The 57671-nt window shown below is 61.5% G+C and carries 51 protein-coding genes and 2 tRNA genes (1 of these 53 running past the window's edge); 35 read left to right on the top strand and 18 right to left on the bottom strand.

Annotated features, from left to right (window positions below; all coding sequences use genetic code 11):
• The 3 genes in view from carB to APH28_RS11210 are tightly spaced (each overlapping or abutting the next) and all read left to right on the top strand, a layout consistent with a single transcriptional unit that may run on beyond the window.
• Positions 1–2478, top strand: the 3' portion of a protein-coding gene (carB, locus tag APH28_RS11220; RefSeq protein ID WP_060509370.1) for a carbamoyl-phosphate synthase large subunit. 744 nt of this gene lie to the left of the window's left edge; the window shows 2478 of its 3222 coding nt (coding positions 745–3222); its start codon lies off the left edge, out of view; the stop codon is at positions 2476–2478.
• Complete coding sequence (greA, locus tag APH28_RS11215; protein ID WP_082432287.1) at positions 2475–2957, top strand: transcription elongation factor GreA; 483 nt, start codon at positions 2475–2477, stop codon at positions 2955–2957. The genes carB and greA overlap by 4 nt, the downstream gene beginning before the upstream one ends.
• A complete protein-coding gene (locus APH28_RS11210; protein ID WP_079226471.1) occupies positions 2935–3384 on the top strand; it encodes an MFS transporter in 450 nt (149 codons plus the stop codon). Before greA ends, APH28_RS11210 begins: the two co-directional genes overlap by 23 nt.
• Positions 3385–3396: 12 nt before the next feature.
• Here the strand turns inward: APH28_RS11210 and yhbY are convergent, their stop codons facing one another.
• Complete coding sequence (yhbY, locus tag APH28_RS11205; RefSeq protein WP_060509368.1) at positions 3397–3705, bottom strand: ribosome assembly RNA-binding protein YhbY; 309 nt, start codon at positions 3703–3705, stop codon at positions 3397–3399.
• A gap of 102 nt (positions 3706–3807) precedes the next feature.
• On the opposite strand from yhbY, the gene rlmE reads away from it, so the two are divergent.
• The 16 genes from rlmE (at position 3808) to APH28_RS11125 (ending at position 19788) form a co-directional block, all read left to right on the top strand.
• Entirely contained in the window at positions 3808–4434 is a 627-nt protein-coding gene (gene rlmE / locus APH28_RS11200; protein ID WP_060509365.1) for a 23S rRNA (uridine(2552)-2'-O)-methyltransferase RlmE, read from the top strand.
• Between the two features lie 203 nt (positions 4435–4637).
• Positions 4638–6542, top strand: a complete 1905-nt coding sequence (gene ftsH / locus APH28_RS11195) for an ATP-dependent zinc metalloprotease FtsH (RefSeq protein WP_060509363.1) — start codon at positions 4638–4640, stop codon at positions 6540–6542.
• Between the two features lie 8 nt (positions 6543–6550).
• Positions 6551–7402 carry a dihydropteroate synthase gene (folP, locus tag APH28_RS11190; protein ID WP_060509361.1) on the top strand — a complete coding sequence of 284 codons (852 nt, stop codon included), beginning with the start codon at positions 6551–6553 and terminating at the stop codon, positions 7400–7402.
• Between the two features lie 16 nt (positions 7403–7418).
• Positions 7419–8759 carry a phosphoglucosamine mutase gene (gene glmM / locus APH28_RS11185; RefSeq protein WP_060509360.1) on the top strand — a complete coding sequence of 447 codons (1341 nt, stop codon included), beginning with the start codon at positions 7419–7421 and terminating at the stop codon, positions 8757–8759.
• A gap of 66 nt (positions 8760–8825) precedes the next feature.
• Complete coding sequence (gene tpiA / locus APH28_RS11180; RefSeq protein ID WP_060509358.1) at positions 8826–9581, top strand: triose-phosphate isomerase; 756 nt, start codon at positions 8826–8828, stop codon at positions 9579–9581.
• Between the two features lie 4 nt (positions 9582–9585).
• Positions 9586–9981 (top strand): preprotein translocase subunit SecG, encoded by a 396-nt coding sequence (gene secG, locus APH28_RS11175; RefSeq protein ID WP_060509356.1) that lies wholly within the window; start codon positions 9586–9588, stop codon positions 9979–9981.
• Between the two features lie 20 nt (positions 9982–10001).
• A tRNA-Leu gene (locus APH28_RS11170) sits at positions 10002–10087 on the top strand.
• Positions 10088–10187: 100 nt separating this feature from the next.
• Positions 10188–10264 (top strand) — tRNA-Met (locus APH28_RS11165).
• 132 nt (positions 10265–10396) lie between these two features.
• On the top strand, positions 10397–10855 hold the full coding sequence (rimP, locus tag APH28_RS11160; RefSeq protein WP_060509592.1) for a ribosome maturation factor RimP: 459 nt from the start codon (positions 10397–10399) through the stop codon (positions 10853–10855).
• A gap of 59 nt (positions 10856–10914) precedes the next feature.
• Positions 10915–12396 (top strand): transcription termination factor NusA, encoded by a 1482-nt coding sequence (nusA, locus tag APH28_RS11155; RefSeq protein ID WP_060509354.1) that lies wholly within the window; start codon positions 10915–10917, stop codon positions 12394–12396.
• Between the two features lie 27 nt (positions 12397–12423).
• Positions 12424–14964, top strand: coding sequence for a translation initiation factor IF-2 (infB, locus tag APH28_RS11150; protein ID WP_060509352.1), 2541 nt, complete (start codon positions 12424–12426; stop codon positions 14962–14964).
• A 116-nt stretch (positions 14965–15080) separates the two neighbouring features.
• Complete coding sequence (gene rbfA / locus APH28_RS11145; RefSeq protein ID WP_060509350.1) at positions 15081–15479, top strand: 30S ribosome-binding factor RbfA; 399 nt, start codon at positions 15081–15083, stop codon at positions 15477–15479.
• A 3-nt stretch (positions 15480–15482) separates the two neighbouring features.
• Positions 15483–16400, top strand: a complete 918-nt coding sequence (gene truB / locus APH28_RS11140) for a tRNA pseudouridine(55) synthase TruB (protein WP_060509348.1) — start codon at positions 15483–15485, stop codon at positions 16398–16400.
• A gap of 149 nt (positions 16401–16549) precedes the next feature.
• Positions 16550–16819, top strand: coding sequence for a 30S ribosomal protein S15 (gene rpsO, locus APH28_RS11135; RefSeq protein WP_060509346.1), 270 nt, complete (start codon positions 16550–16552; stop codon positions 16817–16819).
• A 250-nt stretch (positions 16820–17069) separates the two neighbouring features.
• Entirely contained in the window at positions 17070–19175 is a 2106-nt protein-coding gene (pnp, locus tag APH28_RS11130) for a polyribonucleotide nucleotidyltransferase (RefSeq protein ID WP_060509343.1), read from the top strand.
• A gap of 262 nt (positions 19176–19437) precedes the next feature.
• A complete protein-coding gene (locus APH28_RS11125) occupies positions 19438–19788 on the top strand; it encodes a BON domain-containing protein (protein WP_060509341.1) in 351 nt (116 codons plus the stop codon).
• A 77-nt stretch (positions 19789–19865) separates the two neighbouring features.
• On the opposite strand, the gene APH28_RS11120 is transcribed toward APH28_RS11125, so the two are convergent.
• On the bottom strand, positions 19866–20168 hold the full coding sequence (locus APH28_RS11120) for a putative quinol monooxygenase (protein ID WP_060509339.1): 303 nt from the start codon (positions 20166–20168) through the stop codon (positions 19866–19868).
• Positions 20169–20228: 60 nt separating this feature from the next.
• Between APH28_RS11120 and APH28_RS11115 the strand changes: the two genes are divergently transcribed.
• Entirely contained in the window at positions 20229–20642 is a 414-nt protein-coding gene (locus tag APH28_RS11115; protein WP_060509337.1) for a VOC family protein, read from the top strand.
• A 56-nt stretch (positions 20643–20698) separates the two neighbouring features.
• Here APH28_RS11115 and APH28_RS11110 read toward each other — a convergent pair whose 3' ends face one another.
• The 13 genes from APH28_RS11110 to dksA all read right to left on the bottom strand — a co-directional run bounded on the left by APH28_RS11110 (position 20699) and on the right by dksA (position 39220).
• On the bottom strand, positions 20699–23635 hold the full coding sequence (locus tag APH28_RS11110; protein WP_060509335.1) for a DUF748 domain-containing protein: 2937 nt from the start codon (positions 23633–23635) through the stop codon (positions 20699–20701).
• A gap of 78 nt (positions 23636–23713) precedes the next feature.
• Positions 23714–24586: an oxygenase MpaB family protein gene (locus APH28_RS11105; protein ID WP_060509333.1), complete on the bottom strand. Its 873-nt coding sequence runs from the start codon at positions 24584–24586 to the stop codon at positions 23714–23716.
• 42 nt (positions 24587–24628) lie between these two features.
• Positions 24629–26563 carry an acetate--CoA ligase gene (acs, locus tag APH28_RS11100; RefSeq protein ID WP_060509331.1) on the bottom strand — a complete coding sequence of 645 codons (1935 nt, stop codon included), beginning with the start codon at positions 26561–26563 and terminating at the stop codon, positions 24629–24631.
• Between the two features lie 110 nt (positions 26564–26673).
• Positions 26674–28338, bottom strand: a complete 1665-nt coding sequence (gene pgi, locus APH28_RS11095) for a glucose-6-phosphate isomerase (RefSeq protein WP_060509329.1) — start codon at positions 28336–28338, stop codon at positions 26674–26676.
• A 141-nt stretch (positions 28339–28479) separates the two neighbouring features.
• Positions 28480–29343: a pantoate--beta-alanine ligase gene (panC, locus tag APH28_RS11090; protein ID WP_060509327.1), complete on the bottom strand. Its 864-nt coding sequence runs from the start codon at positions 29341–29343 to the stop codon at positions 28480–28482.
• Entirely contained in the window at positions 29340–30140 is an 801-nt protein-coding gene (gene panB, locus APH28_RS11085) for a 3-methyl-2-oxobutanoate hydroxymethyltransferase (protein WP_060509325.1), read from the bottom strand. The genes panC and panB overlap by 4 nt, the downstream gene beginning before the upstream one ends.
• A 262-nt stretch (positions 30141–30402) precedes the next feature.
• Positions 30403–30882 (bottom strand): 2-amino-4-hydroxy-6-hydroxymethyldihydropteridine diphosphokinase, encoded by a 480-nt coding sequence (gene folK, locus APH28_RS11080; RefSeq protein ID WP_060509323.1) that lies wholly within the window; start codon positions 30880–30882, stop codon positions 30403–30405.
• On the bottom strand, positions 30879–32270 hold the full coding sequence (locus tag APH28_RS11075) for a polynucleotide adenylyltransferase PcnB (RefSeq protein WP_060509321.1): 1392 nt from the start codon (positions 32268–32270) through the stop codon (positions 30879–30881). The genes folK and APH28_RS11075 overlap by 4 nt, the downstream gene beginning before the upstream one ends.
• Before the next feature lie 737 nt (positions 32271–33007).
• Complete coding sequence (locus tag APH28_RS11070) at positions 33008–34453, bottom strand: sigma-54 dependent transcriptional regulator (RefSeq protein WP_060509319.1); 1446 nt, start codon at positions 34451–34453, stop codon at positions 33008–33010.
• A 4-nt stretch (positions 34454–34457) separates the two neighbouring features.
• Positions 34458–37433, bottom strand: coding sequence for a sensor histidine kinase (locus APH28_RS11065; RefSeq protein ID WP_177334258.1), 2976 nt, complete (start codon positions 37431–37433; stop codon positions 34458–34460).
• On the bottom strand, positions 37417–37593 hold the full coding sequence (locus APH28_RS28590; RefSeq protein ID WP_003250005.1) for a hypothetical protein: 177 nt from the start codon (positions 37591–37593) through the stop codon (positions 37417–37419). The genes APH28_RS11065 and APH28_RS28590 overlap by 17 nt, the downstream gene beginning before the upstream one ends.
• Positions 37594–37822: 229 nt before the next feature.
• Positions 37823–38710 (bottom strand): tRNA glutamyl-Q(34) synthetase GluQRS, encoded by an 888-nt coding sequence (gene gluQRS / locus APH28_RS11055; protein ID WP_060509590.1) that lies wholly within the window; start codon positions 38708–38710, stop codon positions 37823–37825.
• A 63-nt stretch (positions 38711–38773) separates the two neighbouring features.
• Positions 38774–39220: an RNA polymerase-binding protein DksA gene (gene dksA / locus APH28_RS11050; protein ID WP_060509315.1), complete on the bottom strand. Its 447-nt coding sequence runs from the start codon at positions 39218–39220 to the stop codon at positions 38774–38776.
• A 211-nt stretch (positions 39221–39431) separates the two neighbouring features.
• Here dksA and APH28_RS11045 point away from each other — a divergent pair, with 211 nt between their 5' ends.
• Both APH28_RS11045 and sfsA read left to right on the top strand, forming a co-directional pair.
• The gene (locus APH28_RS11045; RefSeq protein WP_060509308.1) at positions 39432–40604 is read left to right on the top strand and encodes a pyridoxal phosphate-dependent aminotransferase; all 1173 of its coding nucleotides are present in this window, start codon (positions 39432–39434) and stop codon (positions 40602–40604) included.
• Positions 40605–40607: 3 nt separating this feature from the next.
• On the top strand, positions 40608–41318 hold the full coding sequence (sfsA, locus tag APH28_RS11040; protein ID WP_060509305.1) for a DNA/RNA nuclease SfsA: 711 nt from the start codon (positions 40608–40610) through the stop codon (positions 41316–41318).
• Here sfsA and APH28_RS11035 read toward each other — a convergent pair.
• Positions 41308–41625: a Rieske (2Fe-2S) protein gene (locus APH28_RS11035; protein ID WP_060509302.1), complete on the bottom strand. Its 318-nt coding sequence runs from the start codon at positions 41623–41625 to the stop codon at positions 41308–41310. The two genes, sfsA and APH28_RS11035, sit on opposite strands and share 11 nt — an antisense overlap.
• A gap of 148 nt (positions 41626–41773) precedes the next feature.
• On the opposite strand from APH28_RS11035, the gene APH28_RS11030 reads away from it, so the two are divergent.
• The 4 genes from APH28_RS11030 to APH28_RS11015 are packed head-to-tail and all read left to right on the top strand — an operon-like array spanning position 41774 to position 45350.
• Positions 41774–42649, top strand: coding sequence for a hemin ABC transporter substrate-binding protein (locus APH28_RS11030; RefSeq protein WP_060509300.1), 876 nt, complete (start codon positions 41774–41776; stop codon positions 42647–42649).
• A gap of 50 nt (positions 42650–42699) precedes the next feature.
• Positions 42700–43683, top strand: a complete 984-nt coding sequence (locus APH28_RS11025; RefSeq protein ID WP_177334260.1) for an iron ABC transporter permease — start codon at positions 42700–42702, stop codon at positions 43681–43683.
• Entirely contained in the window at positions 43683–44450 is a 768-nt protein-coding gene (locus APH28_RS11020) for a heme ABC transporter ATP-binding protein (RefSeq protein ID WP_060509296.1), read from the top strand. Before APH28_RS11025 ends, APH28_RS11020 begins: the two co-directional genes overlap by 1 nt.
• Before the next feature lie 12 nt (positions 44451–44462).
• Positions 44463–45350: a ChaN family lipoprotein gene (locus APH28_RS11015; RefSeq protein ID WP_060509294.1), complete on the top strand. Its 888-nt coding sequence runs from the start codon at positions 44463–44465 to the stop codon at positions 45348–45350.
• 200 nt (positions 45351–45550) lie between these two features.
• Here the strand turns inward: APH28_RS11015 and APH28_RS11010 are convergent, their stop codons facing one another.
• Positions 45551–45826 (bottom strand): TfoX/Sxy family protein, encoded by a 276-nt coding sequence (locus APH28_RS11010; RefSeq protein WP_060509292.1) that lies wholly within the window; start codon positions 45824–45826, stop codon positions 45551–45553.
• A gap of 172 nt (positions 45827–45998) precedes the next feature.
• Positions 45999–47561: a bifunctional aminoglycoside phosphotransferase/ATP-binding protein gene (locus tag APH28_RS11005; protein WP_060509290.1), complete on the bottom strand. Its 1563-nt coding sequence runs from the start codon at positions 47559–47561 to the stop codon at positions 45999–46001.
• Positions 47562–47678: 117 nt separating this feature from the next.
• Here APH28_RS11005 and mrcB point away from each other — a divergent pair, with 117 nt between their 5' ends.
• The 9 genes from mrcB to msrQ all read left to right on the top strand — a co-directional run bounded on the left by mrcB (position 47679) and on the right by msrQ (position 57518).
• On the top strand, positions 47679–50000 hold the full coding sequence (gene mrcB, locus APH28_RS11000; protein ID WP_060509287.1) for a penicillin-binding protein 1B: 2322 nt from the start codon (positions 47679–47681) through the stop codon (positions 49998–50000).
• Positions 50001–50029: 29 nt separating this feature from the next.
• Positions 50030–50806, top strand: a complete 777-nt coding sequence (locus APH28_RS10995) for a tetratricopeptide repeat protein (RefSeq protein ID WP_060509285.1) — start codon at positions 50030–50032, stop codon at positions 50804–50806.
• On the top strand, positions 50806–51138 hold the full coding sequence (locus tag APH28_RS10990) for a YqcC family protein (protein ID WP_060509283.1): 333 nt from the start codon (positions 50806–50808) through the stop codon (positions 51136–51138). Before APH28_RS10995 ends, APH28_RS10990 begins: the two co-directional genes overlap by 1 nt.
• A gap of 409 nt (positions 51139–51547) precedes the next feature.
• Positions 51548–53272: an acetolactate synthase 3 large subunit gene (locus APH28_RS10985; RefSeq protein ID WP_060509587.1), complete on the top strand. Its 1725-nt coding sequence runs from the start codon at positions 51548–51550 to the stop codon at positions 53270–53272.
• A gap of 1 nt (position 53273) precedes the next feature.
• The gene (ilvN, locus tag APH28_RS10980) at positions 53274–53765 is read left to right on the top strand and encodes an acetolactate synthase small subunit (RefSeq protein ID WP_003250040.1); all 492 of its coding nucleotides are present in this window, start codon (positions 53274–53276) and stop codon (positions 53763–53765) included.
• A 55-nt stretch (positions 53766–53820) separates the two neighbouring features.
• Positions 53821–54837, top strand: coding sequence for a ketol-acid reductoisomerase (gene ilvC, locus APH28_RS10975; RefSeq protein ID WP_056795202.1), 1017 nt, complete (start codon positions 53821–53823; stop codon positions 54835–54837).
• 150 nt (positions 54838–54987) lie between these two features.
• The gene (gene pssA, locus APH28_RS10970) at positions 54988–55830 is read left to right on the top strand and encodes a CDP-diacylglycerol--serine O-phosphatidyltransferase (RefSeq protein WP_060509280.1); all 843 of its coding nucleotides are present in this window, start codon (positions 54988–54990) and stop codon (positions 55828–55830) included.
• A 78-nt stretch (positions 55831–55908) separates the two neighbouring features.
• Positions 55909–56922, top strand: a complete 1014-nt coding sequence (gene msrP, locus APH28_RS10965) for a protein-methionine-sulfoxide reductase catalytic subunit MsrP (protein ID WP_060509278.1) — start codon at positions 55909–55911, stop codon at positions 56920–56922.
• Entirely contained in the window at positions 56922–57518 is a 597-nt protein-coding gene (gene msrQ, locus APH28_RS10960) for a protein-methionine-sulfoxide reductase heme-binding subunit MsrQ (protein ID WP_060509276.1), read from the top strand. The genes msrP and msrQ overlap by 1 nt, the downstream gene beginning before the upstream one ends.
• Positions 57519–57671: the final 153 nt, after the last annotated feature.

The raw sequence follows: 57671 nt of genomic DNA, 5'->3' as shown, positions 1-57671 counted from the left end.
ACCGTGGCTCCGGCACAGACCCTGACCGACAAGGAATACCAGATCATGCGCAACGCCTCGCTGGCGGTGCTGCGTGAAATCGGTGTCGAAACCGGCGGTTCCAACGTGCAGTTCGGTATCTGCCCGAACACTGGCCGCATGGTCGTGATCGAAATGAACCCGCGTGTTTCGCGTTCGTCCGCCCTGGCTTCCAAGGCCACCGGCTTCCCGATCGCCAAGATCGCCGCCAAGCTGGCCATTGGTTACACCCTCGACGAACTGCAGAACGACATCACTGGCGGCCGTACCCCGGCCTCCTTCGAGCCGTCGATCGACTACGTCGTCACCAAGCTGCCACGCTTCGCCTTCGAGAAATTCCCGAAAGCCGACGCCCGCCTGACCACCCAGATGAAATCCGTGGGTGAAGTCATGGCCATCGGCCGTACCTTCCAGGAATCCCTGCAGAAAGCCCTGCGCGGTCTGGAAGTCGGTGCCTGTGGCCTCGACCCGAAAGTCGACCTGGCCAGCCCGGAAGCTGCCGGCATCCTCAAGCGCGAACTGACCGTCCCAGGTGCCGAGCGTATCTGGTACGTTGCCGACGCCATGCGTTCGGGCATGACCTGTGAAGAAATCTTCGCGCTGACCGGCATCGACATGTGGTTCCTGGTGCAGATGGAAGATCTGATCAAGGAAGAAGAGAAGGTCAAGACCTTGGCTCTGTCCTCGATCGACAAGGACTACATGCTGCGCCTCAAGCGCAAGGGCTTCTCGGACCAGCGCCTGGCCAAGCTGCTCGGCATCACCGACAAGAACCTGCGGCGCCATCGCCACAAGCTGGAAGTGTTCCCGGTGTACAAGCGCGTCGACACCTGCGCCGCCGAGTTTGCCACCGACACCGCCTACCTGTACTCGACCTATGAGGAAGAGTGCGAGGCCAACCCGTCGACCCGCGACAAGATCATGATCCTGGGTGGCGGCCCGAACCGTATCGGCCAAGGTATCGAGTTCGACTACTGCTGCGTACACGCTGCGCTGGCGCTGCGCGAAGACGGTTACGAGACCATCATGGTCAACTGCAACCCGGAAACCGTCTCCACCGACTACGATACTTCCGACCGCTTGTACTTCGAGCCGCTGACCCTGGAAGACGTGCTGGAAGTCTGCCGCGTCGAGAAGCCGAAGGGCGTCATCGTTCACTACGGCGGCCAGACCCCGCTGAAACTGGCCCGCGCCCTGGAAGAAGCCGGCGTACCGATCATCGGTACCAGCCCGGACGCCATCGACCGTGCCGAAGACCGTGAGCGCTTCCAGCAGATGGTTCAGCGCCTGAACCTGCTGCAGCCGCCAAACGCCACTGTGCGCAGCGAAGAAGAAGCCATCCGCGCTGCCGGCGGCATCGGTTACCCGCTGGTCGTGCGCCCGTCCTACGTACTGGGTGGCCGTGCCATGGAGATCGTCTACGAACTGGACGAGCTCAAGCGCTACCTGCGTGAAGCCGTACAGGTGTCCAACGACAGCCCGGTCCTGCTCGACCACTTCCTCAACTGCGCCATCGAGATGGATGTGGATGCGGTCTGCGACGGCACCGACGTGGTGATCGGCGCGATCATGCAGCACATCGAACAGGCCGGCGTTCACTCCGGTGACTCGGCGTGCTCGCTGCCACCTTACTCGCTGAGCAAGGAGGTGCAGGACGAAGTCCGCGTACAGGTCACTAAAATGGCTCTGGAGCTGGGCGTTGTCGGCCTGATGAACGTGCAGCTGGCCCTGCAGGGGGACAAGATCTATGTGATCGAAGTCAACCCGCGTGCTTCGCGTACCGTACCGTTCGTTTCCAAGTGCATCGGCACCTCCCTGGCAATGATCGCTGCCCGCGTCATGGCCGGCAAAACCCTGAAAGAACTGGGCTTCACTCAGGAAATCATCCCGAACTTCTACAGCGTCAAGGAAGCTGTCTTCCCGTTCGCCAAGTTCCCAGGGGTTGACCCGATCCTCGGCCCTGAGATGAAATCGACCGGTGAAGTCATGGGCGTCGGTGATAGCTTCGGTGAAGCCTTCGCCAAGGCCCAGATGGGTGCCAGCGAAGTGCTGCCGACCGGCGGTACCGCGTTCATCAGCGTGCGTGACGACGACAAGCCACAAGTGGCTGGCGTTGCCCGTGACCTGATCGCCCTGGGCTTCGAAGTGGTTGCAACTGCAGGCACCGCCAAGGTCATCGAAGCGGCTGGCCTGAAAGTGCGCCGTGTGAACAAGGTGACCGAAGGTCGTCCACACGTGGTCGACATGATCAAGAACGACGAAGTGTCGCTGATCATCAATACCACCGAAGGCCGCCAGTCGATCGCCGATTCCTACTCGATTCGTCGCAATGCGCTGCAGCACAAGATCTACTGCACCACTACCATTGCGGCCGGTGAAGCCATCTGCGAAGCGCTGAAATTCGGGCCTGAGAAGACCGTTCGCCGCTTGCAGGATCTGCACGCAGGACTCAAAGCATGAGCATTACCAAATACCCGATGACCGTCCAGGGCGCTCGCGCCCTGGAAGAAGAGCATCTGTTCCTGAGCAAGACCGAGCGCCCACGCCTGAGCCAAGCCATTGGCGAAGCGCGTGAGCTGGGCGACCTCAAGGAAAACGCCGAATACCATGCCGCCCGTGAAGAGCAGGGCATGGTCGAGGCGCGTATCCGCGATATCGAGGGCCGTCTGCAGAACTCGGTGGTGATCGATGTCACTACCATTCCCCACACCGGCAAGGTGATTTTCGGCACCACCGTGGTGCTGGCCAACACCGAGACGGATGACGAAGTGACCTACCAGATCGTCGGCGAAGATGAAGCTGACGTGAAAATCGGCAAGCTTTCGAGCAGTGCACCGATCGCTCGTGCCATCATTGGCAAGGAAGAAGGTGACACCGTGGTGGTGAAGACGCCAAGCGGTACGGTCGAGTACGAGATTGTCGAAGTCAAACACATCTGACCGGCGCCTGCGGGCGCCATCCCTCGAAGGGATCCTCTGGCAGCTGGCCCAGGTTTTCTGGGTCGGTGGCCTGTGGGTGTTCCATGTGGGGCTGGTGCCGGCGCTGAAAGTCAGTGGCCTGGCACCCTTGCTGGTGCAGGACGTCGCCGGACAGATCGACCGCTGGTTGATCGGCGTGGCGTTGCTTGGCTTGTTGACCCAGCTGGCGGTGCTGGCGAGGGTGGACGGCCTGGCGGCTTGGTGGCGGCAGTTTCGCGGGCAGATGCTGTTGTTGGGCTTTGCGGCCTGCGTGGGGTATTACACCTTGCGCTATGGCATCTCGGTCGGCGAGCGCTGGCAGATGTTCTGTTTTCTCGTGTTGGGCTTTTCCGGCATCGTGCTGGTGGCCCAACCGGTCCCGGTCAGGGCGCGCCAGGCGCGCCACTGAGCGGAGCCACCGTCACTTGTAACGGTGGATGTTGGACAGCTGCTTGTTCGGCTGCGGATTCTTGCGATAGATCAGCGCCTTCTTGCCGATGGTCTGTACCAGTTCGGCGCGGCCGGCCTTGCACAGTTCGGCAATCACAGCGGCGCGCTCTTCGCGATCTTCCGAGCGAATTTCGACCTTGATCAGTTCGTGATCGACCAGCGCACGCTCCAATTCGGCGACAACGCCTTCGTTCAAACCGTTGCCAGCAACGATCAGGACCGGCTTCAGGTCATGACCAATGGACTTGTATTGCTTCTTCTGCTCGTTATTGAGCGGCATAATCTGACCCTTTCCGTCTGATTCTGTAAAATTGACCGGCATTTTACCCGAGGGCCACCGGCTCCGCCCAGTCAATCACGACGCATATCATCGAGGTGCCCCGTGGTACAACGTTCCAAAAGCAGCGCAAACTGGCTGCGAGAGCATTTCAACGACCCTTTTGTGAAACAGGCGCAGAAGGATGGCTATCGCTCGCGTGCGAGCTACAAACTCCTTGAGATCCAGGAAAAGGACCGTCTGATCCGTCCTGGCATGAGTGTAATCGACCTCGGCGCGGCCCCGGGTGGCTGGTCGCAGGTGACCAGTCGTCTGATTGGTGGACAGGGTCGCCTGATCGCGTCCGACATCCTGGAAATGGACTCGATCCCGGATGTGACCTTCATTCAGGGTGACTTCACGGATGACGCAGTGCTCCAGCAGATTCTGCAGGCGGTCGGCGATTCGCATGTAGACCTTGTGATTTCCGACATGGCCCCCAATATGAGTGGTACGCCAGAAGTGGACATGCCGCGCGCCATGTTTCTCTGCGAGCTGGCCCTGGACCTGGCAACCCGCGTACTGAAGCCTGGCGGTGATTTCCTGATCAAGATTTTCCAGGGCGAAGGCTTCGATATGTACCTGAAGGATGTGCGCACCAAGTTCGACAAGGTACAAATGCGCAAGCCGTCCTCTTCGCGGGACCGTTCTCGCGAGCAGTACTTGTTGGGCAAAGGTTTCAAAGGCGTTTGAAAGGCGTGAAGCGCGGTGGCTGATAGTTATTTCCAATCGGCCGCGGCGTCAGGATCGTCCGAACTTCGTGTAGTCTAGCTTTCACAAAGGGTTACAGACGGTGCCTGCGGATGCGTAGGTAATGTAGTAAGTTAGGGCGATGAATATCATGCGAGGCACGGCTGCGTCGTGCGCCGGCCTCAGAGGGTAGCGAATTGAACGACATGGCAAAGAATCTGATCCTGTGGTTGATCATCGCAGCTGTCCTGGTGACGGTGATGAACAACTTCTCCAGCCCTAACGAGCCGCAGACCCTCAACTATTCCGACTTCATCCAGCAGGTCAAGGATGGCAAGGTCGAGCGTGTGACCGTCGACGGCTACATCATTACCGGCAAGCGTGCCGATGGTGACAACTTCAAGACCGTTCGCCCGGCCATCACCGACAATGGCCTGATCGGCGACCTGGTCGACAATCACGTGGTCGTCGAAGGCAAGCAGCCTGAGCAGCAGAGCATCTGGACTCAGCTGCTGGTGGCAAGCTTCCCGATCCTGGTGATCATCGCCGTGTTCATGTTCTTCATGCGCCAGATGCAAGGTGGTGCAGGCGGCAAGGGCGGGCCGATGAGCTTCGGCAAGAGCAAGGCGCGCCTGCTGTCCGAAGACCAGGTCAAGACTACCCTGGCTGACGTCGCCGGTTGCGACGAGGCCAAGGAAGAGGTTGGCGAACTGGTTGAATTCCTGCGTGATCCAGGCAAGTTCCAGCGCCTGGGCGGCCGTATCCCTCGCGGTGTGCTGATGGTCGGCCCACCCGGTACCGGTAAGACCTTGCTGGCCAAGGCCATTGCCGGTGAGGCGAAAGTGCCGTTCTTCACCATTTCCGGTTCCGACTTCGTCGAGATGTTCGTCGGTGTGGGTGCTAGCCGTGTTCGTGACATGTTCGAGCAGGCCAAGAAGCACGCGCCGTGCATCATCTTCATCGATGAAATCGATGCCGTCGGTCGTCACCGTGGCGCCGGCATGGGCGGTGGTCACGACGAGCGTGAGCAGACCCTCAACCAGTTGCTTGTGGAAATGGACGGCTTCGAAATGAACGATGGCATCATCGTCATTGCCGCCACCAACCGCCCGGACGTGCTCGACCCTGCACTGCTGCGCCCTGGTCGCTTCGACCGTCAGGTCGTGGTCGGCCTGCCGGATATCCGTGGTCGCGAGCAGATCCTCAAGGTGCACATGCGCAAGGTGCCAGTTGGCGAAAACGTCAACCCGGCGGTCATTGCCCGTGGTACCCCAGGCTTCTCCGGTGCCGACCTGGCAAACCTGGTCAACGAGGCTTCGCTGTTTGCCGCTCGCTCCAACAAGCGCCTGGTCGAAATGAAAGAGTTCGAGCTGGCCAAGGACAAGATCATGATGGGCGCCGAGCGCAAGACCATGGTCATGTCCGAGAAAGAAAAGAGGAACACCGCCTATCACGAGGCTGGCCACGCAATTGTCGGTCGCCTGGTGCCTGAGCACGATCCGGTCTACAAGGTTTCGATCATCCCGCGTGGTCGGGCCCTGGGTGTGACCATGTTCCTGCCGGAAGAAGACCGCTACAGCCTGTCCAAGCGTGCACTGATCAGCCAGATCTGTTCGCTGTACGGCGGCCGTATCGCCGAGGAAATGACCCTGGGCTTCGATGGCGTCACCACCGGTGCTTCCAACGACATCATGCGAGCCAGCCAGATCGCCCGCAACATGGTCACCAAGTGGGGTCTGTCGGAAAAACTCGGTCCGCTGATGTATGCCGAAGAGGAGGGCGAGGTGTTCCTCGGCCGTAGCGCCGGCAGCCAGCATGCCAGCGTGTCGGGCGAGACTGCCAAGCTGATCGACTCCGAAGTGCGCAGCATCATTGACCAATGCTATGCCACGGCCAAGCAGCTGCTGATCGACAACCGCGACAAGCTCGAAGCAATGACCGAAGCCCTGATGAAGTACGAGACCATCGATGCCGATCAGATTGACGACATCATGGCGGGCCGTACTCCGCGCGAACCCCGTGATTGGGACGATGACAAGGATTCGGGCACCCCGACTGCCCAGAATGATCGCCCGGAATCGCCGATCGGCGGCCCGGCAGCTCAACACTAAGGGCATCTATGAGCTCAGTGCAGTACCCGACCCGGTTGCCTTGCGGCAACCGGGTTCTTGACCTTTCCCGTACCCATGTCATGGGTATTCTCAACATCACTCCCGATTCCTTCTCCGATGGCGGGCGCTTCAGTCAGCGCGATGAAGCGTTGCGCCATGCCGAGGCGATGATCGAGGCAGGCGCCACGCTGATCGACATCGGTGGCGAGTCGACCCGTCCCGGCGCGCGCGCGGTTTCGGTTACCGAAGAGATCGAGCGCGTGGCGCCGATGGTCGAGGCCATCAACAGTCGCTTCGACGTGGTCATTTCGGTTGATACCTCGACGCCTGCGGTCATACGCGAGTCGGCCCGCCTTGGGGCAGGCCTGATCAATGACGTGCGCGCCCTGGAGCGCGATGGAGCGCTGGATGCAGCGGCGGACACCGGGTTGCCGGTTTGCCTGATGCACATGCGTGGCGAGCCCGGGAATATGCAGGACAACCCGCATTACGAAGATGTGACCGCCGACGTAACGCGCTACCTTGAACAGCGGATGGCCGCTTGCGCAGCGGTGGGCATCCCTGCCGAACGAATTATTCTTGATCCGGGTTTCGGTTTCGCCAAGACACTGGCGCACAACCTGAGCCTGTTCAAGCACATGGAAGCGCTCTATCGCCTTGGGCGCCCGCTGCTGGTGGGCGTTTCGCGCAAGAGCATGATCGGCCTGACGCTGGATCGTCCGGTCGGTGAGCGACTGTACGGCAGCCTGGCGCTGGCGGCTCTGGCCATGACCAAGGGGGCCAGTATTCTGCGCGTCCATGATGTGGCCGAGACCGTCGATGTGGTGCGCATGATCGCCGCAGTACAGAACGCCGAATAAGAACCTTGGAGTCCCTATGAGCAGAAAATACTTTGGTACCGACGGCATTCGTGGCCGCGTCGGCGAATACCCGATCACTCCAGACTTCATGTTGAAGCTGGGCTGGGCTGCTGGCATGGCCTTCCGCAAGCAAGGCAATTGCCGAGTGCTGGTGGGCAAGGACACGCGTATTTCCGGTTACATGTTCGAGTCCGCGCTCGAAGCCGGTTTATCTGCAGCCGGTGCTGACGTGATGCTGCTCGGGCCGATGCCAACGCCGGCCATCGCCTACCTGACCCGCACGTTCCATGCTGAAGCGGGCATCGTCATCAGTGCTTCGCACAACCCGCACGACGACAACGGCATCAAGTTCTTCTCCGGGCAGGGCACCAAGCTGCCTGACGAGGTCGAGCTGATGATCGAAGAGTTGCTCGATCAGCCGATGACCGTGGTCGAGTCGGGCAAGCTGGGCAAGGTGTCCCGGATCAACGACGCGGCCGGCCGCTATATCGAGTTCTGCAAGAGCAGCGTACCGAGCAGCACCAGCTTCGAAGGTCTCAAGCTGGTGGTCGATTGCGCCCATGGTGCCACCTACAAGGTTGCTCCGAGCGTGTTCCGCGAACTCGGCGCCGACGTGACCGTGCTGCATGCGCAGCCGGATGGCCTGAACATCAATGAGGGCTGTGGCTCGACCCACATCGAATCGCTGCAGGCGGCTGTGCTGGTGGGCCATGCCGACCTGGGTATCGCCTTCGATGGCGATGGTGACCGGGTCTTGATGGTCGACCACACTGGCGCCATCGTCGACGGCGACGAATTGCTGTTCATCATTGCGCGTGACCTGCACGAGCGTGGCAAATTGCAGGGCGGCGTGGTCGGTACACTGATGAGTAACCTGGGCCTGGAGCTTGCGCTCAAGGACCTGGACATTCCGTTCGTGCGGGCCAAGGTCGGCGATCGCTACGTGATGGCCGAGCTGCTGGAGCGTGACTGGTCGCTCGGTGGTGAAAACTCCGGGCACGTGGTGTGCTGCAACCACACCACAACCGGGGATGCGATCATTGCCGCGCTGCAGGTGCTGATGGCGCTCAAGCGCCGTGGGGATACCCTGGCACAGGCGCGCCAAGCCCTGCGCAAATGCCCTCAGGTGTTGATCAACGTGCGTTTTGGCGCCAGCAAGGTCGACCCTCTCGAGCATCCGGCAGTCAAGGAGGCCAGCGCAAAGGTAACCGAGGCCATGGCTGGGCGCGGGCGTGTGCTGCTGCGCAAGTCCGGCACCGAGCCTTTGGTGCGGGTAATGGTCGAGGGTGACGACGAAAACCAGGTGCGCAGCCATGCTGAAGCCCTGGCCAAGCTGGTCACAGAAGTTTGTGCCTGAAAGAGGCTTGCCAGCGCAGATCGGGTTGGGTAAGATCTGCGCCCACTTTGACCGACGAGGTAAAGCATGCGTCGCCCCATGGTAGCTGGTAACTGGAAGATGCACGGTACCCGCGCCAGCGTCGCTGAGCTGATCCTGGGCCTGGGCAATATGTCCGTGCCAGACGGTGTTGAAGTCGCGGTGTTCCCGCCTGCGCTGTTCATCAATCAGGTGGTTGATGGATTGCAAGGCAAGGGGATTACTGTCGGAGCACAGAATTCTGCGGTAAAGCCCGAACAGGGCGCGCTGACCGGTGAAGTTGCACCGAGTCAGTTGGTTGAAGCAGGTTGCAAGTTGGTCTTGATTGGCCACTCCGAGCGTCGCCAGATCATCGGCGAAAGTGAAGAAGTGCTGAAAGATAAGTTTGCAGCCGCTCAACTTAGTGGTTTAATGCCGGTGCTCTGCGTAGGGGAAACTCTCGAAGAGCGTGAGGCAGGCAAAACCCTCGAAGTTGTCGGGGGTCAACTAAGCAGTATCATCGACGCGTTCGGTGTTAAAGCTTTTGCCAATGCAGTAATCGCCTATGAGCCGGTTTGGGCCATTGGCACAGGTTTGACGGCTTCGCCTCAACAGGCTCAGGATGTGCATGCAGCCATCCGGGCTCAGTTGGCGGCCGAAGACGCCGAAGTTGCCGCAAACGTGCAGCTTCTCTACGGCGGCAGCGTGAAGGCGGCCAATGCGGCCGAACTGTTCGGCATGCCGGATATCGATGGGGGGCTCATTGGTGGAGCGTCCCTGAACGCAGACGAATTCGGTGCAATTTGTCGCGCCGCAGGAAACTGAACAAATGCTGGAAACAGTTATCGTTGTTTTTCATCTGTTGGCAGCGCTGTCGCTTGTAGTGCTGGTTCTGCTTCAACAGGGTAAAGGTGCGGAAGCAGGTGCATCTTTCGGCGCGGGTGCCTCTAATACCGTGTTCGGGAGCCAGGGCTCTGCAACGTTTCTAAGTAAATTGACTGCAATACTCGCTGCCACTTTCTTTTTGACAGCACTTGGGTTAGGATACTTCGCGAAGCAACAAGCTCACCAGCTTAGCCAAGCAGGTCTTCCAGATCCAGCAGTGCTTGAAGTGAAAGAGCAGCCAAAGCCGGCAGTTAATGATGATGTACCGGTGCTCCAAGAGCAGAAGAGCGACACCGCCGCTAAAGGTGATGTTCCTCCTCCAGCCGAAGAGCAGAAGTAACGGGTTTCAAATGTAGTATTGCCGAGGTGGTGGAATTGGTAGACACGCAACCTTGAGGTGGTTGTGCCCATAGGGTGTAGGGGTTCGAGTCCCCTTCTCGGTACCAATTGAAGCTTGAGAGCCCGCTTTAGCGGGCTTTCTTGCAGGTGAAGGTTTGGGTTTGACCCATAAGCAGGTTAAGTCTTATACTTTCGCCCCAGCTTTGTCGCGGGGTGGAGCAGCTTGGTAGCTCGTCGGGCTCATAACCCGAAGGTCGTTGGTTCAAATCCAGCCCCCGCAACCAGCTTCAGCGGAGCCCCTTTTCAGGGGCTTTTTGCTAGCCGAACAAAATTTACGGCGTCGTTGTCCTACGGCGCTTTCAGGGATGGGCGCTTCGCCCATTTTTTATTTGCACAGCATGCACGAGGGGGTTCAGGTGTCGAGCAAGCTAGAACAGTTGCAGGCCTTGTTGGCCCCGGTGGTCGAGGGTCTGGGCTATCAGTGCTGGGGGATCGAGTTCGTATCCCAGGGTAAGCATTCGGTACTGCGCATCTACATCGACAAGGAAGACGGCATCCTGGTGGACGACTGCGAAGCGGTCAGCCGTCAGGCCAGCGCGATCCTCGATGTAGAAGATCCGATCAGCAGCGAATATACCCTTGAGGTCTCCTCTCCAGGCATGGATCGCCCACTGTTCACTCTGGAACAGTTTGCCTCGCATGCCGGCGAACAAGTGAAGATCAAGCTGCGTTCACCCTTCGAGGGGCGTCGTAACTTCCAGGGCCTTCTCCGCGGTGTGGAGGAGCAGGACGTGGTCGTCCAGGTGGACAATCAAGAGTTCCTGCTGCCGATCGACTCGATCGACAAGGCCAATATTATTCCCAGTTTTGACTGAGACGTGCCGGGCCCGGCGGACTATCCGGGCCCAATGGCTTGCGCAAGGCGAGGCGTACGATGAGCAAAGAAGTACTGCTGGTTGTTGAATCGGTATCCAACGAAAAAGGTGTACCGCCCGGCGTCATTTTCGAAGCGCTGGAAGTGGCCCTGGCTACTGCAACCAAAAAACGTTTTGAGGACGAAGTCGACCTGCGTGTGGAAATCAACCGCCACACCGGTAGCTACGAGACTTTCCGTCGCTGGACCGTGGTCGACGAGAACGACCTGGACGATCCGGCGATCGAAACCTGGCTGGACAAGATCAAGGACACTCACCCGGAAGCGAAAATCGGTGACGTGATCGAAGAAAAGATCGAGTCCATCGAATTCGGCCGTATCGCCGCGCAGACCGCCAAGCAGGTCATCGTGCAGAAGGTCCGCGAGGCCGAGCGCGCCCAGGTGGTCGACGCTTACCGCGAACGGGTCAACGAGATCATCTCCGGTACCGTCAAGAAGGTCACCCGCGATAACGTAATCGTCGACCTGGGCAACAATGCCGAGGCCTTGCTGGCACGTGAAGACATCATTCCACGCGAGACCTTCCGGGTCGGTGTGCGCTTGCGCGCACTGCTCAAGGAGATTCGCACCGAAAACCGTGGCCCTCAGCTGATTCTTTCGCGCACTGCGCCGCAGATGCTGATCGAGCTTTTCCGCATTGAAGTGCCGGAAATTGCTGAAGGCCTTATCGAAGTCATGGCTGCATCCCGTGATCCGGGGTCGCGTGCCAAGATCGCCGTCCGCTCCAAGGACAAGCGCATCGACCCGCAAGGTGCCTGTATCGGCATGCGCGGTTCGCGTGTCCAGGCCGTATCCGGAGAGTTGGGTGGTGAGCGTGTGGATATCGTCCTGTGGGACGATAACCCGGCGCAGTTCGTCATCAACGCCATGTCGCCGGCTGAAGTCGCGGCGATCATCGTTGACGAGGATGCCCATGCGATGGACATCGCCGTTGCCGAGGACAACCTGGCCCAGGCCATTGGCCGTGGCGGTCAGAACGTTCGTTTGGCCAGTCAGTTGACCGGTTGGACCCTGAACGTGATGACCGAGAAGGACATCCAGGCCAAGCAACAGGCTGAAACCGGTGACATCCTGCGCAATTTCATCGATGAACTGGAAGTCGACGAGGAGCTGGCCCAAGTGCTGGTCGACGAAGGCTTCACCAGCCTCGAAGAAATTGCCTACGTACCGTTGGAAGAAATGCTCAACATCGATGGCTTTGACGAAGATATCGTCAATGAGCTCCGCGCTCGAGCCAAGGACCGTTTGTTGACCAAGGCCATCGCTACCGAAGAAAAACTGGCAGACGCCCACCCGGCCGAAGACCTGCTCTCCCTTGAGGGCATGGACAAGGACCTGGCGGCTGAACTGGCGGTGCGCGGCGTGGTTAACCGCGAAGACCTGGCCGAGCAGTCGATCGACGATCTGCTCGACATCGACGGCATCGACGAAGAGCGTGCCGGCAAGTTGATCATGGCCGCCCGAGCCCACTGGTTCGAGTAATTAGGCGCGGCCTGAGGAGAGAAGTGCATGACGCAAGTCACGGTGAAAGAACTGGCCCAAGAGGTCGAGGCACCGGTTGAGCGCCTGCTGCAGCAGATGCGTGAGGCAGGTCTGCCGCACACCGACGCCGGTCAGGTAGTGACCGACAATGAGAAGCAGACCCTGCTGACTCATTTGAAGAGCAGCCACAAGAGCAAGGCGGAAGAGCCGCGCAAGATTACCTTGCAGCGCAAGACCACCAGCACCCTGCGTGTCGCCGGTAGCAAGAGCATCAGCGTAGAAGTACGCAAGAAGAAAGTTTTCGTGCAGCGCAGCCCTGAAGAAATCCAGGCTGAGCAGAAGCGTGAGCTGGATGAGCGCCGCGCGGCTGAAAATGCCGCTCGCGACAAGGTCGAGGCCGAAGTTCGCCAGCGCAACGAAGAGCAGGCTCGCCGTCAGGCGGCCGATAGCGCTGCTGCAGCCCCGGCGCCTGCCGCCAAGGCCGAGCCAGCACCTGCCGCGGCACCAGCCCCGGTAGTCGCTGACGTGCCGGCGTCCGAAGACGCCGCAGCCCGTGCTGCCGAGCGCAAGAAAGACGAAGCCCGTCGCAACGAAGGCCGCACCCGTGACGAAGACCGTCGTGGTGGCGAGCGTCGTGGCGAAGCGCCGCGCGTGTCGATCAAGGTCAAGGTGAAGGAGAAGGAGAAAGCTCCGACGCCTCGCGCCGCGCCGCGCACCACCGACGAAGAGAGCGATGGCGCTCGTCGTGGCCGTGGTGGCAAGAGCAAGCTGAAGAAGCGTAACCAGCACGGCTTCCAGAACCCGACCGGTCCTGTCATTCGTGACGTGACCATCGGCGAGACCATCACCGTCTCCGAGCTGGCCAACCAGATGTCCGTCAAGGGCGCTGAAGTGGTCAAGTTCATGTTCAAGATGGGCACCCCGGTGACCATCAACCAGGTGCTCGACCAGGAAACCGCTCAACTGATCGCAGAAGAGCTGGGCCACAAGGTCACCTTGGTCAGCGACACCGCCCTGGAAGACTCCCTGGCCGAATCGCTGAAGTTCGAAGGCAAGGCCGAGTCGCGCGCGCCGGTGGTTACCGTCATGGGTCACGTTGACCATGGCAAGACCTCGCTGCTCGACTACATCCGTCGTGCCAAGGTTGCTGCTGGCGAAGCCGGTGGTATTACCCAGCACATCGGTGCCTACCACGTGGAAACCGACCGCGGCATGGTCACCTTCCTCGATACCCCGGGCCACGCTGCGTTCACTCAGATGCGTGCTCGCGGTGCCAAGGCGACCGACATCGTCATCTTGGTGGTGGCGGCGGACGACGGCGTGATGCCGCAGACCCGCGAAGCCGTTCAGCATGCCAAGGCAGCTGGCGTTCCGCTGGTGGTTGCAGTGAACAAGATCGACAAGCCGGGTGCCGACCTCGATCGCATCCGCAACGAACTGGCCGTCGAAGGCGTGACCTCCGAGGACTGGGGTGGTGACACTCCGTTCGTCAAGGTTTCGGCGAAGATGGGTACCGGTGTCGACGAACTGCTCGAAGCTGTCCTGCTGCAGGCCGAGATCCTCGAGCTGACTGCTACCCCGACCGCTCCAGGTCGTGGCGTTGTGGTCGAATCGCGCCTGGACAAGGGCCGCGGCCCAGTGGCCACCATCCTGGTTCAGGACGGTACCCTGCGTCAGGGCGACATGGTCCTGTGCGGTTCCAACTATGGCCGCGTACGTGCCATGCTCGACGAGAACGGCAAGCCTGTGAAGGAAGCCGGCCCGTCGATCCCGGTCGAGATTCTCGGCCTGGACGGTACCCCGGAAGCCGGTGACGAGCTGTCCGTGGTTGCCGACGAGAAGAAGGCCCGTGAAGTTGCCCTGTTCCGTCAAGGCAAGTACCGCGAGGTCAAGCTGGCCCGTGCTCACGCCGGCAAGCTGGAAAACATCTTCGAGACCATGGGTCAGGAAGAGAAGAAGACCCTCAACATCGTCCTCAAGACCGACGTGCGTGGTTCCCTGGAAGCACTGCAGGGCTCGCTGGGCGGTCTGGGCAACGACGAAGTTCAGGTACGCGTCATCGGTGGCGGCGTCGGTGGTATCACCGAAAGCGACGCTAACCTGGCGCTGGCTTCGAATGCAGTACTGTTCGGCTTCAACGTGCGTGCCGATGCCGGCGCGCGCAAGATCGTCGAGCAGGAAGGTCTGGATATGCGTTACTACAACGTGATCTACGACATCATCGAAGACGTCAAGAAAGCCCTGACCGGCATGCTCGGCAGCGATGTTCGCGAGAACATCCTGGGTGTTGCCGAAGTGCGTGACGTGTTCCGTTCGCCGAAGTTCGGCGCCATCGCTGGCTGTATGGTCATCGAAGGTACCGTGTACCGCAACCGTCCGATCCGCGTACTGCGCGACGACGTTGTGATCTTCGAAGGCGAGCTGGAATCGCTGCGTCGCTTCAAGGACGACGCTTCCGAAGTGCGTTCGGGCATGGAGTGCGGTATTGGCGTCAAGAGCTACAACGACGTCAAGGTCGGCGACAAGATCGAAGTCTTCGAGAAAGTCCAGGTTGCTCGTACCCTTTAAGGGTGAGCAGGGCGCCAGCCCCCGCCGCAGGGCGGTGGGCAGCGCCCCAGAAGGTAACGCCCGGTCAGGCTTCAGCCTCACCGGGCGTTTGCCGCTTTAAGTTACAGGTAGCAAGAATGGCCAAAGAATACAGCCGTACCCAACGTATCGGCGATCAGATGCAGCGCGAGCTGGCCGATCTGATCCGCCGCGAAGTCAAAGACCCACGCGTCGGCCTGGTGACCATCACCGCCGTGGATGTCAGCCGCGACCTGGGCCATGCCAAGGTCTTCATCACCGTCATGGGCGAAGAAACGCCAGACGCCGTGCAGCAGTCGCTCAAGGCCCTGAACAGCGCCGCCAGCTTCCTGCGCCTGCACCTGGGCCGCTCGATGCAGCTGCGCAGCGTGCCGCAGTTGCACTTCCACTTCGATGAAAGTGTCAGCCGCGGTGTCCACCTGTCGGCGCTGATCGAGCGTGCAGTGGCCGAAGACCGCCTGCACAAGGATGCCGACGAGTCGGACGCCAAGGAGTAAGCGGTGGCCCAGGTCAAACGTATCCGCCGCGACGTCAGCGGCATCATCCTGCTCGACAAGCCGCTGGGCTTCACCTCCAACGCCGCGCTGCAGAAGGTCCGCTGGCTGCTGAATGCCGAGAAGGCCGGCCACACCGGCAGCCTCGACCCGCTGGCGACCGGCGTGCTGCCGCTGTGCTTTGGTGAGGCGACCAAGTTTTCACAGTACCTGCTCGATTCCGACAAGGGCTACGAAACGGTCATGCAGATGGGGCAGACTACTACCACTGCGGACGCTGAAGGCGAAGTGCTGCAGACCCGCGAGGTGACCGTTGGTCGCGTCGATATCGAAGCCGTAATCCCGCGTTTTCGCGGTGAAATCCTTCAAGTACCGCCGATGTACTCGGCGCTCAAGCGCGACGGCCAGCCGCTGTACAAACTGGCGCGTGCAGGAGAGGTAGTGGAGCGCGAGGCGCGTTCTGTTACTATTGGCCGCTTGGAGTTGCTCGAGTGCGAAGGCACCCGTGCACGGTTGTCAGTAGGCTGCAGCAAAGGCACCTATATCCGCACCTTGGTGGAGGATATCGGCGAGGCTCTGGGCTGCGGCGCTTATGTCGCCGAGTTGCGCCGGACTCAGGCCGGGCCTTTCGCCCTGGCCCAGACGGTGACCCTCGAGGAACTCGAACAGGCCCATGCCGAAGGTGGCAACGAAGCACTCGATCGCTTCCTGATGCCTTCCGACAGCGGGCTGCAGGATTGGCCACTGGTGTGCCTGTCCGAGCACAGCGCTTTCTACTGGCTGCATGGCCAGGCAGTGCGTGCGCCGGATGCACCGCAGTTCGGCATGGTCCGCGTACAGGATCACAACGGTCGCTTCATCGGTATCGGTGAAGTGAGCGAAGACGGGCGCATTGCGCCGCGTCGACTGATTCGGTCGGAATGACCGAAACCACTGGCTGAGGCTTCGGCTGAAACCGGTGGCATCGAGGATGGCTGTCAGTAGGCACGGTCACACCTCTTTTTATTAATACAGGGATATGTCCCTGGCCTATTGGACCCCGCTTGCGGGATCCGTTTATCAGGAGATGGCTCATGGCCCTCGACGTTGCAGAAAAAGCTCAAATCGTTGCCGACTACCAGCAAGCCGCCGGCGACACCGGTAGCCCGGAAGTGCAGGTTGCCCTGCTGACCGCCAACATCAACAAGCTGCAAGGCCACTTCAAGGCCAACGGCAAAGACCACCACTCCCGTCGTGGCCTGATCCGTATGGTTAACCAGCGTCGTAAGCTGCTGGACTACCTGAAGGGCAAAGACACCACTCGTTACAGCGCGCTGATCGCTCGCCTGGGCCTGCGTCGCTAATAGCGGCCTGGTCAGTGGTGTGCATGGCGTGTCGCACGCTTCGGCTATGCTGCTTCGCAGCATGGTCGTCGGGCACGCTACGCGTATCTCCGAGGTTGGCAGCCTGGCAATGCTGAGCGGATTCTTCCGCTTGGCGCCAGGCTCCCAGCCTCGTGTTGTATCTGGACGGTCAATGGGGCCGATTCCCCGTTCTGCCCAAGAATTCGCAAGAAACCAGTTCCCCCAGAGCCACTGAAAAAGGTAGGAAACCGTGAACCCGGTAATCAAGAAATTCCAGTTCGGTCAATCGACCGTTACTCTCGAAACGGGCCGTATCGCCCGTCAGGCAACCGGCGCCGTGCTGGTTACCGTCGACAACGATGTCACCGTGCTGGTGACCGTGGTAGGTGCCAAGCAGGCCGATCCAGGCAAGGGTTTCTTCCCGCTGTCGGTCCACTACCAGGAAAAGACCTACGCCGCCGGCAAGATCCCGGGTGGCTTCTTCAAGCGTGAAGGCCGTCCTTCCGAGAAAGAGACGCTGACCTCGCGCCTGATCGACCGTCCGATCCGTCCGCTGTTCCCAGAAGGTTTCATGAACGAAGTGCAGGTCGTCTGCACCGTGGTTTCCACCAGCAAGAAGACCGATCCGGACATCGCTGCGATGATCGGTACCTCGGCTGCCCTGGCAATCTCCGGCATTCCGTTCGAAGGCCCGATCGGCGCTGCCCGCGTTGCCTTCCACGAAAGCACCGGTTACCTGCTGAACCCGACCTACGAGCAACTGGCTGCCTCGAGCCTGGACATGGTCGTTGCCGGTACTTCCGATGCCGTGCTGATGGTTGAATCGGAAGCCCAAGAGCTGACCGAAGACCAGATGCTGGGCGCCGTACTCTTCGCCCACGACGAATTCCAGGTTGTCATCCAGGCTGTCAAAGAGCTGGCTGCTGAAGCTGCCAAGCCGACGTGGGACTGGAAGCCGGCCGTTGCCAACACCGAGCTGTTCAACGCTATCCGCGCTGAGTTCGGCGAAGCCGTTTCGCAGGGCTACACCATCACCGTCAAGGCCGACCGTTATGCACGCCTGGGCGAGCTGCGCGATCAGGCGATCGCCAAGTTCTCCGGTGAAGAAGGTCAGCCTTCGGCTGGCGAAGTCAAAGAAATCTTCGGCGAAATCGAATACCGCACCGTTCGCGAAAACATCGTCAACGGCAAGCCACGTATCGACGGCCGCGACACCAAGACCGTGCGCCCGCTGAACATCGAAGTCGGCGTACTGCCGAAGACTCACGGTTCGGCCCTGTTCACCCGTGGTGAAACCCAGGCCCTGGTCGTTGCGACCCTGGGTACTGCGCGTGACGCCCAGCTGCTGGACACCCTCGAAGGCGAGAAGAAAGACCCGTTCATGCTGCACTACAACTTCCCACCGTTCTCGGTAGGCGAGTGTGGCCGCATGGGTGGTGCTGGCCGCCGCGAAATCGGCCACGGCCGTCTGGCCCGTCGTTCGGTTCAGGCCATGCTGCCAGCCGCTGACGTGTTCCCGTACACCATCCGTGTAGTTTCGGAAATCACCGAATCCAACGGTTCCAGCTCCATGGCTTCGGTCTGCGGTGCCTCCCTGGCACTGATGGACGCCGGTGTTCCGATGAAGGCACCCGTTGCGGGTATCGCCATGGGCCTGGTCAAGGAAGGCGAGAAATTCGCGGTCCTGACCGACATCCTGGGTGACGAAGACCACCTCGGCGACATGGACTTCAAGGTAGCGGGTACCGCCAAAGGCGTTACCGCGCTGCAGATGGACATCAAGATCAACGGCATCACCGAAGAAATCATGGAAATCGCCCTGGGCCAGGCCCTGGAAGCGCGCCTGAACATCCTCGGCCAGATGAACCAGATCATTGGCCAGTCGCGTACCGAACTGTCGGCCAACGCCCCGACCATGATCGCGATGAAGATCGACACCGACAAGATCCGTGACGTCATCGGCAAAGGCGGCGCTACCATTCGCGCCATCTGCGAAGAGACCAAGGCTTCGATCGACATCGAAGACGACGGCTCGATCAAGATCTTCGGCGAAACCAAGGAAGCGGCAGACGCTGCCAAGCAGCGCATCCTGGGCATCACCGCCGAGGCCGAGATCGGCAAGATCTACGTCGGCAAGGTTGAGCGCATCGTCGACTTCGGCGCCTTCGTCAACATCCTGCCTGGCAAGGACGGCCTGGTGCACATCTCGATGCTGAGCGACGCTCGCGTAGAGAAAGTCACCGACGTATTGAAAGAAGGCCAGGAAGTTGAAGTACTGGTACTGGACGTGGACAACCGCGGCCGTATCAAGCTGTCGATCAAAGACGTTGCCGCGGCCAAGGCCTCGGGCGTCTAAGCGACTGACACGCAACAGGAAAAAGGGCCCTACGGGGCCTTTTTTCATGCGCTTCGGGAACCTTTTGCGGACTTGCATCTTGCATGCAGGTTTATCGGTCTGATTGCAAAATGCACGAAGGCCATTTGCTCGCCTTGTTTATAAGTCATTGATTTATAACGGAACAAGCGAAACGGGAAAGCTGGCACAGCACATGCAACTACACTCTTACCTGACGCCAGGACTAACGGCGCAGACCCTTCGACAAACAGGAGTGACCCAAATGAAGAAGTTCGCCATTGCTGCCGCTACTGCTACCGCTCTGACCCTGACCATGGCTAACGCGGCGTTTGCCCAACAGTCGACCCAGGCCCCGATGACGCTGGCGGCCGGTGAGGTGACCAAAGCCAAGGAAGCCACCTCGGATACCTGGATCACCACCAAGGTCAAATCGGACCTGCTGACCGAGAAGGGCATCCCAGGCTCCGACATCAAAGTCGAGACTAACAAAGGGGTTGTATCCCTGTCGTCGACCACTGCAATCACCGAATCGCAGAAAGCAACCGCAGTTGCTATCGCCAAGAAGATCAAAGGCGTGAAGGCTGTTTCTGCCGATGGCCTGAAAGCCGAATAAGGAATGTCCCGTCGGCCAAAGGGATTTGGCCTGCTTTACCCGAAGCCCCGGCCTGTGCCGGGGCTTTTCATTGGCACTCAATAAACCGGATTGCGGGCGACTACATCGCTCTCGAAGCAGGCCTGCTCAATGATCAGTGGCTCGACCAAGGGGCGGCTGTCGCGAAAGTGAGCGGTTTGAGTGTGCGCCTCGTATGCATCATCGTCGCGGTAGATCTCGTAGAGGTAGATCACATCAGGGTCGATCCTGTCTTGGGACACATCGAACACCAGGCAGCCTGGCTCGGTCGCGACGGAGGCCGCGGCATTGACCTTCATGGCTGCCAAAAAGTCCTCGGCGCATCCGGGTTTTACACGGGTCTTGATGAACAGGCTATACACACGGCGCTCCTTTTGTTTTAAATTCAATTCCGAATTGTATACAAAAATGGAGCCTCGCCAATGTCCGAATTATCTGCGCGTCCCGGTCGCCTGAATGGTCTGCGCCATATTGCCCTGCTAGTGCCCAATCTGGAGGAGTGTGAGCGCTTCTATGTCGATGTGATGGGCATGGAGGTGCTGAACCGGGCCAACGAGGACCTGGTTTATCTGACCTGTGGTAACGACAACCTGTCGCTGGGGCGTGGGGCAGGGGCGGCCAATGGTCTGCAAACTCTTGACCATTACGGGTTCATCGTCGACAGCGTGGAGGAACTTGAGGCTTGGTATCAGTACTTCAAGGCGCGTGGCGTGACCCTGCTCGACAAGCCTTTCAACCATGGTGATGGTGCGCGCAGCTTCCACCTGCTGGACCCGGCGGGTAACAAGGTGCAGCCGCTGTATCATCCGTCGGTGTCGGGGCAGCGATTGGTTTAAACCTGCACCGGCCCTTCGCGGCTAGAGCCGCGAAGGGCCGGAGCTGTTGATACCGCTCACTCGGCATCCAGGTGCATCGGGGTAATCACCCGCCCGTCGCTCTCAGCCTGCCCCAGGTTGGTATCGATGAAGTACACCCGGTCATCCTCGAGCTTGCCTTTGTCGACCAGGTAGTCCTTGATACTGCTGGCCCGCTCCTGGCCAAGGGTGCGCAGCAATGCCGTGCTTTCAGCCCAGGATTTGATCACCGCCTCGCGCAGCTTGGTGGTGCGTTCGTCCCGGCTCAGTTGCTCCCACTCGGCGGGTGGCTGCTGCTTCAGGCGGGTGCGGTAGATGCCTTCGAGCATCGCCGGCTTGTCGCTGTCATCGACCTGCAGCATCGAGGCATTGGCCGGTACCTTTTCGCCGCGGCGCTGCAGGATCTTGTACCAGGTCGCCTGGTATTCGCGTTCCAGGCGCTGCTGGGCGATCAACGGACCGTCGCTGCTCTGGGCGCTGGTGCCTTCGATTTCCAGGCGCAGTTCCGGACGTTCCTTGAGGGCTGAAGCCAGCTTGTCCAGGGCCGATTGCGCATCACCACTGAGCTCACTGGAGCCGGGGGCGAAGGCCACCGTACCGAGGTCTTCCGAGCCACCACCGGCAATCAGCCCTCCGATGAACTTGAACGGCGCCTGGGCCGCACGCAGCACCAGGTTGCGCAGGGTCTGCCAGACGATCGGCATGACGCTGAATTGCGGGTTGTTGAGGTCACCCGAAACCGGCAATTCGATGGAGATCCGCCCTTCGGTGTCCTTGAGCAATGCAATTGCCAGACGGATCGGCAGGTCCACCGCATCCGGGCTGTCGACCTTTTCGCCCAGCTGCAGCTGCTCGACCACCACTTTGTTCTCGGCCTTGAGCTGCCCGTTGGTGATCAGGTAATGCAGGTCGAGGTTCAGTCGGCCCTTGCGGATACGGAAGCCAGCGAATTTGCCGGAGTAGGGCGTCAGGGTGGTCAGTTCGACGCGCTTGAAGCTGGTGGCGATATCCAGGCTGGCCAGCGGGTTGAACGGGTTGAGTGCGCCTTTGATGGTGACCGGGGCATAACGATCGACCTTACCTTTGACATCAACTTTGGCCGGTGCCGGCTTGCGGTTGTCGATCGTGCCGATCTGGCCATTGAGCTGCTGGACGGCGGTGGCGAAATTGGGTGTCAGCGTCAGGTCCGCGAAGTTGGCCGAACCGTCGTTGATATCGATCTGGCCGATGTGGATGCCCAGCGGCTTGCCGGCCGCGGCACTGGCCGGCTTGGCCGGGCTGCTGGCGGGTGCACCGGCCGGTTGCGGGATGAGCAGATCGTCGACGCTGGTGGTGCGGTCTTCGTTGATGATGAAGCGTGCGTAGGGCTGCAGCAGGGTCACCTTGTCGATCGACAAGGCATCGCCGTGCACATACGACAGGCCATCGACGTTGACTTGCTGCCACTTGACGAAGTCACGGCCCTTGATTGTGTCCAGGGTGTGCAGCTGGTTGACCTGAGCCTTGCCGGTGACGTTGAAGGCCAGCGGTTCGGTGCTCTTGACGTTGACCTTGAGGTCGCTGGCGAGCATGCCGCTGCGCAGCTCCAGGCGAATGAACGGGCTGATGTAGGCCTGGGCGACTCGCAGGTCGATATCCCGCGTGCTGACATCGAGCTTGGCAGTGACGGGCGCCAGGTTCACTTCACCGGCCGCCTGCAACTTGCCTTGTTTACCCACGCCGGTGTCGAGCTTCAGGGTGAAAGGCGACTGGTTGAGGCTATCGAAGCCCTGCATGTCGAGGTTCAGCGGGCCGACATCCAGTGCTACCTGCTCCTTCTGGCTGCGGTCGGCGAGGTGCACTTGGTAGTTGCGCAATTGCACGTCCTTGAGCAGCACCTGCCACGGCTTGCTCGGCTCCTTGGCGGCTTTTTCCTGCTGGGTTGGCTCGGCGGCTGCCGGCTCGGCTTTTTCCTTCGGCGTGGCCTTGGCCGGCTGGCTGGCGAACAGCTTTTGCCAGTCGAGCTGCCCGTCCTTTTCCAGCGCCGCCCAGGTTTCCAGTTTTTCGCTGCGAACCTTGCCGACGGTGACCAGCTGCTTGGCCAGGTCGATGGAGGTCTCGCTCACCTCCAGATTGGCCAGGCGCGCCAGTGGCCGCCCATCCGGTGCTTTGATCGCGAACGGTGCGACCTTGACCGAGGTGTTGTCCAGCAACAGCTCGGTTTCCTTGGACAGGTTGAGCTTGTAGTGGGTGTCGAGGTTGACCACGCCGTCTTCGAGCACAAGGGGTAAGGCATCACGCACATAGGGCCAGAACAGCTTCATCTTGCCGTCGGTGAGCTTGAGTGTGCCTTCCGAGGCGATCGGCGAAAGGCTGAGCGTGCCGTTCCAGTCCACGCGCCCGCCGTTGGGACCAAGCGCCACCAGGGTCATGTCGGCGTTGTCGTCCGGCAGGGTGCTGAGGTTCTTCAGCTCCAGGTTCATGTCGTCGTAGATGAACTCGATCGGCTCGCTCGGGCGCTGATCCTCGAAGTGCAGGTAGCCGCCACTGAGCTTGAAGCTGCCGATGCGCAGCGGGAATGGTTTGCCGGGCGGCTCGTCCGGCTTGGGTTCGCTGGCAGGCAAGTGGAACAGCTTGGTCAGGTTGAGCGTACCGTCCTTGGCGAACAGCACCTCGTTGCGGGGTTTGTCGAGCTCGATGGCCTGCAGGTGCAGGGCGCCGCTCCACACGCTGTCGAGCGCCAAGTTGGCGTACAGCCGTTCGAAGCCGACCTGTTCCTTGCCGGGCTCGCCGAGCTGCAGGCCCCACAACGTCAGCTCCAGGCTGAAGGGGTTGAGTTCGATGCGTTGAATGTGGGCCGGCACGGTGGCGTACTGCGCCAGCTGCTGGTTGGCGATGCGCAAGGCAACGCCAGGAAGAATGAGGAAGCCGACCAGGCTGTAGAGGGCCACGAGAGCCAACAGGGCGCCGAGGGCGCGAGTCAATCCTTTGTACATGTGTCGCTTCGTCTGTCTAAGCAGGAGTGCTTGGAGTATGGCACGTTAAATCGGTTCCGCTGACGCGACCATTTACCTTCACTCGAGGATACCCATGCGCCGCTTGGCCCGTTGCGACGAGCCATCACGCATGGCCCAGCGCAGGATCGGTGCTGTGCGTTGCAGGCCAAGGCGGATCATGCGCCGTTGCAGCGGCCCTTGCTGCAGGCCGAGCATGGCCTGGCCCCAGTCCGGTAGCAGGTCGATGCCTGCCTGCAGCATCAGCTTGCCGACCGGTACGGCAAGGCGGCTCGGGGCAGGGGCGTCGAGCAGGATCCCGACCACTTCCAGGCTACGCGTGCTGCATTGCAGTTGTGGGCGCATCTGCTGCAGATAGTCCTCGATCTGCTGGCAGGAGCGGGGGACATTGCGCGCCCCGAGGCGCTCGGCGATGAGGGCGATTTCTGCGTAGTAGGCATCCTGGTCGGCGCGCGAAAGCCCTGGGTCGCGGTAACGCAGGTGGGCAGCGAGGAAGCTGCTGACTTCGGCCACATGCACCCAGGTCAGCAGGTCCGGGTCGCTGGCGGCATATGGACTGCCGTCGGGTGCAGTGCCGGTCACCTGCAGGTGGATGGTGCGCACTTTGTCGATCAACCATTCGGCATCGCGGGTCGAGCCGAAGGTGGTGCCGGAGATGAACTGGCTGGTGCGGCGCAGGCGGCCGAGCAGGTCTTCGCGGAAGTTGGAGTGGTCCCATACCCCGGCCAAGGCCAGCGGGTGCAGCAGCTGCAGCATCAGGGCGCTGATACCGCCAACCAGCATGCTCGGGAAGTCGCCATGCACCCGCCAACTGATGCTATGCGGGCCGAACAGGCCGGGGTCGCCCTTGGGCGATTCGAGGTCCAGCTGGCCGAGGGCCAGCCCGGTGAGGCTCATGACCTGGGTTTCGATGCGGCGGCGTAGGGCTTCCATGGCGTCCTGTGCTGCAGGACGGCCATGGAAAGTGGCCGCCTGCTATTGATTGAGGCGTTTGTCGATCAGGCCCTGCACCACGCTCGGGTCGGCCAAGGTCGAGGTATCACCGAGGTTGTCCAGCTCGTTGCAGGCGATCTTGCGCAGTATACGCCGCATGATCTTGCCCGAGCGGGTCTTCGGAAGGGCCGGTGCCCACTGGATCAGCTCGGGCTTGGCGAAACTGCCGATTTCCTTGCTGACCAGCGCCAGCAACTCGGCCTTGAGGGCGTCGTCCGGGGTAATGCCATTCATGGGCGTAACGAAGGCGTAGACGCCTTGACCTTTGAGGTCATGAGGGTAGCCGACCACGGCTGCCTCAGCGACGCTGTCGTGCAGCACCAGCGCGCTTTCCACCTCGGCGGTACCGATGCGGTGACCGGAAACGTTGATGACATAGTCGATGCGACCGGTGATCCAGTAATCGCCGTCGGCATCGCGGCGGGCGCCGTCACCGGTGAAGTAATAACCGGGCATGGGCTTGAAGTAGGTATCGACCATGCGCTGGTGGTCACCGTAGACACTGCGGATCTGCCCCGGCCAACTGGCCTTGATCACCAGCAGCCCGGCGCCGGGGCCTTCGATAAGCTTGCCTTTTTCATCGAGCAGCGCGGGCTGCACGCCAAACATCGGCTGAGTGGCGCAGCCAGGCTTGAGCCTTTGGCCCCCCGGTAGCGGCGTAAGCATGATGCCGCCGGTCTCGGTCTGCCACCAGGTGTCGACGATGGGGCAACGCTTCTGCCCAACTTCTTCGAAGTACCATTCCCAGGCTTCCGGGTTTATGGGCTCACCGACGCTGCCGAGCAGGCGCAGGCTTTTGCGCGAGGTGCTCTGCAGCGGTGCCGAACCTTCGCGCATCAACGCGCGCAGGGCGGTGGGCGCGGTGTAGAAGATGTTCACCTGATGCTTGTCCACCACCTGCCAGAAGCGTGAGGTGTCCGGGTAATTGGGTACGCCTTCGAACATCAGTGAAATCGCCCCGTTGGCCAATGGCCCGTAAACGATGTAGCTGTGCCCCGTCACCCAGCCGACATCGGCCGTGCACCAGAACACCTCGCCGTCGCGGTAGTCGAACACGACATTGAAGGTCATCGTCGCCTGCAGCAGGTAGCCCGCGGTGGTATGCAACACGCCTTTGGGCTTGCCGGTACTGCCGGAGGTATAGAGGATGAACAGTGGGGCTTCGGCGTCCATCGATTCGGGTGGGCAATCGTCGCCGGCCTTTTCGGTTACCTCGTGATACCAGAGGTCACGGCCTTCGCTCCAGGCGACATCGCCGCCGGTGCGGCGCACCACGAACACGCTGCTGACCGCCGGGCAGCTGGCCAGGGCCTTGTCGACGTTCTGTTTCAGCGGTATGCGCTTGCCGCCGCGCACGCCTTCATCGGCGGTGATCACGGTGCGACAGTCGGCATCGAGGATGCGGTCACGCAGGGCGTCCGGGGAGAAGCCGCCGAACACTACCGAGTGAATGGCGCCGATGCGCGTGCAGGCGAGCATGGCGTAGGCGGCTTCAGGAACCATCGGCATGTAGATGCACACCCGATCACCTTTTTTCAAGCCGCGTGCCTTCAGGGCATTGGCCAGGCGACACACCTGGCGGTGCAGTTCGCGGTAGGTGATGGCCTTGGAATCCTTGGGGTCGTCGCCCTCCCACAGCAGGGCGGTCTGCTCGCCGCGTTGGGCCAGGTGGCGATCGATGCAGTTGTAGCTGACGTTCAGCTGACTGCCGTCGAACCAGCGGGCTTCGCCGGTCCTCAGGTCGCATTGCTGCACGCTCGACCAAGGCTTGATCCAGTCCAGGCGTTTGGCCTGTTCGGCCCAGAAGGTGTCGGGGTCATCCACCGACTGGCGGTAGAGGCGCTGGTAATCGTCGGGGGAGAGGCTGGCGGACTGGCTGACGCCCAGGGCCTGGGGATACTGCTTGATATCGAACATGGCGGGTGGTCCTGCTCTTGTCGGAGGGACGGCAACGGCTATTCGATGGACAGTGTAGCTGGAGGGGGCGTGCAACCTGTGCCGACCTTACGGTCGGCACAGGCTTGCGGTCAACCGCGGTGACGGCCGCGGAAGTAGTTGATCAGACCTTGGGTGGAACCGTCTTCGGCGCTGTCTTCGAGACTGCCGACCAGGCGCTGGTAAACACCTTTGCCCAGCTCCTTGCCCAGCTCCACACCCCACTGGTCGAAGGCGTTGATACCCCAGATTACGCTCTGCACGAACACCTTGTGTTCGTACATCGCCACCAGTGCGCCCAGGCGGCGCGGGCTGATGCGTTCGACCACCAAGGTGTTGCTCGGGCGGTTGCCCGGGATCACCTTGTGCGGCGCGAGCGTCTCGATGTCCGCTTCGTTCAGGCCCTTCTGGCGCAGTTCGGTCTCGGCTTCTTCACGGGTCTTGCCGAGCATCAGCGCCTGGCTCTGCGACAGGCAGTTGGCGTACAGCCACTGATGGTGGTCGGCCACCGGGTTGAAGCTGACCACTGGCACGATGAAGTCGGCCGGAATCAGCTGTGTGCCCTGGTGCAGCAACTGGTGGTAGGCATGCTGGCCGTTGCAGCCGACGCCGCCCCAGATCACCGGGCCGGTTCTGGTTTTGACCGGCGTACCGTCCTGCAGCACGCTCTTGCCGTTGGACTCCATGTCCAGCTGTTGCAGGTGCTTGGTGATGTTGCGCAGGTAATGGTCGTACGGCAGGATCGCGTGGCTGCTGGCGCCCCAGAAGTTGCCATACCACACGCCCAGCAGGGCCAGCAGTACCGGCATGTTCTTGTCGAAGGGCGCGGTCTGGAAGTGCTGGTCCATGGTGTAGGCACCCGACAGCAGTTCCTTGAAGTTGGCAGTGCCGATGGCCAGGGCGATCGGCAGGCCGATGGCCGACCACAGCGAGTAGCGCCCGCCAACCCAGTCCCACATCGGGAAAATGTTCTCTTCACGGATCCCGAAGGCCACGGCGGCGGCCTTGTTGCTCGACACCGCGATGAAGTGGCGGTACAGCTCGGCTTCCGAGCCACCCTGGGCCAGGTACCAGGTACGCGCGGCCATGGCGTTCTTCAGGGTCTCGAGGGTGTTGAACGACTTCGACGAGACGATGAACAGCGTGGTTTCGGCACGCAGATTGGCCGACAGTTCATGGAATTCACTGCCGTCGATATTGGCCAGGTAATGGCAGCGCACGCCGCGTTGGGCATACGGCAGCAGGGCTTCGGAGACCAGTTCGGGGCCGAGGAACGAGCCGCCGATGCCGATGTTGACCACATCGGTGATCGGCTTTTCGCTGTAGCCACGCCACAGGCCGTCATGAATGCGGCCGACCAGCTCGGTGATCTGGTTGAGTACCTTGTGCACTTCCGGCATCACGTTTACGCCGTTGACGCTGAGCTTGTCGCCCACCGGGCGGCGCAGCGCGGTGTGCAGCACCGGGCGCCCTTCCGAGGCGTTGATGATCTCGCCGCTGAACATCGACTTGATCGCGTCCTGCAGGTTGACTTGTTCAGCCAGATTTACCAGCAGATCGCGGGTTTCGTCGGTGATCAGGTTTTTCGAGTAATCGAGAAACAGCCCGCAGCTGCTCAGGGAGAATTGGTCGAAGCGCTTGGCGTCGGCGGCGAAGGCTTCGCGCATGCTGAAGCCTTGCATGGCGTCGCGGTGCTGCTGCAGGGCCTGCCAGGCAGGCAGGGCCGTCACATCGTGGGGGGTACGGTAATACGCCATTGCGCGGAATTCCTTGATGCGTGGTGAGCCTTGGACAGGGCAGTCATTGCCGGGTTCAGACTGGCCATCATTATAGGCAAAGGCCGCGCGCAGGGAATGGGTATGGCGGGGATTTTGGGGCTGCACGGCAGCCCCAAGGCATCAGGCGGTCTTCTCGTCCAGATGCAGATACAGGTTATCGATCAGGCGAGTGTTACCCAGATAAGCCGCAACCAGAATCACCAGGTCTCGGTCGCCGAACGACGCCGGGCGAAGGTTCACCGCGTGACGCACTTCCAGGTAATCCGGGCGCAGACCGGCAGCGATCAGGTTGGCTTTGCCTTGCTCGATCAGGGCCGCGAAATCCACTTGGCCACGGCCAAGCGCTTCGCCGATCTGCTTCAAGGTGCGATACACCACCGGTGCCGTACTGCGCTGCTCAGTCGTCAGGTATCCGTTGCGCGATGACAGTGCCAGGCCATCTTCGGCCCGTACGGTCGGCTCACCGATGATCTGGATCGGCATGTTCAGGTCGCGCACCATGGCACGGATCACCGCCAGCTGCTGGTAGTCCTTTTCGCCAAACACGGCCAGGTCGGGCTGGACCATGTTGAACAGCTTGCTGACCACGGTCGCCACGCCTTCGAAATGCCCAGGGCGGCTGGCGCCGCACAGGCCCTCGGAGAGGTTGGGCACACTGACGCGGGTTTGCACGGCCATGCCGTCGGGGTACATCTCTTCGACGGTGGGTGCGAACAGCAGGTGGCAGCCAGCGTCGAACAGGCGCTGCTGGTCGGCGGCGAGGGTGCGCGGGTACTTGTCGAGGTCTTCGTTGGCACCGAACTGCAGTGGGTTGACGAAGATGCTGGCGACCACGAAGTCGGCACGTTGGGCGGCCTTGGTCACCAGCGCGGCGTGGCCGCTGTGCAGGTTGCCCATGGTCGGCACGAAGCCGATACGCTTGCCTTCACTGCGGGCACGGGCGACGGCGGCACGCAGTTCGCGGATGGTCTTGACTGTGTTCATGCGCTGAATCCGTGCTCGGCTGCCGGGAAGGTAACGTCCTTGACGGCCTTGACGTAGGCGGTGAGGGCGCTCTGGATGTCGGGCTGGCCTGCCATGAAGTTCTTCACGAACTTCGGTACCCGGCCGCTCAACGACAGCCCCAGCATGTCATGCAGCACCAGCACTTGGCCGTCGGTAGCACTTCCTGCACCAATGCCTATAACCGGAATGCTCACCGCCTGGGTGATTTCCGCCGCCAGCTCGCTGGGTACGCATTCCAGCAGCAGCATCGCCGCGCCGGCCTGTTCCAGGGCAATGGCGTCGGCACGCATCTGCCGCGCTTGCGCTTCCTGGCGGCCCTGGACCTTGTAACCGCCCAGTACGTTGACAGTCTGCGGGGTCAGGCCCATGTGCGCGCACACCGGTACGCCGCGTTCGGCCAGCAGGCGAATGGTCTCGGCCAGCCAGGCGGCGCCTTCGAGCTTGATCATGTGGGCGCCGGCCTGCATCAGCGTGGCGCAGTTGGCGAAGGCCTGCTCGGGGGTGGCGTGGGCCATGAACGGCAAGTCGGCGAGGATCAGCGCCCCATCATTGCCGCGTTTGACGCAGGCCGTGTGGTAAGCCATTTCGGCAGTGGTGACGGGCAGTGTGCTGTCATGGCCCTGCAGGACCATGCCCAGGGAGTCGCCCACCAGCAACACGTCGACGCCGGCCTGGCTGCAGGCCTTGGCGAAGGTCGCATCGTAGCAGGTCAGCATGGTGATCTTTTCACCCTTGGCCTTGAGGCCATGCAGGGTGGTCAGGGTTACTTCAGGCATGTAGGAAAATCCTCGTTCAGGCGCTGTGAAAAACGACTGCAAACAACGCGTGTAGTCATCTTCCGGAGCGGCACATCATCGCGCGTGATGTTCGGGCACAGGTCCGTCCGGGCCTAAATACGGGTATGCGGCACTTTGGTGCCACACGGGACGCCTATAGTCGTGAGCGAGGTGGGGGAAGTCAATCACCCTGTTACCGCATTGTTACTAACAGGGTGTTACTGGCGTTACCGTGCTTTGCCGAATGTCTCAAACGCCCGGCTTACAGGCGTTCCAGGCCGACGAACGGGCAGGCTTCGAGCAACTGGGCAAGTGCACGGCCATCGGCCAGGCAGAAGTCGCCCGCCACCAGTTCGGCCAAGGGGTACAGCACGAAGGGGCGTGCATGCATGTGGTAATGCGGCACCTGCAGGCGTGGCACGTCGATGACCTGGTCGCCGAACAGCAGGATATCCAGGTCGAGGGTGCGCGGGCCCCAGCGTTCATTGCGCACGCGGCCTTGGTCGTTCTCGATGGCTTGCAGGGCGTCGAGCAGGTCCAGTGGCGCCAGGGTGGTGTCGAGGGCTGCCACCGCGTTGGTGTAACGCGGTTGGCCGAGCAGCAGCGAATCGCTGGTGTACAGCGCCGACGCGCCCGCCAGGCGGCTCTCGGCAATCTGGTCGAGCGCCAGCAAGGCGCTGCGCAGTTGTTCTGCGGGGGCGTCCAGATTGCTACCGAGGCCGATAAAGGCGCGGGTGGTCACTCGAACGCCTCGTCACCACCGCTGCGCTTGCGCTTGCTGCCACTGCGCTTGCGTTTGCGTGGCCCGGCCCCCGTGCCTTCGTCACGGCTGCCCAGTTCGCGGATCATCTCGCGGCGCTCGCTGTCGTTGGCATCCTGGTAATCGGTCCACCACTGACCGAGGTCATCGGTTTCCTCGCCAGCGCTTTCGCGCAGCAGCAGGAAATCGTAGCCGGCACGGAAGCGCGGATTGTCCAGCAGCTGATCTGCACGTTTGCCGCTGCGACGCGGCAGGCGCTCCTGCATGTCCCAGATCTCGCGGATCGGCAGGGTGAAGCGTTTGGGAATGGCGATGCGTGCGCATTGCTCGGCGATCAGGTCATGGGCTGCACCGTTCATGGCCGGGATCGGCGGCACGCCCTGGTTCTGCAGATGCAGCACGCGGCCTGGCAGGGCTGGCCAGAGCAGGGCGGCGAACAGGAAGGCCGGGGTCACCGGCTTGCCCTGCTTGACGCGCAGGTCGGTGTTGTTCAACGCCTGGCTGATCAGGGTATGGGTGTAGGTCGGGCGCTCGTCCAGGGCATGGGCACTGGCCGGGAACAGCGGCTCGAACAGCTCCAGGTCGACCAGCATTTCAAAGGCGATGGCGCCTTGGCCGGAGAGGAACAGCTTGAGGCATTCCTCGAAAAGGCGCGCTGGCGGGATCTCGCGCAGCAACGGGGCCAGTTTGCGGATCGGCTGGAAGGTGTGCTTCTCGATGCCGAAGTCGAGCTTGGCGGCGAAACGCACGGCACGCAGCATGCGCACCGGGTCTTCCTGGTAGCGATGGGTCGGGTCGCCGATCAGGCGCAACAGGCGGTTGCGCACATCGTGCACGCCGTTGGCGTAATCGAGGATGCGCTCGCTGACCGGGTCGTAATAGAGGGCGTTGATGGTGAAGTCGCGGCGTTGCGCGTCTTCTTCCAAGGTGCCGTACACGTTGTCACGCAGGATGCGGCCACTGGCATTGTGCGACGAACGGTGGCTGTCGCCTTGATCGTCTTCCGAGTGGTGGGCGCGGAAGGTGGCGACTTCGATGATCTCACGGCCGAAATGCACGTGGACCAGCTTGAAGCGCCTACCAATGATGCGCGCGTTGCGGAATTCGGCACGGACCTGCTCGGGCGTGGCACTGGTGGCGACGTCGAAGTCCTTGGGCGTGATGCCCAGCATGAGGTCGCGGACGCAGCCACCGACCAGATATGCCTGGTAGCCCGCACTCTGCAGGCGCTCGACGATGTTCACCGCGTGGCGGCTGAACTGATGGCGCTGCAGCGAATGTTGGCTCTTGTTGATCACCTCGGGCGTGGTGCGCCTGTGGTGCTGGCCCGGTACGGGTGGGCGGAACGACTGGAACAGCTTCTTCAGCATGGGATGCACTGTTTGAAGGAATGTTCGGCCAAGAATAGGAGAATGGCCGCATGATGGGCGGGGATTCTAGCATTTACTCGGGGAATGGTGTAGGCGGTAGCAGGATGCCCTGCTGAAGGGGAGAAACGACAAGGGGAGCCTAAGCTCCCCAAGAAGTCGTTGCGTGCTCTTATTGTTTTTTTACCGGGCTTTTTGTTTTTGTTGAGTGCCCTGCCCACAAATCTCGAAACTTGTGGACGACCCCCAATCCAGGGGTAAAGAGCAAACGGATTGCTTTGGCCGCTGATGTCACGTTGATCCTTCGATCCAACCAGTTCAGGCGCTGCTTTCAAGTGCAGTTTTTGTTGTTCTCTGCCTGGTCGTGGGGCAAGCCCCAAACACGCATCCTCTCCAAAAGAATCAGTTAGCTGCGCCTCCGCCGTCTTGTTTTTATTGTGCGTGAGCCGTTTCGTCTTGTTCTTATTCTGAGTTGCTGTGCTTCTTATTGTTCTTGTGCCAGAGATATAGCAGATGCCGTGCCAACTTTTTGAAATCCAGTGAAATCAAGGGCTTGCGGCGATTCTGTGAAATTCGGCAGGTCGAAAATGGGGATTTTTCGTTACCGTACAACTCGGGGACTGTTACGTCGGAAAGCTTGGGTAACAGATTTGTGCGGGAGCTGAGGTGTTACCTGGGAGAGAGGGTGTGGCCTTGCCGGCCTCTTCGCGGGTACCGCGAAGAGGCGGTGGAGATCTGAATCAGTTGTCGCTGGTAGCGTTGCTCTTGCGCCGCGGAATGCCCAGGCGCTGGCGCCGCTCCCACAGGCACTTGCGGCTGACACCCAGCTTGCGTGCCAGCTCGGTCTCGGTCATGTGGTCCTGGTGCTCGAGCACGAAATGCTGGAAGTAGTCCTCCAGCGACAGGTCCTCGGTCGGCTCATGGCTGGCGCTGCTGGCGCTGGCCGCGACCAGGGCATTGTCGAGGATGTCGTCCTCCTCGAGGTCGCTCAGCTCGATGTCGATGCCCAGCATGTCGGCGGAAATTTCCGCGCTCTCGCTGAGGATCACCGCGCGCTCCACGGCGTTTTCCAGTTCGCGCACGTTACCTGGCCAGCTGTAATGACGAATGGCTTGCTCGGCCTCGGCCGAGAAGTGCAAGTCGTCACGGCCGATGCGCGCGCTCTGGCGGGCGAGGAACACACTGGCGATCTCGTTGACGTCGCTGCCACGCTCGCGCAGGGCCGGCAACTTCAAGGCAATCACGTGCAGGCGGTAATAAAGGTCTTCGCGGAACTGCCCGGCCTTGGCCAGGTTCTTCAGGTCGCGGTGGGTCGCGGCGATCAGGCGTACGTCGACCTTTTGCGACTGTACCGAACCCACCCGGCGGATTTCGCCTTCCTGCAGCACGCGCAGCAGGCGGGCCTGGGCCTCGAGCGGCAGCTCACCGATCTCATCGAGGAACAGCGTGCCTCCATCAGCGGCTTCCACCAGGCCGGCACGGCCGGCGCTAGCGCCGGTGAAGGCGCCTTTTTCGTGGCCGAACAGTTCCGACTCGATCAAGGTTTCCGGAATCGCTGCGCAGTTCACCGAGATCATCGGCGCCTTGGCGCGTCGCGACAGGTTGTGCAGGGCGCGGGCGACCAGCTCTTTACCGGTGCCCGATTCACCCTGGATCAGCACGTTGGAGTCGGTGGGCGCAACCTTGCGGATCTTGCTGTACATGTCCTGCATCGGCGGGCACGAACCGATGATGCCGATTTCGCCATTGGCAGCGGCGGCACCCTTGTCGGCTGGCGCGGCCTTGCCATTGGCCCGCGGCTCGGCAGCCGCGGCCGGCGCGGCGGCTGGGGCGTTCTGGCGGTCACGCAGGATGCGCGCCACGGCCTGGAGCATTTCATCGTGGTCGAAGGGCTTGGCGATGTAGTCCACCGCGCCCATCTTCATCGAGTCCACCGCCGAGCGCAGGCTGGCGTAGCTGGTCATGATCAGCACCGGGGTGCCCTGGCCAAGCTTGATCAGCTCGGTGCCCGGGGCGCCTGGCAGGCGCAGGTCGCTGACGATGAGGTCGAAGGTGGCAATGCTGAAGCGTTCCTGGGCTTCCTGTACCGAGCCGGCTTCGCTGACCTGGTACTGGTTCCGTTCGAGCAGCCGACGCAGGGCCGAGCGGATGATGGTTTCGTCTTCGACGATCAGAATGTGCGGCATTGATTCAATTCTCTCGACGGTCTCGAATTTCAGGGGACGTCGCTACGACATGCCGGGGCAGGGTCACGCGGATCCGGGTGCCACGTTGCCGTTCGATGTCGGCCGGGCTGTCGATGGTGATTTGCCCATAATGCTCTTCCACGATGGAATAGACCAGAGCGAGCCCCAGTCCGGTTCCTTCGCCCGGGTCCTTGGTGGTGAAGAACGGTTCGAACAAGCGGTCCATGATGTTCTTCGGGATCCCGCTGCCCTCGTCCTCGACGATCAGGTCGACGGTGTGCTCGCAGACGGCGCTGCGCACCCGCACGGCGCTGCCGGGCTTTGATGCGTCGCGGGCGTTGGAGAGCAGGTTGATCAGCACCTGAGCCAGGCGTTGCGGATCCCCCTCGGCCCAGTGGTCCGGGTCGCAGAGGTTGAAGAACTGTACTTCGAAATTGCGCCGGTTCAATGCCAGCAGACCGATGGCGTCCTGCGCCACTTCGGCCAGGCACACCGGCTCTTCGCTGTTCTGATGGCTGCCGCCGGCGTGGGCGAAGCTCATCAGCGACTGGACGATGCGCGAGACGCGCTTGGTCTGTTCGAGGATCTGGCTGGACAGCTCGATGATTTCGCCATCGCCTTCGCGCTCTTCACGCAGGTTCTGCGCCAGGCAAGCGATGCCGGTGATTGGATTGCCGATTTCGTGGGCCACGCCGGCAGCCAGGCGGCCGATGCTGGCCAGCCGCTCGGAGTGCACGAGTTTATCTTCCAGGGCCTGGGTTTCGGTGAGGTCTTCCACCAGGAGCACCAGGCCACTGTTGCCTGGAGCCAGGGGCTCGTCGATGGCCGCTTTGTGCAGGTTAAGCCAGCGCGGCTGGCCATCCAGCGCCAGGCGCTGCTTGTGCAGGTGTTCATCGGGCACGTTGATGAAACCCTGCAGCAGGCCGCGCCAGGGTTCGCTGATGGTCACCAGGCGTGAGCCGACCACGTGCTTGGCGGCGATGCCCGTCAGCTCTTCCATGGCCTTGTTCCACATCAGGATTTCCTGGTCCTTGGCCAGCGAGCAGACGCCCATGGGCAGCTCCTGCAGGGTCTGGCGGTGGTAGCGGCGCAGGGCGTCGAGCTCGGCGGCAAGGCCGGTGAGGCGCGAGTGGTAGTCTTCCAGGCGGCTTTCGATGAAGTGGATGTCCTCGGTGACGTAGTTTTCGTTACCGGACTTGTACGGCAGGAAGGTCTCGACCATGTCCTGGGCCACGCTCGGCCCCATCAGGCCGGAGAGGTTGGCCTCGATACGGTCACGCAGGCGGCGCAAGGCATAGGGACGGCGCTCGTCGAAGGGCAGGTAGAGGTCGCGCAGGGCCTGTTCGACTTCTTTCTGCGCCGCCTTGGCACCCAGCGGCTTGGCCAGCTGGGTGGCGAATTCCTGCGGCGAAGCGGCATGCAGCTCGCGGCGCTGCGGGCGGCGCACGTTGTCCACGGCGCAGGCTTCGGCGGCGCTGACCTCTTCAGTGCTGGCGTTGGTGAACAGAGAAATCAGCGTGAAGAGCAGGACGTTGGCCGCCAGCGAAGCAATGGCCGCCATGTGCCAGCTGGTGTCGTCCAGCACATAGATCATGTCCAGCAGCGGAATATAGAAGCCCTGCAGGTTGCCCAGCAGCGGCAGCAGCATGGTGACAGTCCACACCAGTGTCCCGGCCAGCAGCCCGGCGATGAAGCCGCGGCGGTTGGCGGTTGGCCAGTACAGCACCGACAGCACACCCGGCAGGAACTGCAAAGTGGCAACGAAGGCCACGATGCCCAGGTTGGCCAGGCTCTGGTGGTTGTTCTGGGTCAGGTAGAACATGAAGCCAGCCGTGATGATGGCGACGATCAGTGCGCGGCGGGTCCACTTCAACCAGCGGTAGATGTTGCCCTCGGCCGGCGGCTGGTACAGCGGCAGCACCAAGTGGTTGAGGGCCATACCTGACAACGCCAGGGTCGTGACGATGATCAGCCCGCTGGCGGATGCAAGCCCGCCGACGTAGGCCAGCAGTGTCAGCGCCTGATTGTTGGCGGCGATCCCCAGCCCCAAGGTGAAGTACTCGGGGTTGGTGCTGGCGCCCAGACGCAGGCCGGCCCATAGCACCAATGGCACAGCCAGGCTCATCAGCAGCAGGAACAGCGGCAGGCCCCAGCTGGCGCTGACCAGCGAGCGTGGGTTGAGGTTTTCGGTGAAGGCCATGTGGTACATGTGCGGCATGACGATGGCCGAGGCAAAGAACACCAGCAGCAGGGTGCGCCATGGGCCTTCCTGCAGCGGCGTGTGCAGCGCCGCCAGGGCGGTCTGGTTTTGCAGCAGCCAGACTTCCAGTTCATGGGGGCCACCGAAAACACCGTACAGGGCATACAGGCCGATGCCACCGAGGGCCAGCAGCTTGATCACCGATTCGAAGGCAATGGCGAACACCAGGCCTTCGTGTTTCTCGCGGGTAGCGATGTGGCGCGAGCCGAAGAAAATGGTGAACAGGATGATCAGCGTGCAGAAGGCAAATGCCACCCGTGCCTTGACCGGTTCGCCGGTAAGGATGCTGATCGAGTCGGCCACGGCCTGGATCTGCAAGGCCAGCAGGGGCAGCACGCCGATCAGCATGATGATCGTGGTCAGCGCGCCGGCCCAGGTGCTGCGAAAGCGGAATGCCAGCAGGTCGGCCAGCGATGACAGCTGATACGTGCGGGTGATCTTGAGGATCGGATACAGCAGCACCGGCGCCAGCAGGAACGCACCGGACACCCCCAGGTAACAGGCGAGGAAGCCGTAGCCATATTGATAGGCCAGCCCTACCGAGCCATAGAAGGCCCAGGCACTGGCGTAGACGCCCAGCGACAGGGTGTAGGTCAGCGGGTGGCGAATGATCGAGCGCGGGATCAGCCCACGCTCGCTGATCCAGGCCACGCCGAACAGCACCATGAGGTACGCGGCGCTGATCAGGATCATCTGGGTCAGGCTAAAGCTCATCGGCATCTCGTTGGCTCTGCAGGATGAAGGTGACGACGATCAGGATCAGCCAGAGCAGGTAGGGGCGGTACCAGGCACCGGTAGGTTCGATCCACCAGTCCATGATGGCCGGGGAGAACAGGTAGATCCCCACGACCAGAAGCAGGACCAAACGATAGATGTACATGCTGGCCTCGATGGTTGGGCGCTGCGGGCTTGGACTTATTATTGGCGCAAATGGCTGGGGGGATGCTAGCGGGAATCCATAGGGTTCGCCAAGCGTTTGAATTTGTTGGGCTTTTGAATTTGAGAGCTGGGTTGCCTCTTCTGGCCCTTTCGCGGGGCAAGCCCGCTCCTACAACAGACGCAGATTCCGTGTAGGAGCGGGCTTGCCCTGCGAAGAGGCCGGCCTTGCGTTAGTGCAAATCAGCCTCTGGCACCGTGGCCTGCCGTGCAATCGCATCCGGCCGCCACTGTTTGCGAGCCACCGCCAGTACTTCAGCCGGTGTCGCCAGCAGCAACTCCGGGTCTGCCTGCTGCCCCAATGCCCGCAACGCTCTCAATAACAGCGGCGTCGCATGCTCCGCCTGTAACGGCGGCGAGCGGTAAGACTTGCCCAATTTGTGCCCATCCGGTTGCACGATCAGTGGAATATGCAGGTACCGCGGCTGCGAAAAGCCTAGCAACTCCTGCAGGTAGAGCTGGCGCGGCGTGTTGTCGAGCAGGTCGGCACCGCGCACGATGTCGGTGATGCCTTGCCAGGCATCATCCAGTACCACCGCCAGCTGATAAGCATACAGCCCATCACGGCGCTGGATGACGAAATCGCCCACTTCACGGCCCAGGTGTTGTTGTAGCTCGCCCTGCACCCGGTCGGTGAAACGGTAGATCAGTTCGGGCACCCGTAGCCGGATCGCCGCGCCTTCACGGGCATGCCCGGCGTTGCGGCAAAACCCTGGGTAGATACCGTTGTGCCCCTCCAACTGCTTGCGCGAGCAGGTGCAGGCATAGGCCAGGCCCATATTGAACAGGCGGTCGACCACGGCGGCATAGGCTTCGTGGCGCTGGCTTTGGTAAACCACTTCGCCATCCCATTCCAGGCCGTAGCGCTCAAGGGTCTGCAGGATCGCATCGCGGGCCCCGGGCATTTCCCGCGGCGGGTCGGTGTCTTCCATGCGCAGCAGCCAGCGGCCGTCTACAGCGCGGGCGTCAAGCCAGGAGGCGAGGGCGGCGACCAGCGAGCCGAAGTGCAGGAAGCCGCTCGGGGTGGGGGCGAAGCGTCCGATGTAACGGGAGTCTTTCATGGCATTGCCGGGCATATAAATGAAACGGGGCGCATGATGCGCCCCGTTCGGATGGAAGACGTGTCAGCCTTTGCCGACGGTCTTTTCCTTTTTCTCCGAGATTTCCTTGCAGTCGAAGCACAGGTCGGCGGTCGGGCGGGCCTCCAGACGGCGCAGGCCGATCTCGATACCGCAGGAATCGCACCAGCCGTAATCCTGGTCCTGAATCTTCTGCAGGGTCTTGTCGATCTTTTTGATCAGCTTGCGCTCGCGGTCGCGGTTGCGCAGCTCCAGTGCGAACTCTTCTTCCTGGCTGGCACGGTCGGCCGGGTCGGGGAAGTTGGCCGCTTCGTCCTTCATGTGGTCCACGGTACGGTCCACACTGACCATCAGCTCGCCTTTCCAGGCATTAAGGAGCTTGGTGAAGTGCTTGCGCATGGGCTCGCCCATGTACTCTTCGCCCTTGGTCTCTTTATAAGGCTCGACACCGTACATGGTCTGACCGGGTTTTTGCTTTTCTACGGTGGACATGAATAGACCGCCTCTCACTCATCTGATCCAATGCGCAGGATGCTCCATCTCCGGCACCCGCCGGCCCTGCGACTGCGAGCCGCCGAACTTACCAGATAGATCGGGGGTTGCGCTAGCCCGCCCGACCCTAGGTGTTGACCGCAACGTGCGGCGCACGTTCGGTGCCGTGCAAAGGTAGAATCAACAGTTTAGACCCAATTGAGAGAAGGTCATGGCCCACCCCTACAGTGCGCGCAGCCGCGCCATCGAACCCTTCCATGTCATGGCGTTGCTGGCGCGGGCCAACGAGCTGCAGGCGGCTGGCCATGATGTGATCCACCTGGAAATCGGCGAGCCGGATTTCACCACCGCCGCACCGATCGTTGCTGCCGGGCAGGCTGCATTGGCCGCCGGGCATACCCGCTATACCGCCGCCCGTGGGCTGCCAGCGCTGCGCGAGGCCATCGCCGGGTTCTACGGCCAGCGCTATGGCTTGCACATCGACCCTGAGCGGATTCTCGTCACCCCGGGCGGCTCCGGGGCGCTGCTGTTGGCCAGCAGCCTGCTGGTCGACCCTGGCAAGCACTGGCTGCTGGCCGACCCAGGTTACCCGTGCAACCGCCACTTCCTGCGCCTGGTGGAAGGCGGTGCGCAGCTGGTGCCAGTGGGGCCGGAGGTCAACTACCAGCTGACCGCCGACCTGGTCGAGCGTTACTGGGACAAGGACAGCGTCGGCGCCCTGGTCGCCTCGCCCGCCAACCCGACAGGAACTGTTCTGGGCCGAGACGAGTTGGCCAGCCTGTCCAAGGCTACCCATGAGCGACACGGCCATCTGGTAGTGGACGAGATCTACCACGGCCTGACCTACGGCATGGACGCGCCAAGTGTGCTGGAAGTGGACGACTCGGCGTTCGTCCTTAATAGTTTTTCCAAGTATTTCGGCATGACCGGCTGGCGGCTCGGCTGGCTGGTGGCACCGCCCAATGCCGTGGCCGACCTGGAGAAGCTCGCACAAAACCTCTACATCAGCGCACCGAGCATGGCCCAGCATGCGGCACTGGCTTGCTTCGAGCCGGAAACGCTGGCGATTTTCGAAGCGCGCCGTGCCGAGTTCGCCCGTCGCCGCGACTATCTGCTGCCGGCCCTGCGTGAGCTGGGCTTCCGCATCGCCGTCGAGCCACAGGGGGCGTTCTACCTGTATGCCGACATCAGCCCGTTCGGTGGCGATGCCTTTGCTTTCTGCCAGCACTTCCTCGAAACCGAGCACCTGGCCTTTACCCCGGGCCTGGACTTCGGCCGCCATCTGGCCGGCCACCATGTGCGGTTTGCCTACACCCAGAGCCTGCCGCGCCTGGAACAGGCGGTCGAGCGCATTGCCCGCGGTCTGAAAAGCTGGCAGGGGTAAGGGGTGTATTTTCCTCAACTTGAACAAGGGCGCTTGCTGCGCCGCTACAAGCGCTTCCTGGCCGACATCGAACTGGATAATGGCGAGCAATTGACCATCCACTGCCCTAACACCGGTTCCATGCTCAATTGCATGCGCGAGGGAGGACAGGTGTGGTTCAGCCGCTCAAACGACCCCAAGCGCAAGCTGCCAGGTACCTGGGAAATCAGCGAAACGCCCCAGGGCCGGCTGGCCTGCATCAATACCGGGCGGGCCAACGCACTGGTTGAAGAGGCGCTGCGCGCCGGCGTGATCCATGAATTGGCCGGTTTTACCGCGCTGAAACGTGAAGTGGCCTACGGCGAAGAAAGGAGTCGGGTGGATTTTCGCCTGGAGTTCGCCGACGGTCCGGCCTATGTGGAGGTCAAGAGCGTGACCCTGGGTTATCCGGAGACGGCCGTGGCGGCGTTTCCGGATGCCGTGACCCAGCGCGGCGCCAAGCACCTGCGTGAGCTGGCGGCCTTGGCACGGCAGGGCATCCGTGCGGTGCAGCTGTACTGCGTGAACCTTACCGGCATCGAAGCAGTACGCCCTGCTGATGAAATCGACTTCGCCTATGCCAACGCCCTGCGCGCTGCCATGGCAGACGGGGTCGAGGTGCTGGCCTACGGTGTACGCCTGGATAGCCAGCAAATCGTCATCGACCGCCCGCTGCCGGTGCTGCTCAACTCTTGAGCCAGATGCCTTGGCTGTCTTCATGGCAGTCCAGGGCCTGCAGCATCTCGCCTTCGCAGGGGCCAGCCACGCATTCACCACCCTCAATCAGAAACAGTGCGCCATGATGGGCGCAGTGGATCAAGCTGGCACTGTCATCGAGAAAGGCATCTTGCGCCCAGTTCAGCGGGATGTTGCGATGTGGGCAGCGGTTGCGGTAGAGGTGCACCTGGCCGTGGCGACGCACGCCGAACAGGTCGAAGCCGTCTACGCTGAAGGCGCGGCTGTGGCCCTCGGTCAGGGCTGCGGATGGACAGAGAAAGTGCATTGCAGGGAAGGCTCGTGAAACAAAGTGATGGCTTGACGCCTCAATGCGAATAATTATCAAATTGCCCGCATTCGCTGCGCCAGCCGCCTATGGTGCGCAGTTCTGCCGCCCGCCACAAGGCGTGCGACCCGCCTTCAGAAGGAATTCGATGATGCGTCGTCCCGCTGCCTTGCTCGCTCTGTGCGCAGCTTTCGTTGCTTCCACCCAGGCCTTGGCCTCCGAATTGCCGCAGCGCTGGGTCAGCGCTGGCGGAGCGCTGAGCGAGTGGATCAGTGAGCTGGGGGGCCAGCCACGCCTTGTGGGCGTCGATACCACCAGCCAGCACCCCGAATCGCTAAAGGCCTTGCCAAGTATCGGTTATCAGCGGCAGCTGTCGGCTGAGGGCATTCTCAGCCTGCGCCCGGATGTGCTGGTCGGCACCGAAGAAATGGGGCCGCCGCCGGTGCTGGCGCAGGTGCGCAAGGCGGGTGTGCGAGTCGAGTTGTTTTCCAGCCAGGCCGAGCTGTCTGCGGTGGATCAGAATCTCAAGCAGCTGGGCGCGTTGCTGGGCGCCGAGGGTAGAGCGGCGCAGTTGATGGCCAGCTATCACCAGCAACTCGAAGCGGTGCAATTGCAGGTAAAGCAGGCCCAGCAGAATCACAAGGCGCCAGGTGTGTTGCTGCTGGTGGGCCATGCGGGTGCTAAACCGCTGATTGCAGGGCAGGGCACGGCAGGGGACTGGGTGTTGCGTCAGGCGGGGGCGCGCAACCTGGCCGAGCACCAAGGCTACAAGAACTTTTCCAATGAGGCGCTGGCGTCGCTCGACCCGGATGTCGTGGTGTTCTCTGACCGTTCGCTGAGCGGCGAGCAGGCCTTGCAGGCATTGCTCAAGGAAAACCCGGCGCTGGCCGCTTCCCGCGCAGTGCGCGACAAGCGCCTGGTGTTACTCGATCCAACCTTGCTGGTGGGCGGCCTTGGCCCGCGCCTGCCAACCGCCCTGCAGGCGCTGGCGACTGCGTTCTACCCGGCAAGCGCTGCTAAATGAAACAACGGATCCAGCCGCGAACACTGTTTGTTTGCCTGACATTGCTGTGTCTGCTGGCTGTCTGGCTGTCGCTGGCGTTGGGGCCTGTCAGCCTCCCGTTGGTCGACACCTTGCGTGCAGGCCTGCGCCTGTTGGGTCTGCCCATTGCAGCAGATGGGCTGCAGCAGGCCGAGATGATCCTGGGGCAAATCCGTCTGCCGCGGACCTTGCTCGGTTTGGCTGTGGGTGCGGTGCTGGCACTGTCTGGTGTGGCCATGCAGGGGCTGTTTCGTAACCCGCTGGCCGACCCGGGCCTGGTAGGGGTTGCCGCCGGTGCGGCAATGGGCGCTGCGGTGGCCATTGTTGGCGGCAGCTGGCTTGGAGGCATGCCGGAGGTAATTGCCCCTTATCTGTTGTCGCTGTGTGCCTTTATTGGCGGGCTGGGGGTGACTGCGCTGGTTTATCGCCTGGGGCGTCGCGACGGTCAGACCAACGTTGCCACGATGTTACTGGCGGGTGTGGCCATGACTGCGCTGGGTGGTGCTGCGGTTGGCCTGTTTTCCTACCTGGCCGATGATGCCACCCTGCGTACGCTGACCTTCTGGAACCTGGGGAGCCTCAACGGTGCCAGCTACGAACGCCTTTGGCCTTTGCTGCTGATCGCAGGCGGCGTGGCGCTGTGGTTGCCGCGCCGCGCCAAGGCGCTGAATGCCTTGTTGCTGGGCGAGTCGGAGGCGCGCCACCTGGGTGTTGACGTGGAGCGACTAAAGCGCGAACTGGTGTTCTGCACGGCGTTGGGTGTGGGCGCAGCTGTCGCGGCTGCGGGGCTGATCGGTTTCATTGGCCTGGTGGTACCTCACCTGGTGCGTTTGCTCGCAGGGCCTGATCACCGCGTGGTACTGCCCGCATCGTTGCTGGCCGGAGGCGTTCTCATGCTGTTTGCCGATCTCGCGGCACGGCTGCTGCTGGCGCCTGCCGAGCTGCCGATCGGTATCGTTACCGCCTTTATCGGCGCGCCGTTCTTCCTGATTCTGCTGATACGAGGGCGCAGTTGATGTTGCAAGTCGAAGGGCTGCACCTGAAGCGAGGCAGCAATGACGTGTTGCACGGTATCGATCTGGATCTGAGCCCTGGGCAGGTCGTGGGTGTTCTTGGCCCCAATGGCGCCGGCAAGAGCAGCCTGCTGGGTGTCTTGTGTGGTGAATTGGCGCCGGATCGCGGGCATGTGTCGCTGCAATCCCGGCCATTAGCTGACTGGGCAGGGCAAGAGCGCGCCAGGCGCCTGGCGGTGCTGCCGCAGGTGTCCAGCCTGGGGTTTTCGTTCAAGGTCGAGGAAGTGGTGGCCATGGGGCGCATGCCCCATGACACCGGGCAACGGCAAGATGCCGAGATCGTCCAGGGGGCTCTGCAGGCGGCGGATGCTGCGCACCTGGTGGGTCGCAGTTACCTGGCGTTGTCTGGCGGCGAACGGCAAAGGGTGCACCTGGCACGCGTACTCGCGCAGCTTTGGCCGGGTGAGGAGGGCACCACGCTGTTGCTGGACGAGCCGACTTCGATGCTCGACCCGCTGCATCAGCACACAACCTTGGAAGCCGTGCGCCGTTTCGCCGACTGCGGCGCCGCTGTGCTGGTGATCCTGCATGACCTGAACCTGGCCGCGCGCTACTGTGATCGCATCCTGCTCCTCGAAAGCGGACGCTGCCATGCCCTGGCCACACCGCAGGAGGTACTGACGCCGGTGGCGCTCAAGGCTGTGTTCGGTATCGACGTGCTGGTGCAGGCGCACCCGGAGCGGGGCCATCCACTGATCATTACCCGGTAGGAGGTACTGCCCATGGCTCACCCTATGCTCTGGGGTTCGTTAATGTGCCTTGCGCTGACATTGGGGGGCTGCCAGGCCAGCCTGCCGCCTTTGCCTGCCTGGCAGAGCAGCGAAGGGCGGGATAACGCCGAGCTTGGGCAGATCCGTGATCTGGCCAGCGGGCAGGCCATCAGCCCTGAGCAGCTGATCGAAGGCCTGGCCGATGCGCCGCGGGTGCTGGTCGGCGAGAAGCATGACAACCCGGATCATCACGCCTTGCAGCTGTGGCTGATGCGTGCGCTGCAGCAACGCCGGGCGCAGGGCAGCCTGCTGCTTGAAATGCTGCAGCCCGAACAGCAGGCCCGCGTCGATTCCCTAGCGGAGCAGGCACAGTTGCCGCAGGACCTTCCCAAAGCTCTGGCCTGGGAGGACGGTTGGGACTGGCAGCTTTACGGCCCTATCGTGCGAGAGGCTTTGCAGCAGCATGTACCGCTTTTGGCGGCCAACCTGTCACCCACAGAAATGCGCCAGGCCTATCGGCACCCGGCGAGTCTACCGGGAACACGATCGAATGCTCCGGCGGTCAGGGCGGCACTGCTCGAACAGGTCAAACAGGGGCATTGTGGCCTGCTGCCGGAAAGCCAGCTGCCAGCGATGCTGGCCGTGCAGCAACAGCGCGATCGGCGTATTGCCGAGCGGCTCCTGGCGGCGCCGCAGCCGGCATTGCTGTTCGCAGGTGCCTACCATGCGCGCAAGGACCTGGGGGTGCCATTGCACCTCGCCGATCTGGAGGCGCAGGGTGTGAGCAAGGTCTTGCTGTTCGTCGAGGCAGGCGAGCAGGTCGAGCCTGGGGTGGCCGACTATGTCTGGTACACGGCAGCAATGCCGGAGCAGGATTACTGCGCGCAGCTGCGCCACTAGCGGTAAAGGGGCGAGACGGGGAAAGCTACGGGCAAAAAAAGACCCGGCAAAGTGCCGGGTCAATAACCGTGATTAGCCTGATGAGGAGATAATCTGAGAGTCCGAACCAGGGGCTCTTAGCTTATCCAACCAGTCTCGCGACCGGTTGTGGTAATCATAACGATTCTCATTACAGCGTCAATCCCCTTCACGGATTTATTTCAGATTTTTTTGGGGACGGGGCATTTCGCATCGAGTTGTTGATTGAGCGCTTCCTTGCGTTCAGCTGGCAAATCGTTCCAGTGCATGTCCAGCAATGCACCTTCAATGGCGTACAACAGCACCTTCGACGCCCGGAACCCTCGTGTTTTCACTGCCTGGTAGGCACCCACCGCGCCCAACCGGCGCAAGTCCGATGCACTGTGGATACCCGCCGCATGCAGCCACTGCGCAGAGGTCTTGCCAAGATTCTTCAGGTGCTGCAATTCATCGTTCATCGAGCCTCCTTGCGATGGCTGAACGGGTCTAGGGGATAAATCGCGAGCAGGTCAGTGAGGAGTGTAGCGGGGGTTGGAAAATGCGCGGCCTTTTGCCATTGGGGACGACGAGCTGCCCTGGCGAGGTGAGAAGCCTGCCCCGGCAACAGGCCGGAGCAGGCGTAAAGCAAACTTACAGGCCAGGCAGGCGCTGGCGAATCTGGTCGATCACCTGGTCCATGTCGCTGGCTTCCTGGGTGTCGATGCGGGTGCTGTTTACTTGCTCCTGTGCATCCAGTGGCTCACGGCTGGCCTGTTGGGCCTTGATCACTTCCAGCGTGGCGTCCGAAGGGTCACTGTTCTCAGCCTGACGCTGCTCCAGCCAGCTGGCGATCACCGCTTCCGGCGCATGGCAGTCGAGGATCAGGAACGGCACGCCAGTCTCGCTGGCCACGGCTGCGGCGGCCTGGCGCTGTTCAGCCTTGAGGTAGGTGGCATCGAGCACCACCGGGAAGCCAGCCCGCAAGATCGTCGCTGCCAGCTCGTGCAGGCGCTGGTAGGTCGCCGCGCTGGCGTTTTGGTCATAGATGCCGGCAGCGAGCTGACCCGCATTCTGTTGCGTCTGTTCACCGAACAGGCGCTTGCGCTCTACATCCGAGCGCACGCGAACTGCGCCCAGTGCTTCGACCAAGCGCATGGCCACGTGGCTCTTGCCCACCGCCGACACGCCATGGGTAATGGCCAGCAGGCGGGAAGGGATGGCGCTGTAGCTTTCCGCCAGATTGGCGTAGTTGCGGTAGGTGCGCAGGGTAGTGGCGCGCTGCACGGCGTCGGCATCGGCCGACAGGCTGAACAGGGCAACTTTGGCGCGTACCAGCGCACGGTAGGCCTTGTAGAAGTTCAGCAGCTCAAGGCCGGCGTAGTCGCCGGTCAGCTCCAGGTACTGGCTGACGAACCGACGGGCCAGGCACTTCAGGCCGCGGTCTTCCAGGTCCATCGCCAGGAAGCCGACATCGGCGTAGACGTCGGTCAGGCGGAACGGCTCGTTGAACTCGATGCAGTCGAAGATCACTACCTTGCCGTCGATCAGGGTGGCGTTGCCCAAGTGAATGTCACCGTGGCATTCACGGATGAAACCATTGGCTTTGCGTGCTTCCAGCAGGCCATGCAGGCGCTTGAAGCTGTCCTGGGCCCAGGCCTGCAGGTTGTCCAGTTGCTGCAGGTCGGCTTTTTCGCTGAGGAACGGGCGGATCTGCTCGAAGTTCTGTTCGACCGGGGCCATCACGCTTTCCGGGGTACCCAGCGGGTGCTCCGGCGACACTTTAGGCGCCTGCAGGTGGAACTCGGCAATCTGCCGGGCCATCTGGTCGATGTGGCCGGTGTTCAGCTCGCCATTGGCCTGCAGGGTATTGAGCATCTGGCCCTGGGGGAACTGGCGCATCTTCAACACATATTCGATCGCTTCGCCTTCACCACCAATCTGCGGCGCTTCGGCACTGCCGGTGATCGGCAAGACTTCAAGGTAAAGGCCTTCGGTCAGGCGCTGGTTCAGGCGCAATTCTTCATGACAGAAATGCTGGCGCTGGCCAAGGCTGGTGAAGTCGAGGAAGCCGAAGTTCATCGGCTTCTTGATCTTGTAGGCGTACTCGCCGGTGAGCAGGACCCAGGAGATGTGCGTCTCGATCAGTTGGAACCCGTCCACGGGATGAGGGTACAGGGCAGGGTTCTGCAACGCAGTGATTAGGGCTTGGCTCAAGGGAAATCCTTCCGGCGTCAGGGAATTCGAAAGCGCCATTATGGTCAATGGTGCCGTCCCTGCCTACCGCCAAAGGGCGCCTGCCTACCCTTTATAAAGTGCGTATAATCCGCCGCCATGACTCGAACCCGAACTCCCCGTACCCCTCAGAAACGCCCGACCGGCCGCTCGCGCGCCTGGCTGGGCTGGGCCTTGAAGCTCAGCCTGGTTGGCCTGGTGATCGTCGCCGGCTTCGCGGTTTACCTCGATGCCATCGTTCAGGAGAAGTTTTCCGGCAAGCGCTGGACCATCCCGGCCAAGGTGTATGCCCGGCCGCTGGAGCTGTTCAGCGGCCAGAAACTGAGCAAGAACGACTTCCTCACCGAGCTCGATGCCCTCGGCTACCGGCGTGAAAGCGCGGCCAACGGCCCAGGCGCGGCGGCGGTCAACGGCAATACTGTCGACCTCAATACCCGTGGCTTCCAGTTCTACGAGGGCATGGAGCCTGCGCAGTTCGTACGTGTGCGGTTCTCTGGCGACTACGTGGCAGACCTCGCCGGTGCCAATGGCAAGAAGCTCGACGTGGTACGTCTCGAGCCGCTGATGATCGGCGGTATCTACCCGAAGAACCTCGAAGACCGCATTCTGATCAAGATCGACCAGGTACCGCCGTACCTGCTCGAGACCCTGGTAGCCACCGAGGACCGGGACTTCTATAGTCACTTCGGTGTGTCGCCCAAATCCATCGCCCGGGCCATGTGGGTCAATACCTCGGCCGGTTCGATGCGCCAGGGTGGCAGTACCCTGACCCAGCAGCTGGTGAAGAACTTCTACCTGACCAGCGAACGTAGCCTCAGCCGCAAGCTGACCGAAGCGATGATGGCCGTGCTGCTGGAGATGCATTACGACAAACGCGAAATCCTCGAGGCTTATCTCAACGAAGTGTTCGTCGGCCAGGATGGCCAGCGGGCGGTGCACGGCTTCGGCCTGGCCAGCCAGTTCTTCTTCAGCCAGCCGCTGTCGGAGCTGAAACTGCACCAGATCGCCTTGCTGGTAGGCATGGTCAAGGGACCATCCTATTACAACCCGCGGCGTTACCCTGACCGTGCGCTGGCACGACGCAACCTGGTGCTCGACCTGGTGGCCGAGCAGGGCGTGGCCACCCAGGCAGAAGTCGATGCGGCGAAGAAGATGCCGCTGGGCGTGACCAAGCGCGGCAGCCTCGCCGACAGTTCGTTCCCGGCCTTCCTCGACCTGGTCAAGCGTCAGCTGCGCCAGGATTACCGCGATGAAGACTTGACCGAAGAAGGCCTGCGCATCTTCACCAGCTTCGACCCGATCCTGCAGATGAAGGCCGAAACTTCGATGGCCGAAACCTTCAAACGCCTGACCGGGCGCAAAGGTGCCGACGAAGTGGAATCGGCGATGGTCGTGACCAACCCGGAAACTGGCGAGGTGCAGGCACTGATTGGCAGCCGCCAGTCCGGCTTTGCCGGCTTCAACCGCGCCATCGACGCCGTGCGGCCGATCGGCTCGCTGGTCAAGCCGGCGGTTTACCTGACCGCGCTGGAACAGCCAAGCAAGTACACCCTGACCACCTGGGTGCAGGATGAGGCGTTCTCGGTGAAAGGCGCCGACGGTCAAGTGTGGCGCCCGCAAAACTATGACCGGCGCTCGCACGGTACGATCTACCTGTACCAGGGCCTGGCCAACTCGCTGAACCTGTCGACCGCCAAGCTCGGCCTGGAAGTGGGTGTGCCGAACGTGATCAAGACCATCGGCCGTCTTGGCGTCAATGTCGACTGGCCGGCCTTCCCGGCAATGCTCCTGGGTGCTGGCGGCATGTCGCCGATGCAGGTCGCGACCATGTACCAGACCATCGCCAACGGCGGATTCAACACGCCGATGCGGGGCATTCGCAGCGTGCTGACTGCCGAAGGCGAGCCGCTCAAGCGCTACCCGTTCCAGATTCAGCAGACCTTCGATCCGGGTTCCATCTACCTGGTGCAGAACGCCATGCAGCGGGTGATGCGTGAAGGTACCGGCCGCTCGGTCTACAACGTGCTGCCAAGCTCGCTGACCCTGGCGGGCAAGACCGGTACCAGTAACGATTCGCGCGACAGTTGGTTCTCGGGCTTCAGCCAGGACTTGCTGGCGGTGGTGTGGATGGGCCGCGACGACAACGGCAAAACACCATTTACCGGTGCCACAGGCGCCTTGCAGGTCTGGACCAGCTTCATGAAGAAGGCCGACCCACTGCCGCTGGACATGCCGCAGCCAGACAACGTGGTGCAGGCGTGGATCGATCCGTACAGTGGCAAAGGTTCTGACAGTAGCTGTCCCGGGGCCGTACAGATGCCGTATATTCGCGGCAGCGAACCGCCTGCCGGTGCAACCTGCGGTGGCGAGCAGAATCCGGCAGAATCGGTCATGGACTGGGTCAAGGGCTGGATGAACTGAGCCCTGAGCAGCATTGATGAGGTGTGAATTTGAATAAGTGGCTGTTTCCTGCCGTGACGGCGCTGGTAGTGCTCCAGGGTTGCTCCAGCGTCCCGCGCGGCAACATCCCGGTGGTGGATTCGAGCACTCGGGTGTCCAACAGTGAGCGCGTCCAGGCCAACCGTTCGGCCGCGGGCATGAGCAATGGCACCTCGCAGGCGCAGTCACTGCCCGAGGACTCCGGCGTGACCGTGATGATCCCGCAAGGGGCGGGTGCCGCTGGCATCCAGACTTTCCCGGCGGCCAACGGTGCCGCACCGATCAGCACCGGCCCGATTACGCCGGGCCCGGGTGCTTCGGCACCGATGACCACCAATCCCAACCCGATCGCCGACGAACCGTTCGACATCGCCTCGATGAACAGTGCGCCGGCTGCTTCCAGTGCGCCGACCGGTATTCCGCGTAGCAGCGCAGCTTCCGGGGGCCTGGCGGCCGATGAACAGCTCGACGGGCCGGTGCTTGCGTTGCTGACCACTGCCCAGTCCCAGCAGGGCAGCGGTGACTACAATGGTGCCGCTTCGAGCCTGGAGCGTGCCCAGCGTATTGCCCCGCGCGAGCCGCAGGTGCTGTTCCGCCTCGCCCAGGTGCGCCTGTCCCAAGGTGACGCGCCACAGGCCGAGCAACTGGCGCGTCGCGCACTGACCTACGCCAACGGTCGCCCAAGCCTGCAGTCCGAGCTGTGGAACACCATCGCCCAGGCCCGCGAGAAGCAAGGTGACAGCGCCGGTGCCGCACTGGCGCGGCAGAAAGCGCGGGTCAATTCGTGATGCTTGAACAGCGTATTCTCGATATCGCCGATCACCTGCTGCTCATCGAACGTGAGCTGCAGGTGCAGGGCTGGTGGGATGACGAGCCGCCCAGCGACGAAGCACTGGCCAGCACCGTACCGTTCGCGGTCGACACGCTCAGCTTCGAGCAGTGGCTGCAGTGGATCTTCCTGCCACGCATGAAGATCATCATCGAGCTCGGCCACCCGCTGCCCAAAGCCTCGAGCATCCTGGTGATGGCGGAAACCACGTTCACCGATCGTCCTGAGCAAAGTCGCGAGCTGCGCCGACTATTGGCAGCTTTCGATCAATTGATCGCTCCTTCCGCCTGATTTCTTCAGTTTTTCCTTCAAGGGCCGCAGATTGTGGCCCTTTTTTATGGAAATCTTAGTTTTTCTGCTGCTGACTTGGTTTTTAGTGGTGGCAGGAATTCATCTTGGGGAAAAATTGGCAATAATTTTTCTTGACTTGTAGCCGCCAAATCACAAGAATCCAGATTCCGCTGTAGAGGGACTGCCAGAAGCAGACCCGCTAAGCAGATCATGAGGCGCACACCCGCGCCGCCTTGTTACACCCCGCAACGCGTTACCTCGCGCTGGGTGGGAAAACCCCGCAACACTCTGGGGGGCTCCCAATACTTGCTCAGTCAGTGCTGAACGTTCGCTCATGCTCTGCTTGGCAGTAAACCTATTAAGACCCGCCCAGTGAGGGCGGTATTCTGGCGTTTTAGAGGTGAACAACGTGGAGCTTTTATCTGGCGCTGAGATGGTCGTCCGCTTCTTGCGTGACGAAGGCGTTAAGCACATCTACGGGTACCCTGGTGGTGCTCTCCTTCATGTTTACGACGCACTGTTCAAAGAACCGGAAGTGGAACACATCCTGGTTCGTCACGAACAGGCGGCAACCCATATGGCGGACGGCTACGCCCGCGCCACCGGCAAGGCTGGTGTGGTGCTGGTAACCTCCGGCCCGGGCGCAACCAATGCCATTACCGGCATTGCCACCGCCTACATGGATTCGATCCCGATGGTCATCCTGTCTGGCCAGGTGCCTAGCACCATGGTCGGTACCGATGCCTTCCAGGAAACCGACATGATCGGTATCTCGCGGCCGATCGTGAAGCACAGCTTCATGATCAAGAACCCGACCGAGATCCCTGAAGTACTCAAAAAAGCGTTCTACCTGGCGCAATCCGGTCGCCCAGGCCCGGTCGTGGTCGACATTCCAAAAGATATGACCAACCCGGCCGAGAAGTTCGAGTACGTCTATCCGAAGAAGGTCAAGCTGCGCTCGTACAGCCCGGCTGTACGCGGTCACTCCGGCCAGATCCGCAAAGCTGCCGAGATGCTCCTGGCCGCCAAGCGTCCGATCGTCTATGCCGGTGGTGGCGTGATTCTCGGCGGTGGCTCCGAAGCGCTGACCGAAATCGCCAAGTCGCTGAACCTGCCAGTCACCAACACTCTGATGGGCCTGGGTGGCTTCCCGGGTACCGACCGCCAGTTCCTCGGCATGCTCGGCATGCACGGCAGCTACACCGCCAACATGGCCATGCACAATGCCGACGTGATTTTCGCGGTCGGTGCGCGTTTCGATGACCGCGTGGTCAATGGTCCGGCCAAGTTCTGCCCGAACGCCAAGATTATCCATGTCGACATCGACCCAGCGTCGATCTCCAAGATGATCAAGGCCGACGTGCCGATCGTTGGCCCGGTCGACAGCGTGCTCAGCGAAATGCTCGGCATCCTCAAGGAAATCGGCGAGCAGCCTGACAAGGCGGCGCTCGATGCCTGGTGGAAGCAGATCGACGAATGGCGTGGTGATGGCGAACTGTTCCCATATGACAAGGGCGACGGCAACGTCATCAAGCCGCAGAAAGTCATCGAGACCCTGTGCGAAGTGACCCATGGCGATGCCTTCGTCACCTCCGACGTTGGCCAGCACCAGATGTTCGCGGCGCAGTACTACCGCTTCAACAAGCCGAACCGCTGGATCAACTCCGGTGGCCTGGGCACCATGGGCTTCGGCTTCCCGGCGGCGATGGGCGTCAAGCTCAACTTCCCGGATCAGGACGTTGCCTGTGTGACCGGCGAAGGCAGCATCCAGATGAACATCCAGGAGCTGTCCACCTGCATGCAGTACGGCCTGCCGGTGAAAATCGTCAACCTGAACAACGGTGTGCTGGGCATGGTCCGCCAATGGCAGGACATGGCCTACAACGGTCGTCACTCGCACTCGTACGTCGAGTCGCTGCCTGACTTCATCAAGCTGGCCGAGGCCTATGGCCATGTGGGCATCCGCATCACCAGCCTGAAGGACCTCAAGCCGAAGCTGGAAGAAGCGTTTGCGATGAAAGACCGCCTGGTGTTCATCGACATCGCGGTCGACCGCAGCGAGCACGTCTATCCGATGCAGATCAAGGATGGCTCGATGCGTGACATGTGGCTGAGCAAGACGGAGCGTACCTGATATGCGGCACATCATTTCCCTGCTGCTGGAAAACGAACCCGGTGCTCTGTCCCGTGTGGTCGGCCTGTTCTCCCAGCGCAACTACAACATTGAAAGCCTGACCGTGGCGCCGACCGAAGACCCGACCCTGTCGCGTCTGACGCTGACCACCGTTGGCCATGACGAAGTGATCGAACAGATCACCAAGAACCTGAACAAGCTGGTCGAAGTGGTAAAACTCGTCGACCTGTCGGAAAGCGCTCACATCGAGCGTGAACTGATGTTGGTCAAGGTCAAGGCCACCGGTGCCCAGCGTGCCGAGATCAAGCGCACCACGGACATCTTCCGTGGCCAGATCGTCGATGTGACCGCCAGCGTGTACACCGTGCAGCTGAGCGGCACCAGTGACAAACTGGACAGCTTCATCCAGGCAATCGGCACCGCATCGATTCTCGAAACCGTGCGCAGCGGCGTTACCGGCATTGCCCGTGGCGACAAAGTGCTCAGCATCTAAATTCAAAAATTAGCGATGGCTCCGCAGGGGCCGAGATATAACCAGGGGTATTTTCATGAAAGTTTTCTACGATAAAGACTGCGACCTTTCCATCATCCAAGGTAAGAAAGTCGCCATCATCGGTTACGGTTCCCAGGGCCACGCTCAAGCGTGCAACCTGAAGGACTCCGGTGTAGACGTTACCGTCGGTCTGCGTAAAGGTTCGGCTACCGTTGCCAAGGCTGAAGCCCACGGCCTGAAAGTAGCCGACGTGGCTACCGCCGTCGCTGCTGCCGACCTGGTCATGATCCTGACCCCGGACGAGTTCCAGGGCGCTCTGTACAAGAACGAAATCGAGCCGAACATCAAGAAGGGCGCTACCCTGGCCTTCTCCCACGGCTTCTCGATCCACTACAACCAGGTTGTTCCACGTGCTGACCTCGACGTGATCATGATCGCGCCGAAAGCACCGGGCCACACCGTTCGCTCCGAGTTCGTCAAAGGCGGTGGCATCCCTGACCTGATCGCTATCTACCAGGACGCTTCGGGCAATGCCAAGAACGTCGCTCTTTCCTACGCCGCTGGCGTCGGTGGCGGCCGTACCGGCATCATCGAAACCACCTTCAAGGACGAGACCGAAACCGACCTGTTCGGTGAGCAGGCTGTTCTGTGTGGCGGTACCGTCGAGCTGGTCAAAGCCGGTTTCGAAACCCTGGTCGAAGCTGGCTACGCGCCAGAAATGGCCTACTTCGAGTGCCTGCACGAGCTGAAGCTGATCGTTGACCTCATGTACGAAGGCGGCATCGCCAACATGAACTACTCGATCTCCAACAACGCCGAGTACGGTGAGTACGTCACTGGTCCGGAAGTCATCAACGAAGAATCCCGCAAGGCTATGCGCAATGCTCTGAAGCGCATCCAGGACGGCGAGTACGCGAAGATGTTCATCTCCGAAGGTGCTACTAACTACCCATCGATGACCGCCAAGCGTCGTAACAACGCTTCGCACGGCATCGAGATCATCGGCGAGCAACTGCGCTCGATGATGCCTTGGATCTCGGCGAACAAGATCGTCGACAAAGCCAAGAACTGAGTAACATCGCAACATGAAAAACGCGGCTTCGGCCGCGTTTTTTCGTTCTGGCAGTCAGCTTCTGGTATAAAGCAGACCAGTGGCCTGCCGTCAGAACCTGTTTCGCGGGCCCGTGTCGAACATTTTCCATCCTGTTGCAAGGTACCCTCCATGAGCGAACGTCCCGAAGAGCCGAACACGCCCTCCGACGCCGAAAGCCTGCTACCTGTCGATGAGCACGTTGAAGAAGGGCATGACGCCGAAGGGCGCAAGGTGCGCCATCGCGGCATCTATCTGCTGCCCAACTTGTTCACCACCGCCAACCTGTTTGCCGGTTTCTATTCCATCATCAGCTCGATGAGCGCGCAGAGCGCTGGCGACCCACGCGAGGCGAGCAAGTATTTCGCCTTCGCCGCCATTGCGATCTTCGTGGCCATGGTGCTCGACGGCCTGGATGGCCGTGTGGCGCGCATGACCAATACCCAGAGCGCCTTCGGTGCCGAGTACGACTCGCTGTCGGACATGGTCGCCTTCGGAGTGGCTCCGGCTTTGCTGGCCTTTGGCTGGGCATTGGGTGACATGGGCAAGGTCGGCTGGATGGTCGCCTTCATTTATGTAGCCGGTGCTGCGCTGCGTCTGGCGCGCTTCAATACCCAGGTCGGTACTGCCGATAAGCGCTACTTCATCGGCCTGGCCAGCCCGGCCGCCGCCGGTGTGGTCGCCGGTACCGTGTGGGCATTCAGCGACTATGGCATCCAGGGCTCCAAGCTGTCGTTCCTGGTGGCGCTGCTGGTTGCTGCCGCCGGCATGCTGATGGTCAGCAACATCAAGTACAACAGCTTCAAGGAGCTGGACCTCAAGGGGCGCGTGCCGTTCGTGGCAATCCTTGCGGTGGTGCTGGTGTTTGCCGTGGTGTTCAGCGACCCACCGCGCATCCTGCTGCTGATCTTCCTCGCCTATGCGGCGTCGGGGCCGATCCAGTTCCTGCTGCGTGGACGTCGGCGCAAAGCGTGATAATTATTTAACGCTGGAATAACCCTCCGGCTCCATAGTCTTACTGGTACATCATTATCCAGTGCTGTGGAGCCGAACATGCTCATCAAGCTTCCCAGGTCCTCCGACTGCAAGGCAGCGGAGGTCACCCCAGAAGGTATCTACCTTTCCCGTCGTACACTGTTGGGTGGCTCGTTGGCCGGCCTGGCCTTGGGCGCGTTGCCGGGCGGGGCAGGCGCGGCTGAAGTCTCGCGCTATGCTGATGTGGCGGCTGGCTCTGCTCCGGCCTGGTTCACCGGCAAGCTAGCTGCTGCGCAGTGGCAGGCAGTGACGGTCAAGGATGAGGCGATCACGCCGTTCAAGGACGCCACCCACTACAACAACTTCTATGAGTTCGGGCCTGACAAGGGCGACCCGGCCGCCAATGGCGACAGCCTGCAAACCGAGCCCTGGTCGATAGTGGTGGATGGCGAGGTGGGCAAGCCGGGGCGCTATGCGCTGGAAGACTTCGTCAAACCCTATCAGCTTGAAGAGCGCATCTATCGGCTGCGCTGCGTCGAGGCATGGTCGATGGTCATTCCCTGGCTGGGCTTTCCCTTGGCTCAGGTGCTCAAACAGGTCGAGCCAACATCGAAAGCGCGCTATGTGCGTTTCGAGACGCTGAAGGATCCGCAGCATATGCCAGGGCAGCGTTCGGGCTTTGCGCTGATCGACTGGCCTTATAGAGAGGGCTTGCGCCTGGACGAGGCGATGCATCCGTTGGCGATTCTGGCCGTAGGGATGTATGGCCGGGAGCTGCCCAATCAGAATGGTGCGCCGTTACGTCTGGTGGTGCCCTGGAAGTACGGCTTCAAAAGCATCAAGTCGATCGTGCGCATGAGCCTGGTGGCCGAGCAACCTGAGACGACCTGGCAGGGGCTGGCACCGGATGAGTATGGCTTCTATGCCAATGTGAACCCTTCTGTCGACCACCCGCGCTGGACTCAGGCGCGCGAGCGACGCTTGCCCAGCGGGCTGTTCAGTCCAAATGTGCGGCAAACACAGATGTTCAATGGTTACGCCGATGAAGTGGCGTCGCTGTATACCGGGCTTGATCTGCGGAAGAACTATTGATGCGCTATCCGTGGTTGCGCCTGGGCATCTTTGTCCTGGGTTGCCTGTTCCCGGTGTGGTGGTTGTATGAGGCCGCGATGAGCCTGCTCGGCCCAGACCCCGGGAAGATCATGATGGACCGCCTTGGGCTGGGGGCGCTGACCTTTTTGCTAGTCACCTTGAGCATGACGCCGCTGCAGAAGCTGACAGGGTGGTCGGGCTGGATCGTGGTTCGGCGGCAGCTGGGGTTGTGGGTGTTTGCCTACATCGTGCTGCACATCCTGGCGTACCTGTTCTTCATTCTGGGGCTGGACTGGGGGCAATTGGCGGTGGAGCTGCGCAAGCGGCCTTACATTATTGTGGGGGCCTTGGGGTTTCTTGGGTTGCTGATGCTGGCGGTTACCTCGAACCGGTACAGTCAGCGGCGATTGGGGGCTCGGTGGAAGAAGCTGCACAAGCTGGTGTATGGGGTGCTTGGGTTGGGGCTGCTGCATTTCCTGTGGATCGTGCGCTCGGATCTGAAGGAGTGGGCGGTTTATGCGTTTATTGGGGTTGTGTTGATGGGGTTGAGGATTCCGGCCGTTTCGCGGGGGTTGGCTGGGTTGGTCAGGAGGTAGGGGAGAGTGGCTTGAAAGGCCTTCGCCGGAATTATCTCAAATAAATGAAATTAGTCCTTGACCACTTTCCCAATCCCCTTATAATGCGCCCCACTTCCAGCGACATCGAAACGACAAACTCCTTGAGATTCAACGAGTTAGGTTGTTAAGAAA

The sequence above is a fragment of the Pseudomonas sp. NBRC 111124 genome (assembly GCF_001320245.1).
Classification (GTDB): Bacteria; Pseudomonadota; Gammaproteobacteria; order Pseudomonadales; family Pseudomonadaceae; genus Aquipseudomonas.
The sequence above is the reverse complement of the archived record's forward strand: the minus strand, read 5'-3'. Positions and strand labels throughout refer to the sequence as shown.

What these genes read in the sequence shown, in the direction of transcription:
- greA (WP_082432287.1), top strand. Translation starts at nt 2,475, where the DNA reads ATGAGCATTACCAAATACCCGATGACCGTCCAGGGCGCTCGCGCCCTG.
- yhbY (WP_060509368.1), bottom strand. Translation starts at nt 3,705, where the DNA reads ATGCCGCTCAATAACGAGCAGAAGAAGCAATACAAGTCCATTGGTCAT.
- ftsH (WP_060509363.1), top strand. Translation starts at nt 4,638, where the DNA reads ATGGCAAAGAATCTGATCCTGTGGTTGATCATCGCAGCTGTCCTGGTG.
- folP (WP_060509361.1), top strand. Translation starts at nt 6,551, where the DNA reads ATGAGCTCAGTGCAGTACCCGACCCGGTTGCCTTGCGGCAACCGGGTT.
- glmM (WP_060509360.1), top strand. Translation starts at nt 7,419, where the DNA reads ATGAGCAGAAAATACTTTGGTACCGACGGCATTCGTGGCCGCGTCGGC.
- tpiA (WP_060509358.1), top strand. Translation starts at nt 8,826, where the DNA reads ATGCGTCGCCCCATGGTAGCTGGTAACTGGAAGATGCACGGTACCCGC.
- secG (WP_060509356.1), top strand. Translation starts at nt 9,586, where the DNA reads ATGCTGGAAACAGTTATCGTTGTTTTTCATCTGTTGGCAGCGCTGTCG.
- nusA (WP_060509354.1), top strand. Translation starts at nt 10,915, where the DNA reads ATGAGCAAAGAAGTACTGCTGGTTGTTGAATCGGTATCCAACGAAAAA.
- infB (WP_060509352.1), top strand. Translation starts at nt 12,424, where the DNA reads ATGACGCAAGTCACGGTGAAAGAACTGGCCCAAGAGGTCGAGGCACCG.
- rbfA (WP_060509350.1), top strand. Translation starts at nt 15,081, where the DNA reads ATGGCCAAAGAATACAGCCGTACCCAACGTATCGGCGATCAGATGCAG.
- rpsO (WP_060509346.1), top strand. Translation starts at nt 16,550, where the DNA reads ATGGCCCTCGACGTTGCAGAAAAAGCTCAAATCGTTGCCGACTACCAG.
- APH28_RS11125 (WP_060509341.1), top strand. Translation starts at nt 19,438, where the DNA reads ATGAAGAAGTTCGCCATTGCTGCCGCTACTGCTACCGCTCTGACCCTG.
- APH28_RS11115 (WP_060509337.1), top strand. Translation starts at nt 20,229, where the DNA reads ATGTCCGAATTATCTGCGCGTCCCGGTCGCCTGAATGGTCTGCGCCAT.
- APH28_RS11110 (WP_060509335.1), bottom strand. Translation starts at nt 23,635, where the DNA reads ATGTACAAAGGATTGACTCGCGCCCTCGGCGCCCTGTTGGCTCTCGTG.
- APH28_RS11105 (WP_060509333.1), bottom strand. Translation starts at nt 24,586, where the DNA reads ATGGAAGCCCTACGCCGCCGCATCGAAACCCAGGTCATGAGCCTCACC.
- acs (WP_060509331.1), bottom strand. Translation starts at nt 26,563, where the DNA reads ATGTTCGATATCAAGCAGTATCCCCAGGCCCTGGGCGTCAGCCAGTCC.
- pgi (WP_060509329.1), bottom strand. Translation starts at nt 28,338, where the DNA reads ATGGCGTATTACCGTACCCCCCACGATGTGACGGCCCTGCCTGCCTGG.
- panC (WP_060509327.1), bottom strand. Translation starts at nt 29,343, where the DNA reads ATGAACACAGTCAAGACCATCCGCGAACTGCGTGCCGCCGTCGCCCGT.
- panB (WP_060509325.1), bottom strand. Translation starts at nt 30,140, where the DNA reads ATGCCTGAAGTAACCCTGACCACCCTGCATGGCCTCAAGGCCAAGGGT.
- APH28_RS11075 (WP_060509321.1), bottom strand. Translation starts at nt 32,270, where the DNA reads ATGCTGAAGAAGCTGTTCCAGTCGTTCCGCCCACCCGTACCGGGCCAG.
- APH28_RS11070 (WP_060509319.1), bottom strand. Translation starts at nt 34,453, where the DNA reads ATGCCGCACATTCTGATCGTCGAAGACGAAACCATCATCCGCTCGGCC.
- APH28_RS11065 (WP_177334258.1), bottom strand. Translation starts at nt 37,433, where the DNA reads ATGCCGATGAGCTTTAGCCTGACCCAGATGATCCTGATCAGCGCCGCG.
- APH28_RS28590 (WP_003250005.1), bottom strand. Translation starts at nt 37,593, where the DNA reads ATGTACATCTATCGTTTGGTCCTGCTTCTGGTCGTGGGGATCTACCTG.
- gluQRS (WP_060509590.1), bottom strand. Translation starts at nt 38,710, where the DNA reads ATGAAAGACTCCCGTTACATCGGACGCTTCGCCCCCACCCCGAGCGGC.
- dksA (WP_060509315.1), bottom strand. Translation starts at nt 39,220, where the DNA reads ATGTCCACCGTAGAAAAGCAAAAACCCGGTCAGACCATGTACGGTGTC.
- APH28_RS11045 (WP_060509308.1), top strand. Translation starts at nt 39,432, where the DNA reads ATGGCCCACCCCTACAGTGCGCGCAGCCGCGCCATCGAACCCTTCCAT.
- APH28_RS11035 (WP_060509302.1), bottom strand. Translation starts at nt 41,625, where the DNA reads ATGCACTTTCTCTGTCCATCCGCAGCCCTGACCGAGGGCCACAGCCGC.
- APH28_RS11030 (WP_060509300.1), top strand. Translation starts at nt 41,774, where the DNA reads ATGATGCGTCGTCCCGCTGCCTTGCTCGCTCTGTGCGCAGCTTTCGTT.
- APH28_RS11020 (WP_060509296.1), top strand. Translation starts at nt 43,683, where the DNA reads ATGTTGCAAGTCGAAGGGCTGCACCTGAAGCGAGGCAGCAATGACGTG.
- APH28_RS11015 (WP_060509294.1), top strand. Translation starts at nt 44,463, where the DNA reads ATGGCTCACCCTATGCTCTGGGGTTCGTTAATGTGCCTTGCGCTGACA.
- APH28_RS11010 (WP_060509292.1), bottom strand. Translation starts at nt 45,826, where the DNA reads ATGAACGATGAATTGCAGCACCTGAAGAATCTTGGCAAGACCTCTGCG.
- mrcB (WP_060509287.1), top strand. Translation starts at nt 47,679, where the DNA reads ATGACTCGAACCCGAACTCCCCGTACCCCTCAGAAACGCCCGACCGGC.
- APH28_RS10990 (WP_060509283.1), top strand. Translation starts at nt 50,806, where the DNA reads ATGCTTGAACAGCGTATTCTCGATATCGCCGATCACCTGCTGCTCATC.
- ilvN (WP_003250040.1), top strand. Translation starts at nt 53,274, where the DNA reads ATGCGGCACATCATTTCCCTGCTGCTGGAAAACGAACCCGGTGCTCTG.
- ilvC (WP_056795202.1), top strand. Translation starts at nt 53,821, where the DNA reads ATGAAAGTTTTCTACGATAAAGACTGCGACCTTTCCATCATCCAAGGT.
- pssA (WP_060509280.1), top strand. Translation starts at nt 54,988, where the DNA reads ATGAGCGAACGTCCCGAAGAGCCGAACACGCCCTCCGACGCCGAAAGC.
- msrP (WP_060509278.1), top strand. Translation starts at nt 55,909, where the DNA reads ATGCTCATCAAGCTTCCCAGGTCCTCCGACTGCAAGGCAGCGGAGGTC.
- msrQ (WP_060509276.1), top strand. Translation starts at nt 56,922, where the DNA reads ATGCGCTATCCGTGGTTGCGCCTGGGCATCTTTGTCCTGGGTTGCCTG.